Below are 57,671 nucleotides of genomic sequence, written 5' to 3'. Positions count from 1 at the left end.
CGCCGCCATCGTGCCGAGGATGGTTGCCAAGGTTGCCGACAGCAGCCCGACGCGCAGCGTTACCCAGGCAGCGTCAAGCAAGGCCTGATTGCTCATCAACGAGACATACCATTTCGTCGAGAAGCCTCCCCAGACGGTCACGAGCTTGGATTCGTTGAAGGAGAAAATGACGAGAAGCACGATCGGCAGATAGAGGAAGGCGAAGCCGAGGGTGACGGAGAGGATGTTGAAGCGGGTCCATTTCAACATGGCTTATTTCCCCCGCTCTTCGGCTTTAGCCTGGACATTCTGGAAGAAGACGATCGGGATGACCAGGATCAGCAACAGGATGGTCGCCACCGCCGAGGAAACCGGCCAGTCGCGGTTGGAGTTGAATTCGTTCCACAGCGTCTTGCCGATCATCAGCGTCTGCGACCCACCGAGCAGATCGGGAATGACGAATTCGCCGACGGCCGGGATGAAGACCAGCATGCAGCCGGCCACCACGCCGGGGATCGACAGCGGGAAGGTGACGCGCCAGAAGGCGGTGATCGGCGGGCAGCCGAGATCCTGCGCGGCCTCGATCAGCGTGCCGTCCATCTTCTCGAGCGCCGAATAAAGCGGCAGCACCATGAAGGGCAGATAGGAATAGACGATGCCGATATAGACGGCGGTATTGGTGTTGAGGATGATCAGCGGCGTGTCGATGAGGTGCAGCGACAGCAGCAGCTGGTTGAACAGGCCCTCCGGCTTCAGGATGGCGATCCAGGCGTAAACGCGGATCAGAAAGCTCGTCCAGAAGGGCAGGATCACCAGCATCACCAGCGTCGGGCGCAGGCCACGCGGCGCCTGCGCCATGCCGTAGGCGATCGGATAGGCGATCAGCAGCGTCAGGAAGGTTGAGATCGCGGCGATCACCACGCTCGACACATAGGCATTGAAATAGAGCGGGTCGTCGGTGAGGTAGGTGTAATTGTCGAAGGAGAGTTCACTGAGCTTGCTTAAGAGGCCAGCCCAGCCGTCGGCGAAGGTGAAGACGGGCTCATAGGGCGGCATGGCGATCGCCGTCGTCGACATCGAAATGCGGAAGACGATGAAGAAGGGTGCCAGGAAGAAGAGCAGCAGCCAAGCGTAAGGGATGACGATGACGAGGCGATTGTAGAGGCCGGACGTGAACTTGCCCATGATGTTAATCCTTCAGCAACACGCCGGCGTTTTCGTCGAAGGAGACCCAGACGTCCTGATCATAGGTGAAGGGGTCGTCGACGGAGCGCTGCGCGTTGAGGGAGGAGGCCTTGACGACCTTGCCGCTCTGCAATTTCACATGGAAGACGGTCATGTCGCCGAGATAGGCGATATCCCAGAGTTCGCCCTTGGCAGCGTTGACCGAAGCGTTGGCGGGAGGCGTGCGCCCGACCCGCATCTTTTCCGGCCGGATGGCGAAGCCGACGGCGCTGCCTGCCGAGGGTGTCTCGGCGGCGGCGACACGCACGCTGAAGCCGCTATCGACTGATATCTCGACGGTGCCGTTGCCCGATGAGGCGACCTTGCCATCGAAGATGTTCACGTCGCCGATGAAATCCGCGACGAAACGGCAATTCGGCGCCTCGTAGATCTCGGCCGGGGTCGCCACCTGCACGACCTTGCCGTGGCTCATGACTGCGATACGGTCGGCCATGGTCATCGCCTCTTCCTGATCGTGGGTGACGACGACGAAGGTGAGGCCGAGGTTCTGCTGCAGGTCCATCAGCTCGAACTGGGTTTCCTCGCGCAGCTTCTTGTCGAGCGCGCCGAGCGGTTCGTCGAGCAGCAGCACCTTGGGGCGCTTGGCGAGCGAGCGGGCCAACGCCACGCGCTGGCGCTGGCCGCCGGAAAGCTGGTTCGGCTTGCGGGATGCAAATTGCTCCAGCTTGACGAGCTTCAACATCTGCAAGACGCGGTCAGTCATCTCGTCCTTTGCCATGCCGTCCTGTCTCAGGCCGAAAGCGATGTTCTTCTCGACCGTCATGTGCGGGAAAAGCGCATAGGACTGGAACATCATGTTGACGGGGCGCCGATAGGGCGGCGTGCCGGCCATGTCGGTGCCGTCGAGCACGATTTCGCCCGAGGTCGGCTGCTCGAAACCGGCGAGCATGCGCAGAAGCGTCGACTTGCCGCAGCCGGAGGCGCCGAGCAGCGCGAAGAATTCACGGTGATAGATATCGAGCGACAGGTTATCGACGGCAGTGAAATCGCCGAAACGCTTGGTGACGTTCTTGATTGAAATAAAGGGCTTGGCGGAGGGATCGGTCCAAGGTGCGAAAGAGCGGCGAATATTGCCTAGAGACTTCATATTGTTCCCCGAAAATACATTATTTTCTTTTGTTCTCGGCTTTTGTTCCCGGCTTCACCCGACCGGAATCGTCAAAAAAAGGCCCGGACGTTTCCGTCCGGGCCACTATCAAATCATTGGCCGGTGACCACGGTGGTCCATAGCCGCGTCACGATCCGCTGGGTCTTCGGATCGAGCGGCGGAACGGTAAAGAGTTTCGCCATCACCTCGGGCGTCGGGTAGATCGCCGTATCGTCGAGGACCTCCTTGTCGAGGAACTGCTGCGACGCCTTGTTGCCGTTGGCGTAGAAGACGAAGTTCGAGGCCTTGGCGATCACTTCCGGCTTCATCATGTAGTTGATGAATTCATGGGCTTCGGCGACATGCGGCGCATCCTTGGGAATGCCGAAGACGTCGAAGAAGATCTGGGCTCCCTGCGACGGCACCGAATAATCGACCTTTACGCCGGCATTGGCTTCCGCGGCACGGTCGCGGGCCTGGAACATGTCGCCGGAATAACCGAGCGCGATGCAGATATCGCCGTTCGCCAGCGCGCTGATATATTCGGACGAATGGAACTTGCGGACGAAGGGGCGAACGGTCGTGAGAACCTCCTGCGCCTTCTTGAGATCGGTGGGATCGGTGCTGTTCGGATTGAGCCCGAGATAGGCGAGTACCGAGGGCACGACGTCGGTCGGGGAATCCAGCATATAGATGCCGCAATCCTTGAGTTTCGCCGCTTTCGCCGGATCGAACAACGCGTCCCAATTGGGCTTGTCGTCGGTGCCGAGGGCAGCCTTGACCTTGTCGACATTATAGCCGATGCCCGTCGTGCCCCACATGTAGTCGACGCTGTATTCATTGCCGGGGTCGAAGGACGCCACGCCCTTCATGATGACGTCCCACATATTGACCAGGTTCGGCAGCTTCGACTTGTCGAGTTTCTGGTAGACGCCGGCGGCGATCTGGCGCTGCATGAAGGATACCGTGGGGACGACGACGTCATACCCCGAACCGCCGGCCAAGAGCTTGGTTTCCAGCGTCTCGTTGGAATCGAAGGTGTCGTAGACGACCTTGATGCCGGTTTCCTTGGTGAAATCCTCGAGGATGGAACTGTCGATATAATCCGACCAGTTGTAGACGTTGACCACGCGCTCCTGCGCAAAGGCCGGCACGGCAGTAAGGAGTGCGGTAACGGCGGCGGCCGTCACGCATAGGATGGTTGACCTCATGACTTCTCCTGTTTGTTCAAAGATTCCGCACCCCCGGACATCTTTTCCCTCTGGTTTTCCACGCAGACTAAGAAGGAATTTCACAGCCCACAAGCGCAAAATCCTGCGCCCTCAATGATTTCACAATCACTGGAAATCGAAGGCGCTGAGCCCGGCCACCATCTCATCGAGCCCGAGCGGTCTCGTCACCGGCGGCTCGGCCCGGGAAAGGCAGCCGCGCCGCTCGCAAAGCCGACAGGCCGGACCGATCGCGACCGGATCGAGCGCCATCGCCTGCCCATAGACCACACCCTCGCCAAGGGCAGCGTCGCAGCCGATCAGGATCGCGGTGCGCCTGACCCTTTCGCCGAATTCGACGCTCGGTCCCTCCAGGGTGCGGGCGACCGTCAGGAAGGATGCGCCGTCGGGCATGACCACCGTTTCGGCGAGGATCTGGCCCGGCTGCAGGAAAGCGGCGTGGATATTGAGCTTCGGACAGCCGCCGCCGAAACGGGCCTGCGGAAAGCCTTGGGCGCCTGCCCTGCGCAGCCGGTGGCCCGCGGCATCGATCTCGATCAGGAAGAAAGGGATGGCGGCCGCGCCCGGGCGCTGCAGCATGGCAAGGCGCGCGGCGGCGTGGCCGAAGGAGACGCCGAAGCGTGCACGCAGAATATCGATATCGTAGCGCGTTGCCTTGGCCGCTGACAGAAAGGCTTCATAGGGCATTGTGAGCGCCAGCGCGGCGATGCGGGCAAGCTCGAAGCGGGCGATGCGGCGTGCCTCGGCGGAGGAGAGCGAGAGATCGGCGAGCTCGGCATCGATTGCCGGCAGCAAAGCGAGAGTCGCAGCCTCGATTGATATCTCATGCGCACGGTCGGCCTGTGACAGGCGCTCCGAGATGAAAAGCCGCATCGAATGGCGATCGAAACGGCGGCGCAGATCCGGCATCACATGAACGGGCAGGACTCGCACCGCGATGCCGCGCTCGGAGCGCAGCCAATCCTTCAGCCCGGCGGCAAGATCGACACCCCAGGGCAGCGTTGCGGCAAAGGCTTCCGCCGCCGTCTCGATCCGTCCGAAATAACCAGACCTGCGTTCCAGCGCCTCGCGCACCTCGTCCAGCGGCAACCGGCCGGCGGCGACGGGCGCATGCCCTTCGGCGGCCATCAGCGCCGTCAGATCGGACAGCCTTGCCGCCTGCTCGCGATAGGCGCGGTAGAGCTTGATCATGCCGCTCGCGGCATTGGGTGCTGCCTCGGCCACCTCCACCAATTCCTGATCACCCGGCAACTCGCCCGACAGCAGCGGATCGGCAAAGATCTCCTTGAGCTGGTCGAGACTGCCGCCGGTCTGCCCCCGCAACTCCTCCAGATCGACCCTATAGACGCTTGCAAGCTTGAGAAGGAGCTGCACCGTCAGCGGCCGCTGGTTGCGCTCGATCAGGTTCAGGTAGGAAGGCGATATTTCAAGCGCCTCGGCCATGGCGGTCTGCGTCAGCGCCAGCGCATTGCGGATGCGCCTGACTTTCGGGCCTGCGAATATCTTTCGTTCCGCCATGTCACACCCTTTGACAGGCAAGGAGCGCTGTATTTACAAAATTTTACAAATTCACAGCGCCGCTCTGTCAATCCTCGTCATCTTAACCTCTTTCCGAGCAGGAAATCAAAGGTTTTTCTGGTCATAACGGCGCAAATTGTCAATCTTGTCATGCAGCACCTTTGTCGGGCTTTTTAGTGAGGAGAGCAGCATGACGGATTTTTACAACCTTGTTCCAAACGCATCAGCACGTCGCTTCGATGGCATCGAGAGACCTTACTCGGCCGAGGACGTGCAGCGGCTCAGAGGCTCGGTGGCGCCGCGCCATACGCTGGCCGAAATGGGGGCGGACCGGTTGTGGCGGCTCATCCACCAGGAGGATTTCGTCAATGCGCTCGGCGCGCTTTCCGGCAATCAGGCCATGCAGATGGTGCGCGCCGGACTGAAGGCGATCTATCTCTCTGGCTGGCAGGTGGCGGCCGACGCCAACACGGCATCGGCGATGTATCCCGACCAGTCGCTCTATCCGGCCAATGCCGGTCCGGAACTTGCCAAACGCATCAACCGCACGCTGCAGCGCGCCGATCAGATCGAGACCGCGGAAGCCCAGGGGCTTTCCGTCGAGACCTGGTTCGCGCCGATCGTTGCCGATGCGGAAGCGGGCTTCGGCGGACCGCTCAATGCCTTCGAAATCATGAAGGCCTACATCGAGGCGGGTGCCGCGGGCGTTCACTTCGAGGACCAGCTCGCTTCGGAGAAGAAATGCGGCCATCTCGGCGGCAAAGTGCTGATCCCGACGGCCGCCCATATCCGCAATCTCGATGCCGCGCGGCTTGCCGCCGACGTCATGGGCGTTGCGACGCTCGTCATCGCCCGCACCGACGCGGAGGCGGCAAAGCTCTTGACGTCAGACATCGATGAGCGCGACCAGCCCTTCGTCGACTATGATGCCGGCCGTACGGTCGAAGGTTTCTATCAGGTGCGAAACGGCATCGAGCCCTGCATCGCGCGTGCCGTCGCCTATGCGCCGCATTGCGATCTCATCTGGTGCGAGACCTCGAAGCCGGACCTCGATCAGGCGCGGCGCTTTGCCGAAGGCGTGCACAAGGTCCATCCCGCCAAGCTGCTCGCCTATAATTGCTCGCCTTCCTTCAACTGGAAGAAGAACCTCGACGAGGCGACGATTGCGCGGTTCCAGCGCGAACTCGGCGCGATGGGCTACAAGTTCCAGTTCATCACGCTCGCCGGCTTCCACCAGCTGAACTACGGCATGTACGAACTGGCGCGCGGATATCGGCAGCGGCAGATGTCGGCCTATTCCGAGCTGCAGCAGGCGGAATTCGCCGCCGAGGTCAATGGCTATACCGCCACCAAACATCAACGCGAGGTCGGCACCGGCTATTTCGACGCCGTGTCGCTCGCCATCACCGGCGGCCGGTCTTCGACCACGGCGATGCACGGTTCGACCGAACATGCGCAGTTCAAACCGGCTGCGGAATAACTCGAAGAGGAGGAGAAGATCATGGCATCCATTACACGCGTCAGAGAACGGGCCGAGGAACAGGCAAGCAGCATGAGCGAGGATCAGCAGACGACGATCCGCATGCTCGCCAACGACCTGCATCGGCTGAACCAATCGGTCATGAAAGCCGTCGAGGCCGGCGTCTCGGTCGAACTGGTGCGCTCGGCCCGTCATCACGGCGGCGACGGCCACTGGGGCGACCTGCTGATTCCGGTCGTCGTCACCAATCGGCATTGACGAAAAGCCGACCGGTGGCGGGCCGGTGAAGTCGGCCCGCTTCCTCAATCGCCGCGCGACCTATCCGGTGCGCGGCGCTTTAGGTTTCTATTTGATGCATGTCGTGGCGCCAAAACCGCTGCGCAGGTCTGGGCGACATGCTTTAGCCTCGACTCGGTCGTTTTCCGGCGAAGAGATCGGCATAACTTTTGATGAGCTTGGTCATGCGGTCGGCGACCGTGCGGATCTCCGGGCGATGGCGGTCCTCGGCATTCATGACGATCCATTGCCGGTGGCGCAACTCCGGCAACTCGCCGCCCAGCCGCTGCAATTCAGGATGGAGATCGCCGACGAAACAGGGAAGCACGGTCTTGCCTGCGCCGGCGCGCACCAGATCCGGCAGCGAACGCGGCCGATTGACGGTGGCGACGATCCCTGTTGCGGCATGGGCGTGCGGCCAGCGCAGATAGGCCGATATCGCCTCCTCCTCGGCGACTGCAATCCAGCGCTCGTCGGTCTCGGCGGCGTTGCGTCTGATATAGACGGCATAGGCCACCTCTCCGAGTTGACGTGCGGCGAGATTGGCCTCATCTGGCTCGAAGGCGCGAATACCGATATCGCTCTCGCGATAGGCAAGGCTTGCCCGCGCCTCGCCGATGGTGAGCGAAATGGCGAAGGCATCGCCCGGCATGCGGATTGCGGCGAAATTCTCCGTCAGCAGCCAGGCGAGCCAGGTGCCGGCGGCGACCCTGACTGTCGTACCGCCCTCGCCGGATTGCCGCCACGCCGCCACCTTGCGGGCGGCGGCCTCCATCTCCTGAAGGTGATCGAGCAGCGCCTGGCCATCCTGCGTTAGACGGTATCCGGTCTGGCTGCGCGAGAACAATGCGCGGCCGATCTCCTGCTCGAGATCGAGCATGCGCCGGCCGACGGTCGCAGGACTGAGCCCGCTTACGGTGCTTGCCCCCGTCAGCCCGCCGAGCCGGGCCACCTGCAGGAAAAGTTGATAGGAGTCCCAACTCGCGTTTTTCATCGATGAAAAACATAGCGGGATTTTCCCCGTTTATAAAGAGAAATTCGATGCCTAGATCAGCTGATGGTCTGACATAGGAAAGGACATTGCCATGATCGACATGATCACCATCGCAGGCACTATCGGCTATCGGCACCATCCCCAGCGAAGCGGCGGCAAGGCGGAAGAGGACAGATTCTATGCCGAGTTCGGAAACAATAGCCTCATTGGCTTTATCGCCTGGCTGACATCGCTCGACCTCAATCTAGGAAGGCGCCACAAGGCCGCGGCGCAATCCCGCAGCGGCTGCGGCTGCGCGGTTCAGGCGGCTCTTCTTGCTCCGAGATGAGCCGGTGCCGATTCTGCGACGATGCGGAACCGCTCGATCAGCGCCATCAGCGTGTCGGCCTCGCCGGCAAGCAGGCGGCTTGCCTGCGTCGTCTCGGCAACCATCGATGCGTTCTTCTGGGTCATCTGGTCCATGGCGTTGACCGAACCGTTGACCTCCTGCAGCGCGGCCGACTGATCGCGGCTGGCGGTGGCGATGGTCTCGACATGACCGCTGATCGCGATGATCTCCTGGCTGATCGAGGCAAGGACGCTGCCGGTCTTCTGGACCAGTTCGGAACCTGCCGTCACTTCCCGGCTCGATGTCTCGATCAGCGACTTGATCTCGCGCGCCGCATCGGCCGAACGCTGGGCGAGTTCGCGGACTTCCTGGGCGACGACGGCAAAACCCTTGCCCGCCTCGCCGGCGCGTGCCGCCTCGATGCCGGCGTTCAGCGCCAGAAGATTGGTCTGGAAGGCGATGTCGTCGATCACCTCGATGATTTGCTCGATGCGCTGCGAAGCCTGTTCGATACGCTCCATGGCGGAGACGGCATCGCCGACGACGGCGCCGGAATTGTCGGCGGTCTTCTTGGTCGCGGCCACGACATTGTTGGCTTCCCGGGCACGCTCGGCGGAAGAACGAACCGTCACGGTGATCTCCTCCACCGCGGCCGCGGTCTCCTCAAGGCTCGCCGCCTGCGCCTCGGTGCGCTTCGAAAGTTCGCCGGCAGAGGCAGAGACGGCGCCGCTGTTGCGCTGGATGCTCGAGGCGCTGTCGCGGATGCCGGACAGCGTATCCTGGAGCCGCAAAAGCGAAGCGTTGAAATCGACGCGCAACTGCTCCAACCGACCGACGAAAGGCGTGCCGATCGTCTGCGAGACGTCGCCCTGGGACAGGCGCCCGAGGCCGGCAGCAAGCTGGTTGACGGCAAAGTCGATCTGGCCGTCGAGCGAGCGCTTGTCGGCATCGTTCCTGGCGCGTTCGGCATCGCTCAAGGCGCGCTGTTCGGCAGCCTGGGTTTCCAGATCGCGCCTTGCGCGGGCGCTGTCGCGGAATAGCGCCAGAGCCCGGCCGATATCGCCGAACTCGTTCTTCTTTTCGATACAGGGGATCGCTCCTTCGAGATCGCCCGCGGAAATCGAGTGGACGCTGGTCGTCAGCGCCTGCAAAGGCTTCACCGACAGGCGGATCGCATAGAAGGCGAGAACGCCGACGATCAGCATGACGATGGCGCCGACGCCGAGAACCAGCATCTGCAGCTCATACATGCGCTGGTAATAGAGCTCCATCGGAATGCCGATGAAGAGAATGCCGACATTGGCGTTGGAGGCGTTCTTGATCGGGAAATAACCGGTCATGAACTTGCGGCCGAAAAGCTCCGCCGGTCCATAATAGGCTTCACCCCTGGCGAGAACCGGCTGGGCGGGGTGCTCGGCGACCAGCTTGGTGCCGACGGCGCGGTCGCCGTTTTCCTTCTTGACGTTTGTGGATATGCGGACGTAGTCGCCGCCCTGCTTTTGGAAGATGGTTGCGACACCGGCGATCGACTGCGCGGTGCGATCGACCAGCGAATGATCGGCAAGGGCCGGAATGGCGTCTTCGGTGACGGCGGAAAGCTGATTGTCCTTCAGCTCGATCTTTGCAGCCTGATCAGCTGCACCGTAGAGGACAGCCATCGCACGGGCGGCGTCCTTCGCGTCGGAGACGGCCCCGTCCATGACCTGATGGCTCAGATTGTAATAGGTCACGCCGACGATGGCGGCCGTGCTGATCGCCAGCAGAAACAGCGTGATCGCAACGATCTGGCGTACGATCGACGTAGAGAAAAGGCGCAGCATCGAGACCCCCGGGAGATAAACCAAGGTTAAATTAGACTAAAAGCGTTAAGGAAGATTCTCCGCAAATCATGGCTGTCGGAGATATTGATCGCTTGGTTTGCAAGCGTTTTCCGATGATCCCGGCGTGATAGGCGGCCGGGCATTCGACCTATTCTTCCATCGTTCAAATCTTCTCAATCGAGGCGCTGTTTTGCAGAATAAATAGAAACGGCCCCGGTAAGTCCGGGGCCGTTCGCATGAAGACGGATCGATCGACGATCAGGCGGCGCGGTAGACCGGCGCACCGGTGGCTTCGCCGTCGATCTTGAACTGCTGGATGAGCCGGCGCAGCGAATCGGCCTCGTCGGCCAGCTCGCGGCTGGCGGCGGTTGTTTCCTCCACCATGGCGGCGTTTTGCTGCGTCATCTGGTCCATCTGGTTGACCGTCGCATTGACGCTCTGCAGCGCGTTGGACTGGTCGTGGCTGGCGCGGGCAATCATCTCGACATGCTGGCTGATCGTGACGATCTGGGCGCTGATCTTGGCGAGCACCGTGCCGGTCTCCTGCACGAATTGCGAGCCGGAATTGACCTCGTTGGTCGACTTGTTGATCAGCCCCTTGATCTCCTGTGCCGCGGCGGCGGAACGCTGGGCCAGTTCGCGGACCTCCATCGCAACCACCGCGAAGCCCTTGCCGGCTTCGCCGGCGCGCGCTGCCTCGATGCCGGCGTTGAGCGCCAGGAGGTTGGTCTGGAAGGCGATCTCATCGATGACGCCGATGATCTGCTCGATCTGGCGCGAGGCATCCTCGATGCGGCCCATTGCGTCGATCGCATTGCTGACGACGACGGCGGAATCATCGGCGCTGCGCTTGGCCTGGCGGACGATCTGGTCGGCATCCTTGGCGCGTTCGGCCGACGAACGGACCGTGACGGTGATTTCATCGACGGCGGCCGCGGTCTCTTCGAGCGAGGCAGCCTGCTGTTCAGTGCGCTTGGAGAGGTCCTCGGCCGACTGGGCCATCTGGTTGCCGTTGCCCTGGATCAGTTCGACATTGTCGCGGATCTGGCTCATCGTCGCCTGCAGGCGCATCATCGAACCGTTGAAATCCTGGCGCAGCTGTTCGAGACGGCCGATGAAGGGCGTTTCGATCGTCGTCGAGATATCGCCCTGCGACATGCGTTCGAGGCCGGCGGCGAGCGCATTGACCGCAAATTCGATCTGACGATCCATCTCACGTTTTTCGGCGTCGTTGCGCTGACGCTCGTGTTCGGCGGCGGCGCGTTCCTCGTCGCTCTGCTCCTCGATGCGGATCTTCGAGATGGCGTTTTCCTTGAAGATGCCGAGTGCGCGGGCGATGTCGCCGATTTCATCGTGACGCTGCTCGCCGGAGATGCTGGTGTCCAGCGCGCCTTCGGCGATGCCGCGCATGGCGGCGGTGATATGGCTGATCGGGCGCTGCAGCGTCAGCACCAGGGCAATGCCGCCGAGGATCGACAGCAGGATGCCGAGACCGGTGGTCATGACGGAGATGCTGTTTGCCTGGGTGCGCTCGGTGCCAGCCGTCTGCTTCTGCAGTTCGGCGAAATCGGTCAGCTTTTTCCAGATCTGGTCGAGCTCCTGGCGGGCCGCGGCATAGGCGGTGACGCGCTCGCCGATCGTATCGACGATCTTCGAGCCGCCGCCGGAGATGATGTCGAGCGCCGGCTGGATCGCGCCGGATATGCCTTCGGCAAAGCCCATGCCCTTGGCGCTGGTGATCAGCACCTGCATGTCCTTGCCGAGCGTGCCGGCCTGCTGCTGCAGACGCACGAGATTTTCCTTGTTGGAGTCGGCGAGAAAGTCGGAAAGAACGATCTGCAGCGAATAGACGGAATTTTCCAGGCGCCTCGTATCCTGCAAGACCGAGTTGGCCTGGGCAATCCGGCCGTCGAGCGCGGCGAATTCCTGGGTCGCGTCACGCATTTTCTGCGTGGCGGTCAGCTGCGTATAGGTCGAGGTCTGGCGGAAGCGCGAAACGAGACGGCCGAGTTCGGTGGCGGTCTCGTCGGTCGGATTGGGCGTCTGGACGATCGTCTTGATGCCGTCGATGGTCGCAGCCAGCGCGTCGATGACATTCTTCTGATTGGTCGGAACCGAGATGGCGATCAGACGCTGCGATTTGATGATCTCCGGCATCTGTTCGTTGATGAAGGCGATCTTGTCCTGCGGTGTCTGCGGCTTGCTGAAGCCGCTGGCAACGGTGCCAAGAAAATCGCCGCCTTTCAGCAAGCGGTCGGCCGTGCGTAGGGTGCTGGTGGCGGCGCTCTCGTCGCTCTGGACGGTGCTCTGCAATTCCTCGGCCTGGTAGGACACGGTGAAGCGGGTGCTGATCACGCTCTTCTGCGCTGCGTCGATCTGCTCATGCAATGCCTGCTCCTGCTCGTGCAACGCCCAGAGCTTGTCGACGACGCCCGAAATGTCCTTGGTGCGGCGCGATGCCTCCGCAAGGCTGTCGCGACCGGCGGCCTCTTCACCGACCTGGTTCAGCGTCTGGTCGAGCACGCCTTGCTGGGTCTTCAGATCCGCGAGCAGCTTGTCGCGCGCCTCAGGGCTGGTGACGCGCAGGAAATCATCCATCGAGCCATAGAGATCCTTGAAGCCGCTCAGCGACTGCAGCACGCTGTTGGATATTTCCATGCGGCCCTGCAGAAGTCCCGAAGCGTAGAGGCCCGTCAGGCCCACCGCCGAAATGGTGACGACGAAAGGCAGAACGAAGATCAGGACTTTCGTCTTGATCCTGAAGCGGGAAAGAATCTTGTCAATCAACATGGCGTTCCGGGCCTTTCATACACCACTCCTCCCGCAGGCAGCCACATGGCGCCAGCCGGGTGCACATCGAGCTATTCTTGATTACATTGGGGAACCCGGAGGCCAGGCGGCAGTCATTGCCAGTTCATGTCCAAACAACTTGGAGATGCCCAAATATTCGCGAGCAATTGTGTCAGATTAGATATTAATTTTCGGATAAGCGGTTATGGCGGGTTAAGCCAAGGCAGTGAAATAGTTGCAAATTATGGGCCGCGACGCCGCGGTGCGACAATTGGCATGTCGCAACATTCGTTCCAGGTCTGCGGACGGGATCAGATGAAGTGCGAGAGCAGCAGCGTGAGGGCGGCGGCGGTGGCGCCGGCGGCGAGCATAAGATAACGCAGGGCGACCATCCGGGCGTTCGGCTTTGCCTCTGCAATTGCGATGGCGCGGGCGCGTCGTGTGTTTCTGTTCATGGTCGAAACCTCACTTCTCTCTGACACAACAACAATCCAACAAATCGGCTTGCCGGTAAAGCTTAATTTAGGAACGACCTTACAAACCGCCAATTGAGACAGGATGGCGCACCTCTATTAAAAAGTCTTGAATCGGCTTTTCCAAGTGCATTCACCTCTAGGCGCATTCACCGGCGGCAAAACCGGAAGCCCAGGCCCATTGGAAATTATAGCCGCCGAGCCAACCGGTGACATCGACGCACTCGCCGATGAAATAAAGGCCGGACACGGCTTTTGCTTCCATGCTGCGGGAATCGAGCGCTGCCGTGTCGATACCGCCGAGCGTCACTTCGGCGGTGCGATAACCTTCCGAGCCGGACGGTTTGACCGCCCAATTCTGGGCGCTGGCAGCAAGACGCAGCAGCGCCTTGTCAGGCAGGTCGGCCATGTTGCCGGAGATCTTTTCGCGTTCAACGAGAAACTGTGCCAGCCGCTTCGGCAGGATGTCGCCAAGGGCTGTCTGCGGCGACTGGCGGCCATTGAGCTGTCTTGCCGTCTTCAAATGCGCCGCAATATCGATATCCGGTTCGATGGCGACCACGATCTCGTCACCCTCGCGCCAATAGGAGGAAATCTGCAGGATGGCCGGGCCGCTCAGCCCGCGATGGGTGAACAGCAGCGCTTCGCGGAAGCCGGTCCTGCTATGGCGAATTTCGGCTGGGGCGGCGATGCCGGCGAGCGGGGCGATGCTCTCGAGCAGGCCGGGATCGAGCGTCAGCGGCACGAGGCCGGGTCGGGTTTCGAGCACGGGCAAGCCGAACTGCTCAGCGAGGCGATAGGCAAAGCCGGTGGCGCCCATCTTCGGGATCGACTTGCCGCCGGCGGCGACGATCAGCGATGATGCTTCATAATGGCCTTCGCTCGTCGATACCCGGAAGCCGGCTTCGGTCTTCTCGACACCTGATATCTCGGTGCCAAGATGCAGTACTGCGCCTGCCATGCGCATCTCAGCCAGCAGCATGCGGATGATGTCTTTGGCGCTATCGTCGCAGAAAAGCTGGCCGAGCGTCTTCTCGTGCCAGGCAATGCCATGCTGGTCGACCATGGCGATGAAATCGGCGGGCGTGAAACGGGCGAGCGCCGACTTGCAGAAATGCGGGTTGGCGGAGAGGAAATTCTTCGGTCCGGCATGGATATTGGTGAAATTGCAGCGGCCGCCGCCGGATATGCGGATCTTCTCGCCAGGCGCCCTGGCATGGTCGAGGACCACGACCGAGCGGCCGCGTTTTCCCGCGCGGATGGCCGCCATCATGCCCGCCGCCCCGGCGCCGATGACGATGACGTCGCTTTTGCGCTGCAAACCCGTTTCCCCGATCAAAATCACGTCTTCTTTTTCCATCAAAGGGCGAAAGTCAACGTTTGCCACCCCTCGCCAATTGGCAAAGTCTGGTTATGATGGCGCCACGATCAACGCAAACCGGTGTGTCATGTCCCCAAAAAAGACGACGCTGAAGCCTGCCAGAAACGTACCCGCCTCGAAAAAAACTCCCCCGGAGCCCGGATCCCTGCGCGGCGTTGCGAACTGGAAGGAAGCAGCGCGGTGGCTGAGGGACAGGGGCATTGAAGACATCGAATGCATCACACCGGACCTTGCCGGCGTTGCGCGCGGCAAAATGATGCCGAGCTCGAAATTCACCTCGAACACGTCGCTGGCGCTGCCGTCAGCGATCTACCGGCACACAATTTCGGGCGAATATCCAGACGAGACGGAGAGCTTCCGATACGAGCCGCGCGACAGCGACCTGAAGCTGATGCCCGACCTTTCGACGCTTTCGGTCGTGCCCTGGGAAACCGACCCGACGGCGCAGGTGATCTGCGACATCGTCGATTCGGACGGCGGTGAAGTGCCCTATACGCCGCGCAACGTGCTGAAGCGCATCATGAGCCTCTATCACGAACGCGGCTGGAAACCGATCGTCGCGCCCGAAATCGAATTCTACCTGGTCGCCAAGAACGACGATCCCGACTATCCGCTACACCCGCCCAAAGGCCGATCCGGCCGCTCGATCCTCGGCGGCCAGGGCTATTCGATCGCCGGTATCAATGAATTCGACGAGTTGATCGACGACGTCTATCATTTCTCGGAGAAACAGGGGCTGGAGATCGATACGCTGATCCACGAAGAGGGACCGGCGCAGCTCGAGATCAACCTGCGCCACGGCAATCCGATCGAACTTGCCGACCAGGTGTTCCTGTTCAAGCGGACGATCCGCGAGGCGGCGCTGAAGCACGACATCTACGCGACTTTCATGGCCAAGCCGATGCAGGGCCAGCCGGGTTCGGCGATGCATATCCATCAGTCGGTGGTCAATATCGAGACGGGCAAGAACATCTTCTCCAATGCCGACGGATCGGCCTCGAAGGAATTTTTCCATTTCATCGGCGGCATGCAGAAATTCGTGCCAAGCGCGATGGCGATGCTTGCACCCTACGTGAATTCCTACCGGCGCCTGCAGCCCGATATGTCCTGCCCGGTCAACAATGCCTGGGGCTACGACAACCGGACGACGGCTTTCCGCGTGCCGGTTTCCGATCCGCAAGCGCGGCGTGTGGAAAACCGGCTGCCGAGCTCGGACGCCAACCCCTATCTCGCACTCGCCGCCTCGCTCGCCTCCGGCCTGCTCGGGATCATGAACGAGATCGAGCCGACGGCGCCGACCGAGGATTCGGCCAATGAGGGCTCGATCGACCTGCCGCGCGGCCTGCTGGAAGCCGTGGCGCTGCTCGAGGACGAACCCGCCTTCGAGGAGATGTTCGGCAAGCAGTTCATCGGCCTTTATGCCGGCGTCAAGCGCGGCGAGTTCGAAACCTTCATGCAGGTGATCAGCCCTTGGGAGCGGGAATTCCTTCTGCTCAACGTGTGAGGGACTATCATGGCATCGCAGGAGACATGGCAGAGCCCGATCGCGCCCGGGCTGTCCTGGTATCAGGCAACTGTCGGGGAGCGGCCCACCTATGCCGCTCTCGACGGCTCGAGAACATGCGACGTCGCCATCGTCGGCGGCGGTTATACCGGCCTGCAGGCCGCCTATAATCTTGCCAAAGCGGGCGTTTCAGTGGTGCTGATCGAGGCCTGCCGCTTCGGCGACGGGGCGTCCGGGCGCAATGGCGGTCAACTCGGCACTGGTCAGCGATGGTGGCCGGAAGAACTCGAGGAGAAGATCGGCTACGAACGCTCGAAGGCGCTGTTCGATCTTGCCGAGGCGGCCAAACGCCATCTCATCGATTTCGCCCGCGAGCATCAGATCGAGATCGACTATGTGCCCGGCCAGCTCAACGTCGCACACAAGGCGAGCTACAAGCGCGCCTATTACGAAAATGCCGAGATCGCCGCCTTCCGCTACGACTATCCGCATCTGCGCTTCATGGACGAGAAGGAAACGCAGGAGAGGCTCGGCTCGAAGCGTTTCCATTGCGGCGTGCGCGATGTCGGCACTGGCCACATTCATCCACTGAAGCTGCTGGTGGGGCTGGCGCGGGTCGCTGCCAATGCCGGTGCTGAAATCTTCGAGATGACCAGGGCAACGGCGATCCGCCAGGGCGGCGGCAAAGTGACGATCGAAACCGAAAGCGGGACGATCACCGCCGAGCGCGCGCTGATCGCCTGCAACGGCTATATCGGCAATCTGGAGCCGGTAACGGCAAGCCATGTCATGCCGATCCGCTCCTTCATCGGCGCCACGGCGCCGCTCGACGGGCATCCCGATGTGCTGCCGGGGGGCGAGGCCGTGGCCGATTCGCGTTTCGTCGTGCGCTATTTCCGCAAATTCGGCGACGGACGCCTGCTGTTCGGCGGGCGTGAAGCCTATACGTCGGACAATCCGCGGGACATTTCGCAGCACATCCGCCGGCAGATCGCCGAGATCTATCCTGATCTGAAGGAAATCGAGATCACCCATGCCTGGGGCGGCAGCGTTGGTATCACCCTGCCTCGCCAGCCTTTCGTGCGCGAGGTCATGCCCGGCGTCATCTCGATCGGCGGTTATTCCGGCCATGGCGTCATGCTGTCAAACTACTGTGGCAAGCTCTATGCGGAAACGGTGCTTGGAAAATCCGGCGATCTCGACCTGTTCACATCGCTCGATATTCCCGCCTTTCCCGGCGGGGCCCGCATGCGCGCACCGTTGCTTTTCCTCGCCTTGTCGTGGTTTGCACTTCGCGACAAGTTTTAGTCCGATTGCGGATTTCCTCTTCCGGAAATTCGCTCTAAAACCGGTTCCTGAGAGATTCATTGCACTGCACACTGGCTTTTTTAAATCGATTAGATTAAAAGGGCCGCCAACCAGCCTGATTGAGAGACAAGCTCATGAGCAGCCAAATCATTCCCGTTGAGCCCTTTGATTATGTCGTCTTCGGCGGCAGCGGCGACCTTGCAGAACGCAAGCTTCTGCCCGCGCTGTATCATCGCCAGATCGAAGGCCAGTTTTCGGAACCGACCCGCGTGATCGGCGCCTCGCGCAGCCCGTTGACGCACGAGGAATACCGCAAATTCGCCAAGGACGCGCTGAACGAGCACCTGAAGAAGGGTGAATACGACGAGGCGGAGGTGGAGAAATTCTGTGCCCGCCTCTACTACGTCTCGGTCGACGCCCGCACGGATGCCGGCTGGGATCAGCTGAAGAAGCTGCTCGACGAAGGCAAGGATCGCGTGCGCGCCTTCTACCTCGCCGTCGCTCCGGGCATCTTCGGCGATATCTCTCAGAAGATCCATGACCACAAGCTGATCACCAAATCGACCCGCATCGTCGTCGAGAAGCCGATCGGCCGCGACCTCGCCTCGGCGCTGCAGCTCAACGACACGATCGGCCGTGCCTTCAAGGAAGAACAGATCTTCCGCATCGACCATTATCTCGGCAAGGAGACGGTGCAGAACCTGATGGCGCTGCGCTTTGCCAACGCGCTCTATGAGCCGTTGTGGAACGCCAACTACATCGATCACGTGCAGATCACCGTGGCTGAATCGGTCGGCCTCGAAGGCCGCGCCGGCTATTACGATACGGCCGGCGCACTGCGCGACATGGTGCAGAACCACATTCTGCAGCTGCTTTGCCTGACGGCGATGGAAGTACCCTCGTCAATGGATTCGGAAGCCGTTCGCGACGAGAAGCTGAAGGTGCTGCGGGCGCTGAAGCCGCTCAATGCTTCCAACGTCGAGCAGGCGACGGTGCGCGGCCAGTATCGCGCCGGCGCATCGGGTACCGGCCCGGTCAAGGGCTACCTCGAAGAACTCGAAGGCGGCGTCTCGAACACCGAGACCTTCGTCGCTATCAAGGCCGAGATCAACAACTGGCGCTGGGCGGGCGTTCCCTTCTACATCCGCACAGGCAAGCGCCTGACCGGGCGCATGTCCGAGATCGTCATCACCTTCAAGCCGATCCCGCACGCGATCTTCGACCAGGCGGCCGGGCGCATCAACGCCAACCAGCTGATCATTCGCCTGCAGCCGGATGAGGGCGTCAAGCAGTCGCTGATGATCAAGGATCCGGGTCCGGGCGGCATGCGCCTGCGCAATGTCTCGCTCGACATGAGCTTCGCCCAGGCCTTCAACGTCCGCAATCCCGACGCCTACGAGCGCCTGCTGATGGACGTGATCCGCTCCAACCAGACCCTGTTCATGCGCCGCGACGAAGTGGAAGCCGCATGGAGATGGGTCGATCCGATCCTGAAGGGTTGGGAAACGACCGGCCAGCAGGTGCAGGGCTATACGGCCGGCACCTGGGGCCCGAGCCAGGCCATCGCGCTGATCGAGCGCGACGGCCGCACCTGGCATGACGAGATCTAGGACGAAACCGATGGCATCGACCCTGCATTCCTTCGCCAGCGCCGCAGACCTTGCCGGCAGCCTCGCCGACAAGGTCGCGGATACGCTTTCGGCGGCGATTGCCGCCCGCGGAACGGCGTCCATCGCCGTTTCCGGCGGTTCCACGCCGAAGGTCTTCTTCCAGGCGCTTTCGACGCGCGACATCGCCTGGGACAAGGTGACGATCACGCTTGTCGACGAACGTTTCGTGCCGGCCGACAATGCGCGCTCGAACCATCTGCTGGTCGATGCCAATCTGCTGCAGAACAAGGCAAGGGCGGCACGCTTTCTGCCGCTCTATCAGGACGCTGCCTCGGCGGAGGAGGCGGCAAGGATCGCGACCGAGAAGACCAAGGCGATCAGTTCCCCCTTCGACATCGTCATCCTGGGCATGGGCGGCGACGGCCACACGGCCTCGTTCTTTCCCGGCGGCAGCAATCTCGCCAAGGCGCTCGATGCATCGACGCCGCGCGGCATCATCACCATGGAAGCGGAAGGAGCCGGCGAGCCGCGCCTGACCTTCACCTTCTCCAGTCTTGAGGATGCCGCACTCCTGGTTCTCCATATTGAGGGCGAAGGCAAAAAAGACGTTCTCGCCAAGGCGGAAGGCAGCGGTGACGAGGCAGAGATGCCGATCCGCGCCATTCTGCGCCGGGCCACTTCCCCGGTCGAGATCTACTGGGCTCCCTGATCAGCCGTCATCCGGATTGAGATTCAGGCCAGAGCCGCCGAAACAGATAGAGACAACGAACAAGGCAGGGATTTTCCATGTCCGCTCACGCACGCATTTCTGCGATCACCGATCGCATTGTCGAACGCTCGAAGCCAAGCCGCGAGCGCTACCTGGAACGCCTGCGCGCCGCCGCCTCGCAGGGCGTGCAGCGCTCGGTGCTTGGCTGCGCCAATCTTGCCCATGGCTTCGCGGTCTGTTCCCCCGCCGACAAGGATGCGCTCGCCGGCGACCGCATCCCCAATCTCGGCATCATCACCGCCTATAACGACATGCTCTCGGCCCACCAGCCATTCGAGACCTATCCGGCGATTATCCGTGAGGCAGCCGCCCAAGCAGGCGGCGTGGCGCAGGTGGCCGGCGGCGTGCCGGCGATGTGCGACGGCGTCACCCAAGGACAGCCGGGCATGGAGCTCTCGCTGTTCTCGCGCGACCTGATCGCCATGTCGGCGGGCGTCGGCCTGTCGCACAACATGTTCGACGCCGCCCTCTTCCTCGGCGTCTGCGACAAGATCGTGCCCGGCCTGGTGATTGCAGCCCTGTCCTTCGGGCACCTGCCGTCGATTTTCGTTCCGGCCGGTCCGATGACGACAGGCCTGCCGAACGACGAGAAGTCGCGCGTGCGCCAGCTCTTCGCCGAGGGCAAGGTCGGACGCGCCGAACTGCTGGAGGCGGAATCGAAGTCCTATCACGGTCCCGGCACCTGCACCTTTTACGGCACTGCCAATTCCAACCAGATGCTGATGGAGATCATGGGCTTCCACATGCCTGGCTCGTCCTTCATCAATCCCGGCACACCGCTGCGTGAAGCGTTGACGCGCGAAGCCGCCAAGCGGGCGCTGGCGATCACCGCGCTCGGCAATGAATTCACGCCGGCGGGCGAGATGATCGACGAGCGCTCGGTCGTCAACGGCGTCGTCGGCCTGCATGCGACCGGCGGCTCGACCAACCACACGCTGCACCTTGTCGCCATGGCACGGGCGGCCGGCATCCACCTCACCTGGCAGGACATTGCCGAGCTTTCGGAAATCGTCCCGCTGCTTGCCCGCGTCTACCCGAACGGACTTGCCGACGTGAACCATTTCCAGGCGGCTGGCGGCATGGGCTTCCTCATCAAGGAACTCTTGAAGCACGGACTGGTGCATGACGACGTCCGCACCGTCTTCGGCCAGGGTCTCCAAGCCTATACGGTTGATGCCCGCCTCGGCGAAAACGGCGCCGTCCTGCGCGAGCCGTCGCCGGAAAAAAGCGTCGATCCCAAGGTCCTCTCCAGCATCGAAACGCCGTTCCAGGCCAATGGCGGGTTGAAGATGCTGCGCGGCAATCTCGGCAAAGCGGTCATCAAGATTTCCGCCGTCAAGCCGGAGCGCCACATCATCGAGGCGCCGGCAATCATCTTCCACAGCCAGCAGGAACTGCAGGACGCCTTCAAGGAAGGCAAGCTCAACCGCGATTTCATCGCCGTCGTGCGTTTCCAGGGCCCGAAAGCGAACGGCATGCCGGAACTGCACAAGCTGACGCCGCCGCTCGGCGTGTTGCAGGATCGCGGCTTCCGCGTGGCGCTGCTCACCGACGGGCGCATGTCCGGCGCGTCCGGCAAGGTGCCGGCAGCGATCCACGTCACGCCGGAAGCGGTCGACGGCGGCCCGATCGCCCGCATCCGCGAGGGCGACATCATTCGCCTGGACGCGATCAAGGGCACGCTCGAGCTGCTCGTCGATGCAGCTGACATGGCCGAGCGCGAGCCGGTGACCGTCGATCTCTCCGACAATGAATTCGGCATGGGCCGCGAACTCTTCGCGCCGTTCCGCCGCGCCGTCGGACCTTCGGACCAAGGTGCGAGCGTGCTCTTCCACCACTGAACGAGTGGCTTCTGGCAAACAAAAACCCGCGGGGAGCGTGAAGCACCCGCGGGTTTTTTTGATTTCAATCCGTCCTGCTGGACGCGCGACTTCAGGCTCGAATATCGAGAACGTAGTCGCGGTGCGCCGGATGGGTGCTGTAGACGAAGATCTTGTTCAGCTCCTTCTGCGTCAGCAGGCGCAGGAAGCGGACGTCGATCGTATTGTTGGCGTTGACCTTCATCAGCAGGCAGCCGACCTTGGTGATGCGGGCATCCGGAATATCCAGATAGAACTGCTTCGGCAGGCTGAACTGGGTCAGGATCGCGAGCGTCGCGCTGCTCATCGAAATACGGACAATGTCGCAGCGGCGCGAAGCCGCGTGCATGACGCCCTTTTCCGTATATTCAATGCGCGCGGCGTTCATCGTGTCCTCCATCTTGAACCGCGCCTCGCGGTCATACATGAAGGATTCTTCCTTGCTCAGGAAATGAGATTTTGGCTGTGACGGATTGGAAGCGGCCACGTGCTTATCCCCCTCATAAATTGACGAGGAAAGGGTAGCAGCCGATCTTTAACAGAAAGTGAGAATTCGGCCCGTCCCGCACAATTCTTGGGACCATCACCCCAAAAATGGCCGCCTCACTTCCGGTAGGTATGGCCGGTTGCGTCAAACAGATGCAACTTCTGCCTGTCGGCGGCAAACCGCATCCTCTGTCCCTTCTTCACATCATAGATGCCAGGCAGCTTGACGACGATCGGCTCGCCCGGGACCAGGCCCTCGATATAAAGCAACGTCACTTCGCCGAGCGCTTCGACGATCGACACTTCACCTTCGAAAAGGTAATCGGCGCCATCGGCAACCCGGAGATCCTCCGGACGAACGCCGAAGCTTGCCTGCTTGCCGGTTTCCGACGCGTCGGTCGCCACATCGAGAGTCACCGACATGCCGCCGGTCAGCGTCACCGTCGTCTGGCTTCCGGTGCCGGCGACCGTCGCCGGAATGATGTTCATCGCCGGCGAGCCGATGAATTTGGCGACGAAGAGGTTTGCCGGGCGCTCGTAGAGGTCCAGCGGCGCGCCGACCTGCTCGATATTGCCGGCGGAGAGAACGACGATACGATCGGCAAGCGTCATCGCCTCGACCTGGTCGTGGGTGACGTAGATCATCGTCGTATCGGCCATCTGCTCGTTCAGGCGGGCGATCTCGATGCGGGTCGCGACGCGCAGCGCGGCATCGAGGTTGGACAACGGCTCGTCGAACAGGAAGACCTTTGGATCGCGGCAGATGGCGCGGCCGATCGCCACGCGCTGGCGCTGGCCGCCGGAAAGCGCCTTCGGCAGACGATCGAGATAGTTGGTCAGCTGCAGGCTCTCGGCCGCCGCCCGGACACGGCGGTCGATCTCCTGGCGGCTTTCGCCGGCGATCTTCATGCCGAAAGCCATGTTATCGAACACGGTCATATGCGGGTAGAGCGCATAGGACTGGAAGACCATGGCGATGCCGCGCTTGGAGGGCGGCACGTCATTGACGAGATGGCCATCGATATACATCTCACCGCCGGTGATCGCCTCGAGACCGGCGATCATGCGCAGAAGCGTGGATTTGCCGCAGCCGGACGGACCGACGAAGACGATGAATTCGCCCTGCTTGATATCGAGGTCGATACCATGGAGAACGTCCACGGAACCGTAGGATTTGCGGATATCCTTCAGCGTCAGTCCAGTCATTTCTCTCTCCCCTTAGTTCCTTAGGCAAGACGGGCGAAATACGCCCCCCAGGCCGGAATATCGATCTTGTCGCCATAGTTGTTGCTGGTAAAGCCGTGGCCCGTCAATGCCTGCCATTCTCCCGCAGGCAGAATGACGGCGGCCTCGGCCGCGCTCATGTTGAAGATGCAGAGCAGCTTCTCGTTGCCGTATTCACGGGTGAAGACCAGGTTGTCACCCTGTTGTTCCTCGAATTCGATCTCGCCCTTGGCAAAAGCCGGGTGCAGCTTGCGGAAGGCGATGAAGCGGCGATAGTGCTCCAGCACGGAAGCCTCGTCGCCCAGCTGGACGCTGACGGCACGCAGGATATGCTCGACCGGCACCGGCAACCAGGGCTTGACCGTCGAGAAGCCGCCCTGGGCGACCTGGCTGTCCCAGACCATCGGCGTGCGGCAGCCGTCGCGGCCCTTGAATTCCGGCCAGAACTGGATGCCATAGGGGTCCTGCAGATCCTGATAGGCGAGATCGGCCTCAGTCAGCGCCAGCTCCTCGCCCTGATAGAGGCAGACGGAGCCGCGCATGGTCATCAGCAACGAGGCGTAGAGCTTGGCAAAAGCGTCGTGATCGGCGACCAGCCCGCCCCAGCGGCTGACATGGCGCATAACGTCGTGATTGGAGAAGGCCCAGCAGGCCCAACCATCGGGCGCGGCAGCTTCGAAATCCTGCATCACCTCCTCGACGCGCTCCGGCGTCAGCGGATCGGGCGCCAGGAACTCGAAGGCGTAGCACATGTGCATCTTGTCATTGCCGGAGGTGTATTCGCCGACGATTTCAAGGCCGCGCTGGCTGTCGCCGACTTCGCCGACAGCGGCGATCGCCGGGAATTCCTCGAGAACGGCGCGGAAGCGCTTCAGGAAGGCAAGGTTCTCAGGGCGGTTCTTGTCGTAGATATGCTCCTGAAAATTATAGGGATTGACCGCCGGCGCCGTCGAGGCGTTGCGGCGCTCGGGAGCCAGCGCCGGGTTGTCGCGCAGTTGCGTGTCATGGAAATAGAAGTTGATGGTGTCGAGGCGGAAACCGTCGACGCCGCGATTGAGCCAGAAGCGCACGACGTCGAGCAGACGGTCCTGCACCTCAGGGTTATGCAGGTTCATGTCCGGCTGCGAGGTCAGGAAATTGTGCAGGTAATATTGCATGCGCGTCGGATCCCACGCCCATGCAGAACCGCCGAAGATCGACAGCCAGTTGTTCGGCGGCGTGCCATCCGGCTTGGCGTCGGCCCAGACATACCAGTCGGCCTTGGCGTTGGTCTTGCTCGAGCGGCTTTGCGCGAACCAGGGATGCTGATCCGAGCTGTGGGAGATGACGAGGTCGATCATCACCCGGATGCCGAGGCGATGGGCCTCGGCGATCATCGTGTCGAAATCCACCAGCGTGCCGAAGATCGAATCGACATTCTCGTAGTCGGAGACGTCATAGCCGAAATCGCGCATCGGCGAGGTGAAGAAGGGCGAGATCCAGATCGCATCGACGCCGAGGCTTGCCACATGCGGCAAGCGGGCGGTGATGCCCTTCAGGTCGCCGATGCCGTCACCGTTCGAATCCTGGTAGGAGCGCGGGTAGATCTGATAGATCACCGCGCCGCGCCACCAGTCCTTGTCGGGAGTCGAGATCGATTGAGAAGCCACGTTCATGGAATATCCTGTTTGAAGTCACGTTCGGGAATGGTCAGCCTCCCTTGACCGAACCCGCCAGCAGACCGCGCACCAGGTAACGCTGCAGCCCGAAGAAGACGAGCAGCGGCACGATAATGGTGACGAAGGCCGACGCCGTCAAAATCTCCCAATTGCCGCCGCGCGAGCCGAGCAGCGCGTTCAGGCTGCCGGTCAGCACGAGGTGGTCCTTGTCGGTGCCGAGGAAGACCATGGCGACGAGCAGGTCGTTCCACACCCATAGGAACTGGAAGATGGCGAAGGAGGCGAGTGCGGGGAAGGACAGAGGCAAAACGATGCGGACGAAGATCTCGAAATCGCTCGCGCCGTCGACGCGGGCGGATTCGATGATCTCTTTCGGCAGGCCGGCAATATAGGCTCGCAAGAGATAGATGGCGAGCGGCATGCCGAAGGCGGTATGGGCCAGCCAGATGCCGGGATAGGTCTTCGACGGCTGGCCGAGCAGGTTGCCGATCTCGTTATAGAGGCGCAGCAGCGGAATCAGCGACATCTGCAGCGGCACGACGATGAGGCCGACGACGAGCGCAATCAGCAGCCCGCGGCCAGGAAACTCCATCCAGCTCAGGGCATAGGCTGCGAAAGCGGCAATCAGGATCGGGATGATCGTCGCCGGGATCGTCACGGTCAGCGAGTTGATGAAGGACTGGCCAATGCCCTCGCCGGTCAGAACCGTGTTGTAGTTCTGCATGGTGAATTCCGGCGGCGCCGAGACGGACGCATAGATGCGCTTCGGGCGTTCGTCGGGCGAGAAGGCGGTGTTCTTCACATAGCGATAACTGCCGTCGCTGTTGATCTGCAGGGTTTCACCGTCGCCGAAATCGGCGGTCTCGCCGGCTTTAAAGGCGGCCGGCTGCTGTATGCGGTTGCCGAAGGCCTTCACGGCACGGCCGGTCTGGCCTTCCAACACATTGCCTGTAATGACGTAGTTCGCACCTTCCTGCTTTTGCTGGTCGGGCGTACCGAGGCGGACCGCGGCGGTCTGGGTCGAGCCGACGAAGGCCGTCCACCAGCCGGAGACGACGATCTGGTCCTTGTCGCGCAGCGCGCTGACGAAGATGCCGAGCGTCGGGATGAGCCAGACGATGACGATCAGCAGAACGGCGACATGAACGAAGAGCCGGGCGGGGCCGATCTTGAAGTAGCTTCCGATAGCGGTCATCTCAGTGCCCCTTCAGTTCGCGATTGGCGCGGCGCACGTTCCAGACCATGATCGGGGTGACGGCGAGCATGATGATGATAGCGATGACGGCGCTTCGGCCGGAATCGCCGCCGCCGCGGAACATCCAGTTGAACATCAGGTTCGCCAGCACCATCGACTGCCACTGGCCGTTGGTCATGGTCAGCACGATGTCGAAGACCTTGAGGACGAGGATGGTGATCGTCGTCCAGACGACGGCGATGGAACCCCAGACCTGCGGCACCATGATGCGCCAGAAGATTTGCCAGCCATTGGCGCCGTCGATCACCGCGGCTTCGATCGTCTCCTCGGGGATGCCGCGAAGAGCGGCCGACAGGATGACCATAGCGAAACCGGTCTGGATCCAGATCAGGATGACCATCAGGAAGAAGTTGTTCCAGAAGGGAACGGAAATCCACACCTCGGGCGTTCCGCCGAAAGTCTGGACGATGGCGTTCAGCAGGCCGATCTGGACGTCGTTGCCGCCGCGATATTCATAGATAAATTTCCAGATGACCGAGGCGCCGACGAAGGAGATCGCCATCGGCATGAAGACGATGCTCTTGGCGATATTGCCCCACCAGATGCGATCGGTCATCACGGCGATGACGAGGCCGAAGAAGGTGCAGGCGGCCGGCACGACGGCGAGCCAGAGGATGTTATTGAAGATCGACTGGCGGAATTCGCGGTCGCCGAGCGCCCATTTGTAGTTGGCGAGGCCGACGAACTGCAGACCGGCGCGGTCGTAGAAGGAGAGGATCAAGGTCGCAACGACCGGATAGACGAGATAGACGATCAGCAGGAAGAGCGCCGGGCCGATGAACAACCACGGCCGAACGAGCGCACGGCGGTTGAGATTGCGCGATGCGGCGCGGATGTCGCCGTCCTTCACCGGCAGAGCGAGATCCAGAATCTTGTTCGAAAAATAGAAATAGGCCGAGCACGCAAAAACGGCGACGACCACGACGCCCAAAGCGGACACTATCTGCGACAGCATTTCGTCCCTCCCCTGCTTCCCCTGATCTTATTCCGACCGGTTGTTATTCTGACGGATCAGCGCCGGTCATCGTCAATCTTTTTGTATTGCCCAATCACAATATATCCTGCGATGGCCGGGCTCTTTGCGAGCCCGGCCAGTCATGCAAGCCATGCCGCCGGCAAGCCGGCGGCATAATTTTAAAAGATTACTTGATGCCGTCCCAGGCGCTCTGGATTTCGCCAGCAGACTCTTCGGCTGACTTGCCGCCGACAAAATCGACCATGCCCGTCCAGAAGGCGCCGGCGCCGATTTTGCCCGGCATCAGGTCGGAACCGTCGAAGCGGAAGGTGGTGGCGGAGGTCAGGATCTCGCCTTCCTTCTTCATCTGCGGGTTGGCATAGGCCTCGGTGCTGACGCCCTTATATGGCGTCAGGAAGCTCGACTGCGCCATCCAGACCTCATGGGCGATCGGGGTCTTCAGGAAGTCGATGAAGGCGCGGGCCGTCTTCGAGTCCTTGGCGATCGAGACGAGCGTGCCGGCGCCGAGAACCGGCTTGCCGAGTTCGGGATGCGACGCAAAGGTTGGCATGTAGAAGAAGTCGGCATCCTGGCCGAGCTTCGTGCCCTCAGGGAAGAAGGACGGGATGAACGAGGCCTGATGGTGCATGTAGCACTTCGGCGGAACCGCGAAGAGGCCCTTCGGGCTGTCGCGGAAATCGGTCGAGGCCACGGCCGCAACGCCGCCATCGACGTATTTCGCGTTCTTGGCGAACTTGCCGAATTCGTCGATCGCGGCAACGACGGCCGGATCGGTGAATTTCAGCTCGTTGGTCGTCCACTTGTCATAGGCTTCCGGCGGCTGCATGCGCAGCATGAGATCCTCGACCCAGTCGGTCGCCGGCCAGCCGGTGGCGCCGCCGGAACCGAGACCGATGCACCAGGGAACGCCGCCATCCTTGACGATCTGATCCGTCAGGGCATGCAGTTCTTCCATGGTCGTCGGGATCTTGTAGCCGGCTTCCTCGAAGTTCTCCGGAACATACCAGACCAGCGATTTTACGTCGGCCTTATACGGGAAGGCGTAGAAGGCTTCCTTGCCGTCCTTGCCCTTGTAGGTGCCGTAACCGACCCAGCTGTCGCCAGCGCCGTAATTGTCCTTGATCCACTTGGAGTTGTCATCGCCGAGCGGCGTCAGGAAGCCTTTGCTGGCGAGATCGGCCAGGAGGCCCGGCTGCGGCAGAACGGCGACGTTCGGCGGCGAGCCTGCCTGCGTATCGATGACGATCTGCTGTTCGTAGTTTTCGGAAGAAGAGTATTTGACATCGATGCCGGTGGCTTCGGTGAAGTAGGAAAGAACGCTCTGGAAGAACGCCTCGTCCTCGCCGCGCCACGGCCCGAAGATCGTCAGCGGCTGGCCCTTCAGATCGGCATGAGCAGCCTTGAACTCGTCATAGCTCTTCCAGTTGAACTTGGCATCCTGTCCCGGGGCAAATTTCAGATCGGCTGCAGACGCAGTACCGGCAAAAAGCGCTGCCACGGCAACGCCCATCAAAAATGACTTTTTCATGTGATCAACCTCCCATCACAATCCCAACCGCGCCGAATTCCCTCCAAAAGAAATTTCAAAGCGCTTTGACACCAAACTCATTTCACTTTCGGTGGAATGGAGTCAAGTCAATTCGCGAAAACCCGCTGTGGACATGCTAGATATCGCAGCGCAGCAACGTCTATCGGGAAATATGGAGCGATTTTTCTTGAGTCAAGCGCGCCAGATGATACATAATTGAAAGCGCTTTGGATGCCACTGGGAGGCGGCAGGCCTTTTCAGGATGGCTGACGGGCGGGCCGGGAGGAAGCATAGCAGGTGAATCTCAAACAGCTATCGGAATTGCTGGGGCTGTCGCAGACGACGGTGAGCCGAGCGCTGAACGGCTATCCCGAGGTCAACGAGGCGACCCGGGAGCGTGTGCTCCAGGCTGTCAAGGAGACTGGATACCGGCCGAACAAGGCAGCGCAGCGGCTGGCGACCGGCAAGGCAGGCTCGATCGGCCTCGTCATGCCGACGGCGCCCGGCCACCAGTCCGACGTGCATTTCGGTGAATTCCTGGCCGGGCTCGGCGAAGAGGCCGTACGCCACGATTTCCACTTCGTGATCATGCCGGCCGACCCCGATGACGAGGTGGCGGCGCTGCGGCGCCTTGCGATCAGCGGCAATGTCGATGCCCTGTTCGTCGCCTATATGCGCGGTCACGACCCGCGGCTCGCCATGCTGAAATCACTGTCGATGCCCTATGTCGTGCACGGCCGCTCCTTCGGTTCTGAGCCGGACTATCCCTATCTCGACATCGACAACGAAGGCGCCTTCTACGATGCGACGCGGCTCTTGCTGCAGCTCGGCCATACCCGCTTTGCGCTGATGAACGGACCGATGCATCTCGATTTCGCCATCCGCAGGAAGAACGGCGTCATATCAGCGCTTGCCGAGCGCGGGCTCGCGCTCGATGAGGGTTGCGTGAGCCACGCGCTGATGACGGACGAGCAAGGCCTGCTGGCGATGGAACACTTCCTGCAATTGCCGGAGCGGCCGACGGCGATCCTCTGCTCCAGCACTGTGCTGGCGCTCGGCGCGATCCGCGCGGTCAACCAGGCCGGATTGCGGCTCGGCGAGGATATCTCGCTGATCGCCCATGACGACGTGCTGCCGCTGCTGAAACCGGAAAGTTTTTCCGTGCCGCTGACGACGACACGCTCTTCATTGCGGGCGGCGGGCGTGCGCATCGCGCAGCGGCTGATCGGCACGGTGAAGCAGGCCGGCCCCTTCCCCGACCAGGAGCTCTGGAAGACCGAGCTGATCGTCAGGGCCTCGACCGGTCCTGTTCCCCAGGCCTAGAACAGGATGATTTTAGGCCGGGTCGGCCTAAAATCTGAATCCTGTTCTACATCATATAGTTAGAGCATGATGTCGTCCGAAAACCGCTCACACTTTTCGGCATCATGCCCCAATCAAAACTGCGGCGGTGTCTGCCCTGCAGTGCGATGGGCGGCGATGACGGTGTTGGCCATCAGCATGGCGATGGTCATCGGCCCGACTCCACCGGGAACCGGGGTGATGGTGCTCGCGACCGCAGAGACCTCCTCGAAGGCGACGTCGCCGACGAGCCGGGTCTTACCCTCGCCTCTTTCGGGGGCTGCCACCCGGTTGATGCCGACGTCGATGACCGTCGCACCGGGTTTCACCCAATCGGCCCTGACCATCTCCGGCCGGCCGACGGCGGCCACCAGGATATCGGCGTTGCGGCAGACCTCGGCGAGATTCCTGGTCCTGGAATGAGCGATCGTCACGGTCGCATTGGCGTTGAGCAGCAATTGCGCCATCGGCTTGCCGAACAGGTTGGAGCGGCCGATGACAACGGCGTTAAGGCCGGAGAGATCCTCGCCATGGGTACGGCGGACGAACACCATGGCGCCGGCCGGGGTGCAGGAGACCAGCCCGGTCTTCAGGTCGCCGGTGGCGAGCTTGCCGGCATTGACGACGCTCAGGCCGTCGACATCCTTTTCCGGCAGGATCGACTGGATAATCGCCTCGCTGTCGAGCGGCTTCGGCAGGGGCAGTTGCACCAGGATGCCGTGGATCGACGGATCGGCGTTGAGGGTGGCGACAAGGGCTGCCAGTTCCTCCTGCTTGGTCTCGGCCGGCAGCGTGTGCTGGACGGACTTGAATCCGCATTCCTTGGCCATGCGGCCCTTCGAACCGACATAGGCGTGGCTTGCCGGATCGTCGCCGACGATGACGACCGCAAGGCCGGTGGTGACGCCGGTGCTTTTTTCCAACGCTGCCGTCGCACTCTTGACCGTCTGAATGACCGATGCAGCTACGTTCTTGCCGTCGATTACTGTCGTCACGCGTCTCTCCGCCCTGTTTCGCGTCAATCTATGGATAGTTGACGAGCTTCAAATGCTCGCTAACGCCCTATCCTGTCGGAAAGCAGCAATGCAATATCAAAAATGCAAGGAAATGTTCGTTCAACGCAGCGGCTGTCGCGCTTCGAGCGCATGAACACGAAGCCGGTCGCGCAGGCCGGAGATCTCGGAGCGCAGCACCTCCATTTCGTCGATTGGCGCGGGGTCCTGCGCGGGCATCGACGGCAGTGGAGCCTGTGGCCGGCGCGCCGGCGTTTTCTCCCTTGTGGGATCGGCGACGGGCCTACGCAGGCGCAGCAGGAAAGCCGCAGCAAGGCCTATCGCAAGGCCCGCCGCGGCAGCAGCCAGCGAACGGCCGGTCAGGCCATCGGTGCCCAATACTGTGGTTGCCAATGCCGGCTTCAGGAGAACGATACGACCGTCGGCGGCCGTTCCCACCGCTGCGGACGTCGCCTCTTCGAGGCGCGAGCGCGCGGCATTCGCCTTTTCGCTAAGCTCGGTCAGGCGTGACAAATCGACACCGGTGTCCCGGCTCTGGGCGATCAGCGTATTGCGGCGGTCGTTCAGGCCCTTGCGCGCATCGACGGCGGCCTTGGCAGCGAGGTTGGCAGTCTGGGCAAGACGGGTCAGCTCCTTGCCCATACTCTCCTTCAGACCGTCTGTTTCGGCTTGCTGCTGCAAGAGGCGCGGATGGCGCGGGCCAAGCTCGGCCGAAAGCTGCGCAAGCGCTGTCCTGGCGACGGCATATTTGTCGCGCCAGTCCTGCAGCGCCGGCGAGAGCATATCGAAGGGGAGCGAACCGTCGAGCACTTCGGCAAGTTTTGCCGCCTTGAGCCGGTCGGTCTGCGCCTTGGCGGCAAGAATATTATGGTCGGCCGCTTTCAGATCGGCATCGAGCTGGTCGATCTGGCGGCGAAGATCGATCGCCACCTTGACGTTGCCCTCGCCGCTTTTAGCCGTAAACGCGGCAAGCTCCGCCTTCGCCTCGTCATAGGTTTTGCGCAAGGCGGCATCGGTTTCGGCGTCGCCGGGTCCGTCTGCTGCAGAAACGGCTTCGGCAAGCCTTGCGGCGATGCGCATGGATTTGCCGCTGTCGCCGGTCGTCACCCTCACCAGGATCGTGCCGGCAGCGGCATCGGGCAGTATCTCGACCGCATGCTTCAGCGTGGCCTCGGCGCGCGAGGCCGGATCGGCGGCAGCCCCAGTCGCCGAGAGGAGATCGAGCGCGACGCCGAGGGCATTGGCGCTGGCGCCGGCAAATTCGGGATCGTGATCGAGTTTCAGGGCGGCGACCGTCGAAGCAACCATGCGCGCCGACAGCAGCCCTTTTGCCGCGGCCTGGGTGAAGGCAGCGCGGCTTGCGGCATCGCTCTTCACGGAAAGCGTCGCTTCGGCGCGGTAGAGGGCCGGCGAACCCGGCATCAGCGCCGGCAGGCCCGCGCCGATGATCGTCGCAGCCGCGACCATCATCGCAAGACCAGTGCCGCCGACGCGGCGGCGCGGCGCTGCCGGCTGGGGCTCGGCGGGTTCTTCACGGACCGCAGCCAACGGTGCGGATGAGATCATCGGCTCGCCGGCCAGAACAGTCAGCTCTTCGTGGCGCGCCGGCTCCTGAGGAAGCGGATGGCCGACGTCGTTGGCGGCCCGGAGGCGGTTGCCGAGGATGGTTTCGATGCGGTCGACCAGCGGTGCCGTGCGCGCCGCCCTGGCGCGCTGCTCCTCCAGCACGCGGCCGATGGCGCGCAACAATTCGGCCTCGGGCGGCGCGATATCCGGCCGGCTCGAACGATGCACCCCGTAGGAATCCTCATCGGCGCGCGGCCCTGCGGCTGCGCGATCCTGGAAGCTGTTTCTGGCCCTGATATCGTACATTTGCGCCACATCTCATGCACATGATGGCCGAGTTCGCTCATCCGCACGGACGCAGATGATTAAGCCACTCTAAATATTCATGGCAAAGAAATGGTTAACCGCAACAGGCAAGAACTAAGCATAATTCCTCAAATCGGAAACGATTTAAGGACAAAATTATGCGGCAATTTGAAGTGTTGCAGCGTCCTTTGCGCGTCTGAAAAGACGCGCGGCGCTGTAGGTCAGCTTGCCTTCTTGCGATCCGACTGCGGCTGCAGCGCGCTGCCGTGCTCTTCCGGATGGCTGAGGATCCTTTCGCGTCGGCGGAAGCGGTAGCGCAGGACATGGAAAAGGAAGACCGGGATGCCGACAACGTAACGGCGCCAGAGGCGCGTCGGCTCCTGCAGCAGCCGATAGGCCCATTCCAGGCGCATCATCCGCACCGTCCTCGGCGCGCGTGGGACGGCGCCGGAGACGAAGTCGAAGAGAGCGCCCACCGTCAGCACCAGGCGCGCATGATCGGCGCGAATATGATCGTGAACCCATTTCTCCTGCAGCGGCGTCCCCATGCCGACGATCAGGATATCGACCTTCTGGCGCTCAAGCTCCTCGATGACATCAGTGGGATCGACCTTGTCGAAATAACCGTCGGAAACGACGACGAATTCGTGCCAGGGCGTGTGCCTGCGGAAGTTTTCCGCCGCCGCCTCGACGACCGGGCGCGTGCCGCCGATGAGGCCGATGCGGCGCGGAGTCTCCATGAAGGTCAAGAAGGCCGGCACGAAATCGGTGCCGTTCAGATTGGCCGGAAACGGCGCGCCATGGGCAATCTGCGATGCAATGTTGAGGCCGATGCCGTCCGGCAGCACCAGATTGTGCGACATGATCCGGTAATATTCGTCGTCGCGCAGCGCGGTCAGCATGTTGTGGGCGTTGACGAAACAAACCACGGTCTGGCCGACGGGAATGGAGGCCAACTCGTTGATGAAAACGAGGGCGTCGTCCCAGCCGAGATCGCAGACCGGCAGATCAAAGATCGTCCGCCGCGATGCGAGCACCGCGAAGTTTGCAATCAGATTCATTCCTACCTCCTGCCGAGGGTGCTGCATGCGCCCGACATCCCGGAAAACAAGCCCATATTTCCGCACCGGAGGTCTCGAAAGGACCGGTAGCGTCCCGCCGGGACGGCGTCGCTCCGATCCCGGATAAGCGGCGCATGCCAAGCTGTGACACCTGATATAACAGGGCGGTTTCAAACAACCCTTAGGAAAATTCCTTGAATTTCCATGCTCGTATAAGTGGTTTATTAACCACGCGCGCCAACGGAAAACGGCGCCTTGCGGCGCCGCTTGTCGTCGATGATCGGATGTTGCTCAGTGAGCAGCTGGCGCCGGGGCTTGACCGGCCGGTACGGTCTCGACGATCTTGACGGGTGTGCCGACCTTCTTCGGCTGACCGGCGGAGCTTTCCTTGACCTCTTCCTTGGAGAGATAGTCGAGCTGCTCCAGCATCACGTCGGCGACGTATTCGCCGCCGAGGCGCTCGTTCATGCCCTTCTTGATCTCCTCGCGGAAGGCCTTCGGATCGAAGGATTTGATGTGGGCGATATCGACCATCTTGTTGCCGACGAGCAGGCTGAAGAGCTCGTCCGTCGTCATCTCACTCAGCGGCAGCGTCACGCCTTTCAGCATGTCCTTATTCATCATGAACGAAACGCGGCCGAGGAAGTAACCGGTGACCGCGCCGTTACCGATGATCGGCACGGTGATCGTTTCGCCCTTCACCAGTTCGAGTGCGCTCTGCTTGGAATCCGTTGCCGCGGGCGCCGGCGCCGTCGCCAGGTACACCGAGAAATAGACCGATGCCAAGGTGATGGCGCAAACCCAGACACCGGTGAGGACGAGCTTGATCATCAGTTTCCACGCGCGGCGAATTGTTCCTGGGAATAGGTGCCGTCGGCATCGGCGTCCTGAACTGCGTTTTTCAGGAGGTCGGCCACGGCGCGAACCGCTTCGAGATGCGCCTCGACGCGACGGGCATTGAGAACCAGTTTCTTCTTCAGGCCGTGCAACTGGTCGAGATGGGCAGCGGCAAGCTCGGCCGGATCGGTGTCGCGGAAAAGCATCGAGAGCTCGTAGAGGCAGCGGCTCTTATGCGCATTGGAGACCTTGAGATCGAACTGCGGGTCGTTGCCGATCCGGGTGTTCTCATTGTCGATGATCATTTCGAGGCGTCCGAGAACGGATTTGATCCTGTATTCGTTCGAAACTATTTCCATTGTACCCCCGGTTATGCGTCGCTTAGAGCATGATGCCGAAAAGTGTGCGCGGTTTTCGCACGACATCACGCTCTAACTATTTAATTGAGAACAGGATTCAGATTTTAGGCCAACGGGCCTAAAATCATCCTGTTCTATCGGTCTTGGCTTCGGCGGTCGGCGTGCCAAAAGTCTTACGCTGGAAGTCATCGATCATGCTGAGCGCGGTGTTGCGGTCATCGTCGTCGGTCGAGGCATTGACGATCTTGCCTTCCTGCCGGCGCAGCTGCTCGCTGTACATCTGCTTGGCAATGCCGATGCCTTCACCCTTGGCCATGACGTTGCCGAGCTGTTCGGCCATCATGCCTTTCCAGATATCGCCAGTCGCGCCCTTGCCGTAGACGTCTTCGCCTTCGCTCGGCAGCATGGACTTGACGAAATTCTGCAGAACCATGGCCTCGAACTTCCGGTAGCTTTCCGGAACTTCCTCGGTCTTGGTGCGGTTCTGAATGTTGGCGAGGCCGCTCTTCTGGCCAATATGGTCGAGAACGTCGACCGTATTGGAGAAGCCCTTACCATTCTCGGCGAGGCTCGTTGCGGCAAAAGCCGCACGATTTGCCTTCAACTTTTCCTGGGCCGCCTGAACCTCCATGGGGTCGGCAGCTTTGACAACATCCAGGACCAGATCACTGGGGGGCGAAATAGCCACGTTACAATCCTCTGAATTTAAGATCGTAACGACTATGGTTTTTGAAGCTTGCTGGAGGCTGGCGTTGCGAATTGCTGATCGATGACATCGTAGACGGCATTGTCATCGGCCTCGCGGCGCTCGGCCTCAAGGGCTTCCTTCATGCCCTCCTCAAGGCGATCGCCCTTGGCACGCTCGCGCGTCAGCCGCATCTCGTGGACCTGCTGCATGCCGTTCAGCTGCTGGTCCTTGATGGTGAGCCTGCCGAATCGGTCGGCGTAATTCTGCGAGAAGGCATGGTGAACGGGGTCCATCGAGCCGAGGGCGAGGATGACGTCGTCCATGGCCGCATTGACCTCGACACGCTGACGGCTGGTTTCGGCCAGGTCGTTCTCGGCTATCCTTTCGATATGCCGCTGCACCGAGAGCAGTCGCTTGAGCTTCTGGGAGCGCTTCTTTTCGATCATGCCTCATCGTCCGATATAGATCGAGCCGAAGGACTGGCCGAACTGGCTGACCAACGCCGCAATCGAGAAATAGATCAGGAAGAGCCCGCCCAGCAGCAGATAGGGCGTGGAGATAAAGTAGACCGGGATCTGCGGCGCCAGCTTGTTGATGAAGCCGATCGAGACGTTGAAGATCAGGCCGTAGATCAAGAAGGGACTCGACAGCCGCAGCATGATGTAGGTGGTCTGTTCCAGCGTGTCGGTAAAGGAGATCAGCGTCGCGCGCATCTGCATCAGGCCGCCGAAGGGCATGGTCGTGTAGGAATCGATCAGCGCGCGGAAGACGATGTGGTGGAAATCCATGATGAAGAGAATCATGATGCCGGCAAAGGTGATGAATCCGGAAAGGCTGGTCTCAGGCGTATCTTCGAGGATGTCGGCGGAACCCGGCTGGGTGTAGCCGACCATCATCGCGATGATCGTCGCGGCGAACTGCATGCCGAGCGTGTAGATCCTCGCCAGCATGCCGTACATCACGCCGATCAGCGATTCGCTGAAGATCAGGCCGATATAGGTTCCCGAACTTGTGTGGACAGCGGGATAGACGGTGTCCCAGAGCAGCGGCATGACGGCGATCGAGAGCGCGCCGGCGATGAAGACGCGCAGCTGTTCGGGCACGCGCGCCGATGAAAAACCCGGAAGAGCCAGCACACAGCCACCGATCCGGCAGAAAACCAGAAACAGCGCGAGAACGGTCCCTTGCGGGTCTGTTATCATGAAATAGAGCCCAAAATCTTTATCTCGATGCCCTTGGCCAGTTCGACATGCGACAGGACCGGGAGCGTGGCGAACAGCCTTTCGATGATCATGCGCACATAGGAGCGTGTTTCCGGCGACGTGACAAGGGCGAATGGCAAGCCGCGATCCATGAACTCACGGATAACTTTGGTGGCCTGCTCGCTGAACTCTTCCAGGCTGCGCGGATCGATGTCGAATTCGATCACCTCGCCCTTGGCGTCGCGCTTCAGCGCCTGGTGGAAAGCGAGATCCCATTTGCTGCCCAGCCTGAGCACGCGCAGCACGCCATTGTCTGCGAGGTCGCCGCAGAGCTGCTGGGCCATGCGGATGCGGACATGCTCGACGATCTGCTCGGTCTTCCGGACATGCGGGGCAAGCTCTGCCACCGCTTCGAGGATGAGGTGCAGGTTGCGGATCGAGACGCGTTCGGCAAGCAGCAGCTTGAGCACCGCCTGCAGGCCGGAATAGGACATGTGCGACGAGCAGATCTCGTCGGCAAGCTTCTTGTATTCGGGGTCGAGCCGATCGATCAGCACCTTGACGTCCTTGTAGGACAGAAGCTGCGGCAGGTTGTTGCGGATGACCTCGCTCATATGGGTGAGCACGACAGAGACGTTGTCGATCGGCTGGAAACCCTCGCGTTTCAGATCGTCGGCGAAGTTTTCAAGGATCGACACGGCAGGCATGCCGAAAGCGGGTTCACGGATTTCGTCGCCGGGAATGCTCGGCCGGCGGCCGGCGCCGGTCACGACGAGGACTTCGCCGACGCGCAGCAAGTTGGAGGCGACGGTCGTGCCGTGGATGCGGATTTGATAGGACTTCTCGGCGATGGCGATATCGTCGGTCACCTTGATCTCGGGCACGACGAAACCGTATTGCGTGGCGAACTTCTTGCGCATCTTGCCGACACGGAAGGCGAGCTCCTGGTGGGCGCCGAGCAGGCGCGTCGAGACCATCTTGCCGAGTGCGAGCTCGATCTCGGAGGTGCGCAGCACTGCCTTGACCGAATCCTTTTCCAGTTCCTTGCTCTGGACGACCTTCTTTTCTTCCTGCTCGCGGCGAAGCATGTTTTCGGCTTCGACCTGACGCGGGATGAACCAGGCGCCGAAGGCGAGAAGACCGCCAAGGACCACGAAGGGGATAAACGGCAGACCCGGCATCAAGGCCAGGATGAACATCAGCACCGCCGAGACGGAAAGCGCCCGGGGATAACCGCTCAACTGGTTGACGACCGCCTGGTCGGTGGAGCCGGTGGTGCCGCCGCGGGAGACGAGAAGGCCGGCGGCGAGCGAAACGATGAGGGCCGGCATCTGCGAGACAAGGCCGTCGCCGACGGAGAGCTTGACGAAGACGTCGGCCGCTTCGCCGATCGGCATACCGTGGCGGAAGTAGCCGATGATGATGCCGCCAAAGATGTTGATGCAGGTGATGATGAGGCCGGCGACGGCATCGCCGCGCACGAACTTCGACGCACCGTCCATCGCACCGAAGAAGGAGCTTTCCTCTTCGAGTTCCTTGCGCCGGCGCTGAGCTTCCCTCTCGTCGATGATGCCGGCCGAGAGATCGGCGTCGATCGACATCTGCTTGCCGGGGATGGCGTCCAAGGTGAAACGTGCGCCGACTTCGGCGATACGCGTGGCGCCCTTGGTGATGACGATGAAGTTGATGGTGATGAGGATCAGGAAGACGATCAGACCGATGACAAAGTCGCCGGACATCACCAGGCTTGCGAAACCGGCGATGACGCCGCCCGCTGCTTCATGGCCTTCATTACCGTGGGACAGGATGACGCGTGTCGTCGCGATGTTCAGCGCCAGCCGGGTCATCGTCGCGATCAGCAGAATGGTCGGGAAAGACGAAAAATCGAGCGGTTTCTGGATCCACAGCGCGACCATGAGGATCAGCACCGAGAAAGCGATCGAGAAGGCCAGTCCCATATCGATCAGGAACGGCGGAATCGGCAGGAAGAGAATGCAGATAATGCCGATGATGCCGAGGGCAAAACCGACATCGCGCAGGCTCGGGGCGACTTTCGGAAGGGGGAGTGCAGGTGGTTGCGCCATGACGATTCCGTCTCTTCATGAGAGGAGGCGGACATGAGTCCGCCCAATTCGGATCGAGAATTAAATGGCGAAGCTTGCGCGAAGGTGGCTCAGAGCGGTTCAGCTTTTCATGGAAGCGCAGAACCGCTCTAACCTTCTGTTTCTACGCAATCCCCGGCAAAAGCGCTGCGCGCTTTGCCTGGCAAAACCGCTGCGCACTTTTGCTGGAATTGCTCTAGAAGCCGGACTGGATGCGCGAGAAGACCAGATTGGTGAAAATCGAGATCTGCGAGCCGACGAAAGGGGCGGTGACGCCGACCGTGATCAGCACCGCGACGATCTTCGGCACGAAGGTCAGCGTCGCTTCCTGCACCTGGGTCAGCGCCTGGATCAAGGCAATGACCAGACCCACCACCATCGCGGCAATGACCGCGGGACCGGCAGCAATCAACACGGTCCAGATCGCCGCCTGGAACAGATCCAATGCATCAGCTTCATTCATCTGAAGGCAACCTCATATCGCCTTGAAGCAGCCCCGCCGTGACCGGACCGCCATTGATTGGTATCACCCGAGTTCTGCGGCGCACCGGCGCCGTGAGTATCAGGTGTCGCTGCTGTCGGCGGCCGGTGCCTTGTCGGCAACCGTGATTCCCGCCTGCACCAGTATACTACCGCCATCCGTGGTCGTCGCAATGATTCCATCCGAATAAACCTTGACGGATTCGATGGTGCCTTTGACGGTGCCGTCGGCGCTTTCCATGTATTTGCCGACGTAGCTGCTGGCTTGGGTGAGGCTCGAGCTTGCGAGCAGCGTGTCCAGCTTGGTGTTGGTCTGGATCGTCTGTTCGACCTGCGAGAAGCTCGCCAGCTGCGACATCTGTTCGCTGGCGTCGACCGGATCGGTCGGATCCTGGTTCTTCATCTGCGCGATGAGCAGCTGAAGGAAATTGTCGTAGTTCAGCGTCGCCTTCTGCTGGGCCGAACTCGTCGAGGTCGAAGTGCTCGTCGTGCTCACGCTTGATGTAGCATCTACCGCCATGGTGCAATCTCCCTGCGAATCTGCTCGACCATCGTCGGCGGCATTTCGTGGTTGTTGAGGATATTGTCTTCGATCGTGTAGAGGCCGCGGATCGCCTTCAAGGCATCGAAGGCGCGACCAGTCGAGACGAGCGCATCGATGCGCTTCAGTTCGGCGAGGATTTCCTCGTTCTTGAAGCAGGTGAGCAGCATGGTGATCGACTTGCGGAACATCGCTGTCGAGTGGTCCTTGCCCTCGGGGTTGATGAGGATCATCTGCGCGATGAAATAGAGCTGACGCAGAGGCGTGGTAGCGCCTTCCGGCTGCAGGACGTGGTTTTCGAGAAGGAACGTCACATCATTCAGGAATTCCAGCGCGACCTTGCGGTCGACGCGCAGGACGGCGCCGTTGATGAAGATTCTTTCTCCGGCTTTCAGAGAAATGCGAAGTGTACTTTTCATTTAAGTCCATCCCTGATGATGGTGGTAACGTCGATGATGCCCTGGTAGTTATTAGACTGACGTTTTCTGATCCTGTCGCATTCCTTCAATATCCAGATCGCGATCGAGATGAGGTTGGCCCTGAGCTCGATCTCCAGCTGGTTGTCGGGATGTTTCAGATCCTCGATGAAGCTGATCCACACCCGGCGGGTATAAAACAGGGCTTCAATGGCTTCCCGGCCGTATTTTTCCTTTTCGCGCGCCAACGACAGAAGGTCTATGGATCGGTCAAGAACCTGCCATTCCCGCTCTTTCGCGTCGGCCACCGAGTCCTGCATGACTTCGGCATATGAGAACTGATACATTCATGCATCCTTCTTTATTGCGCGCCTTTGCTCATCAAAGGTAGTTTACAAGACTCAACTGCTGGATCTTCGAGACGATCGTGTAGGCGGTTTCAAGCTGCGTTTCCAAAGTCTTGACGAGGGTCGAGGCTTCGTAGGGGTCGACACCCTGGAGATCGACGAGCTTGTTCTTGATGATGTTGGACTGGGCGTCGAGGGCGTCGTTGGACTTCTTGACGCGCTCCTGGGAAAGGCCGAGCTGGCTTGCCTGGGTCACGAGGCCGCTGGTCGCCTTCGTCGTATAGCTGATCGCCTGCTTGGACACCGTGCTCATCGCATCGCTGCTGAGGCCCTGGCCCAACAGCGCCGAGGTCATCACCGAGGCGAGCGCGAAGTAACGCATGCCCTCGGAATTGGCATTGGTCGAGGATTCGATCACCTCGGAGTTGCTGATGCGGCTCGTCATGTTCTGGCTCGATGCCTGCGACCAGCCGGTCGTCGGGTCGGTCCAGGCGGTCTCGCTGAACATCGGCTCTACCGTCGTGGTGATGAAGGTGCTCATTTCGGCGCCGGTGAGATCGCTGACCGCCTTGCCGAGGCCCGTTGCATAGGTGTTCAACTGCGTGACAATGGCTGCGCTCGTCGTGGTCGTCTTGTCGGTCAGCGGTTGCACATCGGTGTTGATGCCCGAGAACAGATATTCGCCGTTCACCATGGTATTGGCGGTGTCCATCATGGTGGACAGGGCGCTGGTGGCGGACTGGATGGCGACGGTGATGCTGCCTGGGTCGTGGCTGCCTTGGAGCGCCGTCAGCTTCGAAACGAGGCCGTCGCCGACGTCCTTCATCTTGGAAAGGCCGAGCTGCGAGGATTCCATGCGTGCGGTGACCAGCGAATTGCTTGATTTGATCGAGGCTATCCTGTCGACCTCGCGGCTGAAGTCCACGCTCCTGGCGGCATTGCCGCCGAGCGAGACACCGATATCCGCATAGACGCCCGTCGTCGCTTCCATCGTTGCCTTCGTCATCTGGTTCTGCGCCTGACGGATCGTCAATCGCATCGCGTTCTGAATGGCCGAACTTGAAATAAATGAGCTCTTCATGGCTTAACTCGCAATATCCAGCAATGACTTCAACATTTCGTCAACGGCGTTCAGGATCTTGGTCGCCGCCTTGTAGGACTGCTCTATGTCGAGGAGCAGCGTCAGCTCCTCGTCCAGGTTGACGCCCGTCTCGTTGGAATAGGCTTCATCGGAGCGTGACAGCGCCGCCGAGGTGTTTTCCGCCGCCGTCGTGGCATTGCTGCGGTACTGTTCGAGCCAGCCGAGGGAATTTGTGGCGAATTCCATGATGCTGACGTTTGAATCGATGCCGGTCGTGGCGTCGAACCCGACCGGCGTCCCCGCCGCTGGGTCGAAATCGATGTCGGAGCCCAATGCGGTATAGAGACGATCGAGTTCAGTCGTATAACCGCTGGCGCCTGACGTGTTCAGGACGAGCCCGGTGGCGTTGACGCCACCGTCGCGCAGGCGCATCGGATCGCCGCCTTGCGAGGTGATGACGCGGCTGCTGACCGTTATGGTCGCCGCCATGCCGGCAACCGCGGTGGCGCCGGTATCAACCGTGCCGCCGCTCCAGGTGAAGAGGCCTGGCACATAGGCCGGGCCGGCCACCGTGTTCTGTTCCTTGAAGAGTGAGACCAGGCCGCGGGCGACTTCGTCGAGCTGCTTCTGGAAGTTCGGGGCGATTTCGTCGCGCACTTGGAGGAGAGACTGAAGGCTTCCCTGCCCCGTCGTCGTCGATCCGCTGCCGCGCGGAAGTGCCACACCGTCAACATAGACCGAATTGCCGGTGATGGTCGCGGTATAGACATCCTGAGACTTGAACGTCACCTTGCGCGGGATCGTCTCGAAGAGGATCGTCCCGTCAGACGTGCTCAGCACCATGTCGTTATTGTCGCGCGTCGTTGCGTTGACGCCGACGATCTGCGAAATCTGCTTGAGAGCCTTCTCACGTTCGTCGAGGGCGCCGGATGCATCCGCACCCGAGGCCGTGGCGGTCTTCACCGCATTGTTGGCCTTCTCGAAGTCGCTGAGAAGCGTATTCAGCTTATCGACGTCGGTGGCGATCTGCTTGTCGGCGGTGGCGCGGACATCCTGAACGGATTGCGAGGCATTGTTCAGCGAGTTGGCGACGTCCTGGGCGGCGGTGATGGCGCCCTGGGCGGCGACGGTGCTGCCCGGCGTCGTGCGGAAGGCCTGAAGCTTCTGCTGGAAAACACCGAGATAGGTGGATGGCGACGTTTCGTAGTCGTTGCCACCCACGATCGACTTCAGGTCCTCGAGACCGCCGAGCAATGCCTGCTGGGCACTGTCCTGAGAGGATGTCTTCAGGTATTGGCGCAGCAGCGCCTCTTCCTGCGCGCGGTCGATCTTGACGACCTGCGCGCCATTCAAGGACGTGGTGAGCATCGCCTGCCGGCGCACGTAATCTTTGTTGCCCGCATTCGAGATATTGTTCGATACGACACTGCTCTGAGTGCCCGTATTGTTGAATATATTCTGCGCGGTATTAAGTGCGGATGTGAGCGACATGGCTTACCCGGTACCTTGCTTATCTCTTGAGGTTGACGAGAACGTCCATAATGTCGGATCCCGTCTGGAACACCTTGGAATTGGCGGTATAGCTGCGCTGCGATTCAATCATCTCGGTCAGTTCGCCGGCGAGGTCGACGTTCGATCCTTCGAGAGCGCCTGACTTGATGGTGCCGAGGCCGTTGGTCTGCGGGAAGCCGGTGACGGTCACGCCGGACTGGCCATTGGCGCTGTAGACGTTGCCGCTCATCAGCGTCAGTTTGTCGGGGCTTGCGACATTGGCCAGCGGAATGCGATAGAGCGGCTTGGTGCTGCCATCCTCGTACTTGGCGTAGACGATGCCATCGCCGTCGATCGTGACGTCCTTGACCGGGGTCGCCGCCTGGCCGTTCGGCGTACCCGTGCCGGAGAAGTCGGCGCCGAGCTGTGTGAAGCCCGAGAGATCCATGGCGATCGTCTGCCCGGTCACCGTATCGACGATGTTAACGGCGCCACTCGAGGTCATCTTGCCGTTGGCGTCGAAGGTGAGCGTTCCGGTGCCGACAGCGCCACCGGCGGTGTAGGGGAAGGAGGTCGTGCCGCCGACCGCCGCATTGGCGTTGCGAAACATCGCCACTTCCCAGGTGGCAGCCGTGGCGGGTGTTGCCGGCGGCGGCGTGACGACGGATTGCTTCGTGAAGTAGAAGTCGTACATCACCTTGTTGCCGAGACGGTCGTAGGCGACCATCGAGACCTTCTTGGTGTCTGTTGTCGTAGTAGCGGCATTGGCGCTCGGCAGCGTCGCGGGAGCGACCGGAGCGATCTTGGCGTTGGAATCGAGGTTGCCCTTGAAGACCCCCGAGGTCGAAGCGATGGCGGTCAGGCCATCCTGGTTGACGTTGACGGGAACGAGGCCGTCGAAGCCGTTGACGACGACGGCGGGAGCGCCGGAGTCGTAGGAATAGCCCATCAGCTGAAAGCCGGCGGCGTTGACGAGGTTGCCTTCGTCGTCCTTGGTGAAGTCACCGGCGCGGGTCAGAACCGGAGTGCCGTCAGCACCCTGGACGATGAAGAAACCGTCGCCCGATATTGCGAGGTCGGTGCCCGAGGTGGTGTAGGAAATATCGCCCTGATCGGAAACGGCCTGGCGGACCGAAGTCTGAACGCCGCCGGAATTGTAATTGCCGCCCGAGGAGGGCAGAACCAGCGACGAGAAGCTCGTCGACACAGCCTTGTAACCGGTGGTGTTAACGTTGGCGATGTTGTCGGCGACGGTGCTGAGGCGGTTGGCCTGAGCGTTCATCCCCGATACTGCCGTCTTCATGCTGCCGAAAATGCTCATCTGAAAACCTCGTTTTACCTGTTATGCACGAGAGTATTTGTCGGGCCTTGCGTGAAGCTGTCTGTCATGCGAGCTGCGAGGCCAGATATCGAAGTTCAGCCGGGCGCCGCCGCCCGGCCGAGAGATCAGGCCCAATCGATGCAGTAACCAAGGAAACGCTTGGAATCGACCGGATCGACGCCGAGCTTTTTGCGCAGCTTCTTGCGCAGCTTCGAGATGTGGCTTTCGACGACGTTCTCCTCGACCTCTTCGTCGAAGATGCCGTAGATAGCGTTGAAGATCTGGGTCTTGGTGACCCGGCGACCGCGATTGGCGATCAAATATTCGAGGATGCGGCGCTCGCGCCTCGGAAGCGCGAAGACTTCGCCGTTGATCTCGGGGTCACGGCCATCCGAGAAGACGCGGATTCCGCCGATCTCGGTGTAATTGGTGATCGCCTTCAGCCGGCGCCGGATCGCAGCCGCCCTTGCGAGGATTTCGCGGGGATGTACCGGTTTGCGCACCACGTCGTCGACGCCGCAATCGAACAGTGCAAGAGTGTTTTCGAGCGAGTGCTGGTCGCTGACCGCAATCACCGGCGCCATCGATCGGTCCCGGATCGCCCGGGGCAGTTCGAAGTTGCGCTGGCCTTGACCGATCAGGAAGGCCTCGACTGCAGCAATATCGGAATCGGCGGCGGTCTGTACCCACTCACCGAACTCCGCTGGGTCAAAGCCGGTCGAGGGAATGCCCTCACGACCGAACAGAGATGTGTATCCATCTTTCACGAGCTCACGCTCATCAACCACTACGATCATTCGTCCGCCTCCGAATCAGTGTGGCACTTCGATGATCTATGGGTACGAATCGCACGAATCGGCGACAACTCGTTAAAGTTAATGGCAGAAACTAATAATTGATTAAGATTAGGGTAGCGATTTGATCTATATCTAGTGGGTATGCCTGATTATGCCCACCAAAATTTCGTGGAAAAGTTAACGGTCGGTTAAATATGGCTTGCACAGGGGATTCATGCCGGATTCCTGCCATATTGTGACACAGTTTCGTCACAATACGCCACTTCCATCTTTGGTTGAATTAATTTTGACAAAAGTTACTCGCATTGGGAGTCCACTTGCCGTAGCCGGTGGCAACCAGATTGGCGATGACGCGGCAGACATATTGCTTCTGTGCCGGATTGTTGTTGGGTCCGGCATGGTATCTAGCTACCGCCATCGTCCATGTCTCATGACGGTCATGCAGGTTGCGGAGGAATTTTGCCGCATACTCCACATTGCGATGCGGGTCGAACATCTCCTCGGCGGAGCCGAAATTTTCGCCGTGATAATAATGGTTGATCTGCATGCAGCCAATGTCGATGAGCTTGGCGCCGCTGTTGCGGGCGACATCGAACTGCCTCATCGCGTCCTGCTCCGAGGGCGGAAAGATCGCCTTGCCTTCGACGTTCATGGCATAGGGATAGAGCGAGCCCTTGCGGCCGGTCTCCGTCAGGCCGACCGAATAGAGGATGCCTTCCGGGATGCCATATTTGGCCGCGGCCGACTGGATCTCGCGCTCGCAGGCGCCGGTGGAGGCTGATGCCTCAGAGGTAAACGCCGCCAGCGCCGCTGCTGCCAGCCCCACCGCCACGAGCGTCTTCAATACCAGCCTCGCCTGCGCCATTGAAGCCTCCGTCCGTCCGCTGTGCCGTCTGATTGTGGCGCTCACGCGCCTCGCCGCCCTGCCCCTGCTGGGGGAGCGACTGCTGCTGGGAGGCCTGGCCCTGGTTGCCGGCGTCGGAACGTTCGACCGGCGCCATGCTGATGGTGACGTTTTCGACCGCGTAACCCTGGCTGCGCAGAGCTTCGAGAATCTTGCCGTGATCTTCCTTCATTTGACGGTAAGCCGCCCCGGTTTCGACCTTGAGGTCGACGTTCAGGGCGTCGCCAGACAGGCGCATGGTCGCCGTCACCAGCCCGAGGTCGAGCGGATTCATCTGGATCTTCAGCGTATTGACGACCTTGCCGGTGCTCGTCCATTCCGCGGCGTTGGAAAGGGCCGAGCTCGGTTCCATGGCGCGCGCCCATTCGGAATCGCCGGAGAGCGCAGCGGTCACGGCGGCGGAATTGGAATTCTGCATCAGGCCGATATAGCGGCGCGATTCGAGCACCGAAACGTTTTCGACATCGGCCTTCTTCGAGCCATCCTTCGACCCAGCCTGATCGGTGCCGATTTGGACATCCATAGACACGCCGCGGCCATCGGCGCGGCTGATCCTGAATGTCCTGCCATCGCCAGCTTCGGCATTCTCCGATCCGGGAACCTTGATGTCATCCGCCTTGCCGCTCTCGATGTTGCCGCTGACGGCCGCCAGGGCGTCGGACGCATGGTCGCCCGCCTTGACGTCGATACTGTCGAGTTTCTTGTCGCCCGTTCCAGCCTCGCCGGTCTTGGCGGAGACCTGATGCGCGGCTGCCACCGCCGGCAAAGTCACTGCACCGTCGGCGGGGTCCTGCTTCAGCAGGCCGAGAACATCCGAAATGCCGCCATCTTCGTCATCGGTGGTGTTGTCCGTATCGGTTTCCAATGCGTCGCCCTTGGCGTGCTTGACGCCCTTGGCTGCCGGAGCGATCTCATCTGCGGAGCGGTCCTTCGGATCCAGCTTACCCAAGGCGACGTCGGCCGGCACTTTGACCTCAGCCTTTGCGGGCTTTGCCGCGGCCTTTTCGACACTGACGATCGTTTCCGGCTGAACATCCGCCTGCGCCTTCAACGCAGCGTCACTAAGATCGATCAATGGCTTTGCGCCGCTGCGGCCGCGGATCGTGCCCGCCACCTTGTCGGTGCCGGCATCGGCAACCACGCTCTGATCCGGCTGCGCATCGTCGGCCTCGTCATTGACGGCACTGCCGCTCGCCTTGGCCAGCGCGTCGGAGAAGCCGTTCCTTTGGCCGGCGGCATCGTCTTTTCCGGCCGGTCGCGCAGATTTCGCAATCGCGGCGGACTCCGCACCGGGGGCTCCGCCCGAGACGCTCATATCCATCATTGTTCGTTGCCTTCCTGCGCCAGAAGACCGTCGATCTCGTCGAGCTTGGATCGATTGGTCGTCACAAATGCGTTGAATGAGGGGTCGGTATCCTGGCTCTGGCCAGTCGATGCCACACCTCCCGGAACAGGCTCGGGAGGCACGCCTGGCGCTCCCGGTTGCGTCGCTATAGCCGCAGCCTTTTCAGAAGTGATTTCTTGATGGTCAGTGTTAGGATCCGAGGCTTGCGTCAGGCTTGCCGGGTCGGGAGCGCGCAGGATCTGCTCAGCAACCGATCGCGCAGCCTCCTGCAGCGCCTGATCCCGCGGCGAAAGCGCGTTGCCGTCGATGCCGCTGACATTCCTCGCCGCCCGGTCGATATCCTCTGTGGGAAGGCCGGCCATGCCGCCATAGAAATCCGCGAGCGGACCGAAGGCATTGTCGGTGCCGGCGCCAAGCGACTGCACGCGTCCGACTGCCATGCGCGCCAGCTCCGGCTTGCCCGATATGGCGGCAGCGCGGGCGATGCGCAGATAGACCTCGCGCTGGCGCGGGGCGTCCATGAAGGACAGGATGTCGATGACATCCTGCGGCTTCACGTCGTGATCGTGGCCGACGACGAGCGTGACGAAAAGATCGGCGAATTGGCTGGCATAGGGCGAATGCAGGAAGCGCCTGACATAACGTTGCGAATAGGCCATTCCCTTGTCAAGCATCCCCTTATCGACGCAGATGGCCACGGAGCGGCGCAACGCCGCCTCCTCGACGATCGTACCGGGTGCTGCAAGGCGCGCCTGGTCGTAGAGATCCAGCGCGTCTGTCGGTTTCGTGGCGATCAGCACGTTGCCGCCGATCAGCGCAAGGTAGGGGCCGATTTTCTTGTCGCGATATTCCCTGGCCGTCTCCTCCAGCGTCTTGGCGACGAGGAGCCCCTTGCCGCTCAGATATTTGCGCAGCACGTCGGTGACGCGATTGTCGAAATAACCGTTGACGTCGTGGGCGATCAGATATTCGAGCGTCTGGGGATTGCCGCCGCTCATCGCGTAAATCAGCGCGGCATCGACATTGCGGTCGTCGTCGAAGATCGAAGGATCGACAGTGCGCAACCGCTCGTCGATCGTGCCCAGCATGAAGCGCTGCATCTCGCCGGCCGAATGATCGCCGCTGACGACGGAATCCTGCACGAATTGCAGCGACCGCAGCATTTTGTAAGGCGCGAGATCGTCCGGATCCTGCGCATTGGCTGCGGCAGGCGAAAGCATCGCCAGGCCAAGGGCCACAAATCCGACGTAGCGATGCTGCCGACGCGCCATTCGACTATCCTTGATCCGCCTGCACCAGAATCTCGATCCGGCGATTGGTCGCGTTGAACGGGTCGGACGGCAGCTTCAGCCGACGGTCGGCGAAGCCGGAGACCTGCGAGATGCGTTTCTCGTCGAGCCCGCCGCGCACAAGCATGTAGTAGGCGCTCTGGGCGCGATCCATCGAAAGCCGCCAGTTCTCGTTCTGCGTGCCCTTATACTGGCGCCCGTCCGTGTGGCCGCGGATGGCAACCGCACCACCCCTCGCCTTCAGGATCGCACCGATCTTTTCCATAGCGAGCACCATCTCCTGGCGCGGAACCGCAGAACCGATATTAAACATCGAATCGTCGGTCTGGTCGGAGATGCTGACCAGCAATCCGCCCTCGGACGCCGTCACGGTCAGGCCTTCGGCGAGCTTGCCTGCAACGCCACCGATCTGCTGGGCGATTTGTGCCTGCAGTTGCTCGGCTTCCTTCTGCTGCTGCTCGGTCTCCGCGGCGCTCTTGTCCGCATCCTTCTGAGCTTCGGCCTTCTTGTCGTCGGGCGACTTGCCACCCTGCGACTTGCCGTCCTTGGCTTCGACCGCGCCCTTGGTTTCCTTAGTTTCTTTGGTTTCCTTGGCAGCCTTCTGATCGGTGGTCAGCGGTATAGGCTTCATATCCTCGACCTTGGCGATCTCGCTCGTCTCGCTCTCGACCGCCTGCTGGTCGCTCTTGCCAGGCGGCAACGTCTTGCCGGCCGTCGTGACCTCGACCTGCTTCGTCCAGAAATCCGGGTCGAAGGGATCACGATAGGCCTCGCCGCCATCGGCGCCGGTGGCCGGGCCGGAATCGGCGGCACCGCCGTCGCCCTTGGCGCTGACATTGGCCTGCTGGCCGACCTCCTGCGCGATCTCGGCAAGAACCGAATACGGATTTTCAAAGAAATCGGCCTCGGAATAATTGGTTTGATCGCCTGATGTCGATGTCTGGTCGTCACCATCCGCCGCGGCCTTTCCGTCGTTCGGATCTTCTTCCTTCTGTTTCGACTTCTCCTGCTTCTCCTCGCCCTCGGCGTTGTCGACGGGCTTCTTCAGGCCCTTCTCGGTCGGCTTTTCGTCGGAGAGTTTGATCGGATTGAAATAGGTCGCGACCGAGGCCTTGGTCTCCTCGTTGGCGGCATTGACCAGCCACATGACGAGGAAGAACGCCATCATCGCCGTCATGAAGTCGGCATAGGCAATTTTCCACGCACCGCCATGGGCGCCATCGTGATCACCGCCGCCATGTCTCTTGACGATGATGATCTCGTTCTTGCCGTGGTGGTGGTTTTCGCCTTCGCTCATTCGAGAACTTTCTTCAAGCTGGCTGCCCAGGCGGACATACGGGTGACGATGACGGATTCACCGATTTCGACGGCAAGATCGATATCGTCGGTCTCAATGTGGCGAACCGCCCCGGCATGTTCGCCGAGCTCGGCCTTCAATATATCGAAAAGCCGGGTCGGCCCCCTGACGACGACCGCTCCGGCCGCGCCTTCGAGGATCGCGTCGCGCAGCAGGGCGGCGAGGCTTTCGGCAGCCTTGGCGGCAAGCGCTTCGGTCATTACAGGCGCGATGGCGACGGCAGCGCCTGCGCTGACCAGCTGAGCGACCTCTTCGGCAATATCGCGGATGCGGGATGCAATGACCGCCGCCGCCTCGACTTCGTAACGCAGCTTCAGTTCCTCGAGTTCACGCGCATGGACCTCCGACAGCGTCCGCGCCTCGAGTTCGAATTTGTCAGTCAATTCCGCGGTCGCTGCGGCATGACCTTCCGCATAGGCTTCGCGGCGCTCCGCCTCGATATCGACCGCCGGTTCGCTCGGCATTTCGGGGAAAGCGTCGCCGCCGAAATCATCCATGTCGAGGATGGGCGCTGACGATTCCGGTTCACCGAAATCCTTCAAATACCGGGAAAGCGCAATGCTCATAAAAAACCATCCAGCATTCGGGAGGCATGCAGCATGCCCGCCCCCGCTCAAAGTGACGTTGTGCGCCGGCATCGCCTTCGAAACGGGCAAGGGCCTGACCTTGCGCCGGCACGGATTCGGACGATGCCTTCATGCCGGAAACTAGGCAGTCAAACTTGCGCGAGGATGAATGGCGCCGCCGCCACCCGTGATCGCGCCCGCCCCTATTCCAGCAGGATCAGGATCTTGCTTGCGGCCGTGTTGAGGATCGAGATCGCTTCGACGGCCATCTGCTTCTGGGTTTCGATCGCCTTCTGCCGGATCGAAGCCTCGTCCATGTCGGTATCGACGAGCGCACCGACGCTCTTGTCGATCGAATCGGACAGATCGGCGGTATAGTCGATCTGATCGTCGATGCGCGTCTTCATCACGCCGATGGACGCGGCCGTCGTCGTCAGCGAGGAAAGCAGCGAGTCGGTGACGTCAAGCATGTCGGTGAGTTGTGCATCGGTGGTGTTCTTGCCAATCGCAATTTCCGTACCTGTCGCCGGCGTGGTGGAGTTGGCGTTCAGCAGATAATAGTTCCGTGACGTCGCGCCGCTGTTGTTGATCGTATTGGCATCGACCGACTTGGTCAGCAGGCCGCCGCTCGCATTGTTCTTGTCGATGAGGATGGTCTGCGACGATGGGAAATCGATGGTCTGCGCCTGATATTCGCCGGTCGGAGCGCGCACGAAACCAGAGATCACCTGCCATGTCGGCGGCGCCGCGGCATCGCCGTTCAACAGCCAGTTTTCACCCGCAAACGACGTCGATTCGACGACCGTCTGCAACTGTTCCTTGTATTCGCTGATCTCGGCGTTGATCTTGTCCTTGTCAGCGCCTGGTTCTCTTGCCGAAACCAGCTTGGCGCGAATCTGGCCGATGAGATCGATCGCCGAGTCCATCGCCGTGTAGGTCGCATCCACCTTGGCAGCGCCGAGACCGAGCGCATCTCCGATCGTTCCGAGATTGGTGCTGTCCGAACGCATGACGGTCGCGACCGACCAGTAGGACGCATCGTCGGCGGCCGTCTCGATACGATATCCCGAGGACACCTGCTGTTGGGTCTGGTTGGCTTCTTTGTTAATGCTGCGCAGCACCGCAAGCGCATTCACCGCGGCCGCGCTGGTAATCTTAACGGTCATCGACAGGTCTCGGAATCGGGGTGAAAGGGCAGGCCGGATTGCCGGCGGCGACTGAAGTGGCGTCATGCCTCCGGCAGAGTTTCTACCGGTGTGTCGCAAAAGCAAATCAACTCGAGGCGAAGTTAACTCGATACCAACCTGTTGGGCAAGAGCGCAGCACTGAGGCTGGCGCGGCGATCGCAATGCCGACCAAAGCATTGATATAAAAGAAAGAACCGCGCCATTTCGGGCGCGGTCCGGGAGGCTTTGCGTTTGCTGCCAGACAATGGCGCAAGATTCGGTCCAGTTTCAGCGCCTGATTTAGCTGCGGAACAGCGTGAGGATGTTCTGAGCGCTGGAGTTGGCGATCGACAGCGACTGGATGGCCAGCTGCTGCTGCGTTTGCAGCGCCGTCAGCTTGCTCGATTCCTCTTCCATGTCGGCATCGACGAGGCGGCCGACGCCCGAGTCGATCGAGTCGCTGAGCGCGCTGACGAAGTTTTCCTGCAGATCGATGCGCGTGGAAATCGAGCCGAGCTGCGATGCAGCCTTGGTCATCGCCTCAAGGCCGGCCTCTATTGACGTCAGGGCCATGGCGATCTCAGGTGAGCCGAACGTGCTGATATCCATCGAGTAGATCGAGCCGATCGTACCGGATGATGTGCCGAGAATGCCGGAGCTCGTCTCGATCGTGCCAGTCGAGGTCATGCCGAAGAGGACGTTGCCCGTGGAGCTCGAGTTCAGAATGTAGTCCGTTGTCTTGACCGAGACATTGCCGTTACCGTCGCGCACGAAGGTGGAAACGACGCTCTTGGTGCCGTCAGCGCCGGCAACCCAGTTTTCACCGGAGAAGGAAGCCGATTGCGCGATGCTCAGGAGCTGCTGCTGCAGCTGGCCGATTTCTTCTTGAATCTTGGTCTTGTCGACGCCCTTTTCGGTCGCGGCAACGATCTTCGCCTTGATTTCGCTGATGATGTCGATGGCGCTGTCCATGGCAGAGTAAGCGGTGTCGACCTTGGCGGCGCCGAGGCCGAGAGCGTCGGAAACGGCGGAAAGCGCCTTGTTGTCCGAACGCATGGTCGTTGCGATCGACCAATAGGCGGCGTTATCGGCTGCCTTTTCGACGCGGTAACCCGATGATACGTGGTTCTGCGTCGTCTCAAGGCTGTCGTTGATTCCACGGAGTGTCTGAAGCGCGGCCATCGCCGCGACGTTTGTCAAAATGCTGGTCATGAAATGATTGCCCCTTGTTGGCAGATGGAAAAAAGGGACATTCCGGAAAGCTACCGGGAACGGGGACCAGCCTCATGCCTGTTAACCGGTTCTTAAATTTGGTTAACCCGCCGTCTCGTTGACCGCAGAAGACAGCATTATGGTTAATCAACCGTTAACGGAAACAAAAAAAGCCGCGCTCCATCGAAGCGCGGCTCGATTCCGAGATGCCCGCCGGAGACCGGCGGGCCGATGTTTCGGCGGGTTATTAGCCGCGGAACAGCGTGAGGATGGTCTGCGAAGAGGAGTTCGCAATCGACAGCGACTGGACCGCCAGCTGCTGCTGGGTCTGCAGGGCGCTCAGCTTGGAGGACTCTTCTTCCATGTTGGCATCCACGAGACGGCCAACACCGGAGTCGATCGAGTCGCTGAGAGCGGACACAAAATTCTCCTGCAGCTCGATGCGCTTGGAGATCGAACCGAGCTGAGCGCCGGCGCTGGTCATGGACTTCAGAGCCGCTTCAACGTTGGTCAGAGCCGACTGGATTTCGCCGAGGGTGAAGTTGGTGATGTCCATTGCGTAGACAGAACCGGTCGCACCATTCGAACTGCCGAGGATGCCCGTGGAGGTTTCGACCGAGCCGCCGCTCATGCCGAACAGAACGTTGCCCGTGGAGCTGTCGTCGAGAATATAGTCGGTCATCACGACCGAAACGGCGTTGGAGCCGTCGCGGACGAACGAGGCAACAACGTTCTTGGTGCCGTCAGCACCGGCAACCCAGTTTTCACCGGAGAAGGAAGCCGACTGAGCGATGCTCATCAGCTGCTGCTGCAGCTGGCTGATTTCTTCCTGGACCTTGGCCTTGTCGACGCCGTTTTCAGTGGCGGCAACCAGCTTGGCCTTGATATCACCGACGACGTCGATGGCGCTGTCCATGGCGGAGTAAGCGGTGTCAACCTTGGCGGCGCCGAGGCCGAGAGCGTCGGAAACGGCGGAAAGTGCCTTGTTGTCCGAACGCATGGTCGTTGCGATCGACCAGTAAGCAGCGTTGTCGGAAGCCTTGCCGACGCGATAGCCGGACGAAACGTGAGCCTGGGTTTCCTGGAGACCCTGGTTGATGCCACGGAGAGTCTGGAGGGCTGCCATTGCAGCGTTATTGGTGTTGATGCTCGTCATAGTTTGCTTGCCCCTTGTTGGCAGATTTTAAACAGGGACATTCCGGATTTTCGGCCGGCCCACAGCGATCAGCATCATGCCTGTTAACCATTTCTGTTAAGGTTAACTCGCCGTTTCGATAGGCCTAGAAAACACCAAGATGGTTAAGGAAAGCTGAATTCGAATTTGAAATTACTTAAAAATATCTGATGGTTAGAAGGATTTTCATTAACCTTATATTAAAATATTTCGCGGCCGGGGATGACCCGGCCGCGAGACTTGGAAACCTTGTGCCGACCGGTCTTAGCGGAAGAGCGACAGGATGTTCTGCGAAGAGGAGTTGGCGATCGACAGCGACTGGATCGCCAGCTGCTGCTGGGTCTGCAGGGCGCTGAGCTTGGAGGACTCTTCTTCCATGTTGGCGTCGACGAGACGGCCGACACCGGAGTCGATCGAGTCGCTGAGAGCCGACACGAAGTCGTCCTGGGCGTCGATGCGGCTGGAGAGCGAGCCGAGAGCAGCGCCGGCGCTGGTCATGGACTTCAGAGCTGCTTCAACGTTGGTCAGAGCCGACTGGATCTGGCCGGACGTAAAGCTGGTGATGTCCATCGCGTAGATCGAACCGGTCGCACCACTCGAAGTGCCGAGGATACCCGTGGAGGTTTCGACCGAGCCGCCGCTCATGCCGAACAGAACGTTGCCTGCAGAGCCGCTGTCGAGAACATAGTCGGTCGTGGTGATCGAAACGGCGTTGGAGCCGTCACGGACGAACGAGGAGACGACGCTCTTGGTGCCGTCAGCGCCGGCAACCCAGTTTTCACCATTGAAGGAAGCCGACTGAGCGATGCTCAGGAGCTGCTGCTGCAGCTGACCGATTTCTTCCTGGACCTTGGCCTTGTCGACGCCGTTTTCAGTGGCGGCAACGAGCTTCGCCTTGATGTCGCCGACGACGTCGATGGCGCTGTCCATGGCGGTGTAAGCAGTGTCGACCTTGGCGGCGCCTACGCCGAGAGCGTCGGAGACGGCCGAGAGAGCCTTGTTGTCCGAACGCATGGTCGTTGCGATCGACCAGTAAGCAGCGTTGTCCGAAGCCTTTTCAACACGGTAACCAGAAGAAACGTGGTTCTGCGTGTTGTTCAGGTTCTGGTTGACGCTACGCAGCGTCTGGAGAGCGGCCATTGCGGAAGAATTCGTGTTAATGCTTGTCATAAGTCTGTCCCCTGGAAACTAGATACAAAAAGGAGGACATACCGGACTATAGTACCGGCGATGACGGACCAGCTTCATGCTACTCGGCGCCTGTTTTGTTTGGCCCAAACCCGTCATGTCCAGGGCAATCTCGCAGCCAATGCTTGCCAACTCCTTAAAAATACAGACCCTCGGCCGGCTCCTCACAGGGCATAGTTAATGCCTTCTCACAAGGCTTAGTTAACGCCTGCTGAAGATAATTTTTGGCATCCGAATTCGAGCGGCAGAAGCGAATTTTACCGGCGGAAGCGGCGCTTTCCTGGGACAGTCGAGGCTTTCTGGACAAAGCAGGCACTCATCGCGCCACCGGTTTCAAGCAAGCTTCGAATGCCAGTATGGCAGATGCCGGTATAGCATCATCGGACTGACCTCGTTTTGGGGAGGATGGTCCATGCGCGCTTCGGCGATCGACAGCCATGCCAGAATATTTCCTTCACGGAGTTGGGTTTTGAACAGCAAAGTTTCGTTCTCTGCGGCATCCAAGGATTACCAGATGGGCCGCTACACACAGTCCTTGGCGACGCTCAACCAGTTGATGGATATCCAGCCGGACGCCAAGACCTATGCGCTGCTGGCCAAGAACCTCGTGCAGCTCGGCTTCAAGGCCGATGCCGCGAAAGCCTATGGCCTGGCCGGCAACTGTGAAGGACCGAATTCCTACGAATACCAGAAACACGCGGCTAAGCTGCATTACGAGACCGGCAATGAGGACGATGCACTGCTGATCGCCATGCGAAACCTCAGCAAAGCGCAGGAAGACCCGGAGCTCGCCTTCATCATCACCGCGATCTATCTGAAGCGCCAGCAGCGCGATATCATCCGTCCGTTCAAGACGGTGCTGTCGCAGAGTGCCAACCCCGATCATATGCGCCTGGCGGCCCTGCTGCTGAGCGACGATCTGAACGATGCAACCAACCAGAGCCTCTCGCGCAACCTCTTCAAGCGTTTTCCCGGCAATCTCGCATTCCGTTTCCTGCATCTGGTTTTCGCCCGCGAATTCAATGATTTCGAAGAGGCAAGCAAACACCAGGCGGTGATCGATGCCTCACTCGCAAAGGGCGATGTCGAGATCCTGCGCAAGGATAACCCGTTCTATCATCTGCACTGGTGCGGCAACGAGGATTTCAACCGGTATGCGACGATCGGCACCACGCCCCTTAACCCGGAACGGGTGGCCTTCCGCCGCAACCAGCCGCACAGCTGGTCGGACAAGATCCGGATCGGCTACATGTCATCAGACTTCTGGGATCGCCACGCAACGATGAAGCTCTTGCAGCGTATCCTCGAACTGCACGACAAGGACCGGTTCGAGGTGACGCTCTTCTGCCATACAGGCCCTGAGTACCTCAAGCACAACAATACCGACCGCAGCCGCTGGGGCCGGATCGTCACCGTTCACGGCTTCTCCGACCAGGGAATGCTGGCAGCGGTGCGTGAGCATAATATCGACATCATGGTCGACCTGAAGGGCCATACTTCGGGCAGCCGCGCGTCAGCCTTCAATTTGCCGCTCGCGCCGGTGCATGTCGGCTGGCTCGGTTTCCCCGGCAGCACGGTCAATATCGATCTCGACTACGTCATCGGCGACCATTCGGTATTGCCCGAAGTGACCAAGCCCTTCTACCATGAGAAATTCTGCCGGCTGCCGGAGAGCTATCAGCCGAACGACCCGATGCATCGTCCGAAGCCACGCCCTGTCACCCGCGAGCAGCTCGGCCTGCCA

The 57,671-nt window shown here is 60.9% G+C and carries 52 protein-coding genes (2 of these 52 cut by a window edge); 10 read left to right on the top strand and 42 right to left on the bottom strand.

The genetic code is table 11. The features are described 5' to 3' along the window. The 5 genes from J3P73_RS04435 to J3P73_RS04415 all read right to left on the bottom strand — a co-directional run. Positions 1–249 carry the start of an ABC transporter permease gene (locus J3P73_RS04435; protein ID WP_017967096.1) on the bottom strand. It extends 570 nt beyond the left edge of the window, so the window shows 249 of its 819 coding nt (coding positions 1–249); it begins with the start codon at positions 247–249; its stop codon lies off the left edge, out of view. Between the two features lie 3 nt (positions 250–252). Continuing rightward, on the bottom strand, positions 253–1,164 hold the full coding sequence (locus J3P73_RS04430) for an ABC transporter permease subunit (protein WP_024320921.1): 912 nt from the start codon (positions 1,162–1,164) through the stop codon (positions 253–255). 4 nt (positions 1,165–1,168) lie between these two features. Further along, positions 1,169–2,311: an ABC transporter ATP-binding protein gene (locus J3P73_RS04425; protein WP_024320922.1), complete on the bottom strand. Its 1,143-nt coding sequence runs from the start codon at positions 2,309–2,311 to the stop codon at positions 1,169–1,171. Between the two features lie 113 nt (positions 2,312–2,424). Further along, entirely contained in the window at positions 2,425–3,522 is a 1,098-nt protein-coding gene (locus J3P73_RS04420) for a polyamine ABC transporter substrate-binding protein (RefSeq protein WP_018072617.1), read from the bottom strand. A 126-nt stretch (positions 3,523–3,648) separates the two neighbouring features. After that, a complete protein-coding gene (locus J3P73_RS04415; protein ID WP_018072616.1) occupies positions 3,649–5,058 on the bottom strand; it encodes a helix-turn-helix domain-containing protein in 1,410 nt (469 codons plus the stop codon). A gap of 190 nt (positions 5,059–5,248) precedes the next feature. On the opposite strand from J3P73_RS04415, the gene aceA reads away from it, so the two are divergent. Next, positions 5,249–6,538: an isocitrate lyase gene (gene aceA, locus J3P73_RS04410; protein ID WP_130723609.1), complete on the top strand. Its 1,290-nt coding sequence runs from the start codon at positions 5,249–5,251 to the stop codon at positions 6,536–6,538. Between the two features lie 21 nt (positions 6,539–6,559). Next, positions 6,560–6,796, top strand: coding sequence for an SMc00767 family acetate metabolism repressor (locus tag J3P73_RS04405; RefSeq protein WP_003545603.1), 237 nt, complete (start codon positions 6,560–6,562; stop codon positions 6,794–6,796). A 142-nt stretch (positions 6,797–6,938) separates the two neighbouring features. Here J3P73_RS04405 and J3P73_RS04400 read toward each other — a convergent pair whose 3' ends face one another. Then, positions 6,939–7,808 (bottom strand): LysR family transcriptional regulator, encoded by an 870-nt coding sequence (locus tag J3P73_RS04400; protein WP_130771122.1) that lies wholly within the window; start codon positions 7,806–7,808, stop codon positions 6,939–6,941. 91 nt (positions 7,809–7,899) lie between these two features. On the opposite strand from J3P73_RS04400, the gene J3P73_RS04395 reads away from it, so the two are divergent. Further along, positions 7,900–8,136, top strand: coding sequence for a hypothetical protein (locus J3P73_RS04395; protein WP_130723607.1), 237 nt, complete (start codon positions 7,900–7,902; stop codon positions 8,134–8,136). Here J3P73_RS04395 and J3P73_RS04390 read toward each other — a convergent pair. The 4 genes from J3P73_RS04390 to J3P73_RS04375 all read right to left on the bottom strand — a co-directional run bounded on the left by J3P73_RS04390 (position 8,109) and on the right by J3P73_RS04375 (position 14,579). Beyond that, the gene (locus J3P73_RS04390) at positions 8,109–9,956 is read right to left on the bottom strand and encodes a methyl-accepting chemotaxis protein (RefSeq protein ID WP_130685934.1); all 1,848 of its coding nucleotides are present in this window, start codon (positions 9,954–9,956) and stop codon (positions 8,109–8,111) included. The genes J3P73_RS04395 and J3P73_RS04390 overlap by 28 nt on opposite strands. Before the next feature lie 258 nt (positions 9,957–10,214). Next, positions 10,215–12,746, bottom strand: coding sequence for a methyl-accepting chemotaxis protein (locus J3P73_RS04385; protein WP_018072611.1), 2,532 nt, complete (start codon positions 12,744–12,746; stop codon positions 10,215–10,217). A 311-nt stretch (positions 12,747–13,057) separates the two neighbouring features. Next, the gene (locus J3P73_RS04380; protein ID WP_018072610.1) at positions 13,058–13,201 is read right to left on the bottom strand and encodes a hypothetical protein; all 144 of its coding nucleotides are present in this window, start codon (positions 13,199–13,201) and stop codon (positions 13,058–13,060) included. 157 nt (positions 13,202–13,358) lie between these two features. After that, the gene (locus J3P73_RS04375; RefSeq protein ID WP_018072609.1) at positions 13,359–14,579 is read right to left on the bottom strand and encodes a BaiN/RdsA family NAD(P)/FAD-dependent oxidoreductase; all 1,221 of its coding nucleotides are present in this window, start codon (positions 14,577–14,579) and stop codon (positions 13,359–13,361) included. A gap of 88 nt (positions 14,580–14,667) precedes the next feature. On the opposite strand from J3P73_RS04375, the gene J3P73_RS04370 reads away from it, so the two are divergent. From J3P73_RS04370 to edd, 5 genes are all read left to right on the top strand, one after another. Continuing rightward, complete coding sequence (locus J3P73_RS04370) at positions 14,668–16,104, top strand: glutamine synthetase family protein (RefSeq protein ID WP_018072608.1); 1,437 nt, start codon at positions 14,668–14,670, stop codon at positions 16,102–16,104. Positions 16,105–16,113: 9 nt separating this feature from the next. Beyond that, the gene (locus tag J3P73_RS04365; RefSeq protein ID WP_130689350.1) at positions 16,114–17,412 is read left to right on the top strand and encodes an NAD(P)/FAD-dependent oxidoreductase; all 1,299 of its coding nucleotides are present in this window, start codon (positions 16,114–16,116) and stop codon (positions 17,410–17,412) included. A 134-nt stretch (positions 17,413–17,546) separates the two neighbouring features. Continuing rightward, positions 17,547–19,022 carry a glucose-6-phosphate dehydrogenase gene (gene zwf / locus J3P73_RS04360; protein ID WP_018072606.1) on the top strand — a complete coding sequence of 492 codons (1,476 nt, stop codon included), beginning with the start codon at positions 17,547–17,549 and terminating at the stop codon, positions 19,020–19,022. A gap of 10 nt (positions 19,023–19,032) precedes the next feature. Beyond that, positions 19,033–19,731: a 6-phosphogluconolactonase gene (gene pgl, locus J3P73_RS04355; RefSeq protein WP_018072605.1), complete on the top strand. Its 699-nt coding sequence runs from the start codon at positions 19,033–19,035 to the stop codon at positions 19,729–19,731. Positions 19,732–19,808: 77 nt separating this feature from the next. After that, positions 19,809–21,632 (top strand): phosphogluconate dehydratase, encoded by a 1,824-nt coding sequence (edd, locus tag J3P73_RS04350; protein ID WP_018486418.1) that lies wholly within the window; start codon positions 19,809–19,811, stop codon positions 21,630–21,632. Between the two features lie 91 nt (positions 21,633–21,723). On the opposite strand, the gene J3P73_RS04345 is transcribed toward edd, so the two are convergent. The 6 genes from J3P73_RS04345 to J3P73_RS04320 form a co-directional block, all read right to left on the bottom strand. Continuing rightward, positions 21,724–22,077 carry a hypothetical protein gene (locus J3P73_RS04345; RefSeq protein ID WP_018445791.1) on the bottom strand — a complete coding sequence of 118 codons (354 nt, stop codon included), beginning with the start codon at positions 22,075–22,077 and terminating at the stop codon, positions 21,724–21,726. A 176-nt stretch (positions 22,078–22,253) separates the two neighbouring features. Continuing rightward, entirely contained in the window at positions 22,254–23,342 is a 1,089-nt protein-coding gene (locus J3P73_RS04340; protein WP_018486417.1) for an ABC transporter ATP-binding protein, read from the bottom strand. Between the two features lie 20 nt (positions 23,343–23,362). Beyond that, complete coding sequence (bglA, locus tag J3P73_RS04335; protein WP_130690845.1) at positions 23,363–25,015, bottom strand: beta-galactosidase BglA; 1,653 nt, start codon at positions 25,013–25,015, stop codon at positions 23,363–23,365. A gap of 34 nt (positions 25,016–25,049) precedes the next feature. Then, positions 25,050–26,213, bottom strand: a complete 1,164-nt coding sequence (locus J3P73_RS04330) for a carbohydrate ABC transporter permease (protein WP_130654627.1) — start codon at positions 26,211–26,213, stop codon at positions 25,050–25,052. Position 26,214: 1 nt separating this feature from the next. After that, the gene (locus J3P73_RS04325) at positions 26,215–27,228 is read right to left on the bottom strand and encodes a carbohydrate ABC transporter permease (RefSeq protein ID WP_130684814.1); all 1,014 of its coding nucleotides are present in this window, start codon (positions 27,226–27,228) and stop codon (positions 26,215–26,217) included. A gap of 187 nt (positions 27,229–27,415) precedes the next feature. After that, positions 27,416–28,777 carry an ABC transporter substrate-binding protein gene (locus J3P73_RS04320; protein WP_130771121.1) on the bottom strand — a complete coding sequence of 454 codons (1,362 nt, stop codon included), beginning with the start codon at positions 28,775–28,777 and terminating at the stop codon, positions 27,416–27,418. 297 nt (positions 28,778–29,074) lie between these two features. Here J3P73_RS04320 and J3P73_RS04315 point away from each other — a divergent pair, with 297 nt between their 5' ends. Continuing rightward, the gene (locus J3P73_RS04315) at positions 29,075–30,100 is read left to right on the top strand and encodes a LacI family DNA-binding transcriptional regulator (protein ID WP_018486412.1); all 1,026 of its coding nucleotides are present in this window, start codon (positions 29,075–29,077) and stop codon (positions 30,098–30,100) included. Between the two features lie 113 nt (positions 30,101–30,213). Here the strand turns inward: J3P73_RS04315 and folD are convergent, their stop codons facing one another. From folD to J3P73_RS04185, 26 genes are all read right to left on the bottom strand, one after another. Further along, complete coding sequence (gene folD / locus J3P73_RS04310; protein ID WP_017967061.1) at positions 30,214–31,113, bottom strand: bifunctional methylenetetrahydrofolate dehydrogenase/methenyltetrahydrofolate cyclohydrolase FolD; 900 nt, start codon at positions 31,111–31,113, stop codon at positions 30,214–30,216. 120 nt (positions 31,114–31,233) lie between these two features. Then, complete coding sequence (locus tag J3P73_RS04305) at positions 31,234–33,003, bottom strand: GumC domain-containing protein (RefSeq protein WP_130771120.1); 1,770 nt, start codon at positions 33,001–33,003, stop codon at positions 31,234–31,236. A gap of 221 nt (positions 33,004–33,224) precedes the next feature. Continuing rightward, positions 33,225–34,064, bottom strand: coding sequence for a WecB/TagA/CpsF family glycosyltransferase (locus tag J3P73_RS04300; protein ID WP_130660936.1), 840 nt, complete (start codon positions 34,062–34,064; stop codon positions 33,225–33,227). Positions 34,065–34,355: 291 nt separating this feature from the next. Next, a complete protein-coding gene (locus J3P73_RS04295) occupies positions 34,356–34,895 on the bottom strand; it encodes a hypothetical protein (protein ID WP_130689343.1) in 540 nt (179 codons plus the stop codon). After that, a complete protein-coding gene (locus tag J3P73_RS04290; RefSeq protein WP_003556590.1) occupies positions 34,895–35,260 on the bottom strand; it encodes a hypothetical protein in 366 nt (121 codons plus the stop codon). Before J3P73_RS04290 ends, J3P73_RS04295 begins: the two co-directional genes overlap by 1 nt. Before the next feature lie 124 nt (positions 35,261–35,384). Further along, positions 35,385–35,948, bottom strand: a complete 564-nt coding sequence (locus tag J3P73_RS04285) for a rod-binding protein (protein WP_130771119.1) — start codon at positions 35,946–35,948, stop codon at positions 35,385–35,387. Between the two features lie 32 nt (positions 35,949–35,980). Continuing rightward, on the bottom strand, positions 35,981–36,394 hold the full coding sequence (locus J3P73_RS04280) for a hypothetical protein (RefSeq protein ID WP_130690841.1): 414 nt from the start codon (positions 36,392–36,394) through the stop codon (positions 35,981–35,983). A 3-nt stretch (positions 36,395–36,397) separates the two neighbouring features. Continuing rightward, positions 36,398–37,150, bottom strand: coding sequence for a flagellar biosynthetic protein FliR (fliR, locus tag J3P73_RS04275; protein WP_130689341.1), 753 nt, complete (start codon positions 37,148–37,150; stop codon positions 36,398–36,400). Then, the gene (gene flhA, locus J3P73_RS04270; protein ID WP_018486403.1) at positions 37,147–39,234 is read right to left on the bottom strand and encodes a flagellar biosynthesis protein FlhA; all 2,088 of its coding nucleotides are present in this window, start codon (positions 39,232–39,234) and stop codon (positions 37,147–37,149) included. The genes fliR and flhA overlap by 4 nt, the downstream gene beginning before the upstream one ends. 214 nt (positions 39,235–39,448) lie before the next feature. Beyond that, positions 39,449–39,715: a flagellar biosynthesis protein FliQ gene (gene fliQ / locus J3P73_RS04265; RefSeq protein WP_009992823.1), complete on the bottom strand. Its 267-nt coding sequence runs from the start codon at positions 39,713–39,715 to the stop codon at positions 39,449–39,451. 99 nt (positions 39,716–39,814) lie between these two features. Then, on the bottom strand, positions 39,815–40,252 hold the full coding sequence (gene flgD / locus J3P73_RS04260) for a flagellar hook assembly protein FlgD (protein ID WP_024320934.1): 438 nt from the start codon (positions 40,250–40,252) through the stop codon (positions 39,815–39,817). Then, on the bottom strand, positions 40,243–40,692 hold the full coding sequence (gene flbT / locus J3P73_RS04255) for a flagellar biosynthesis repressor FlbT (protein WP_003545563.1): 450 nt from the start codon (positions 40,690–40,692) through the stop codon (positions 40,243–40,245). Before flbT ends, flgD begins: the two co-directional genes overlap by 10 nt. Further along, the gene (flaF, locus tag J3P73_RS04250) at positions 40,689–41,036 is read right to left on the bottom strand and encodes a flagellar biosynthesis regulator FlaF (RefSeq protein ID WP_003545562.1); all 348 of its coding nucleotides are present in this window, start codon (positions 41,034–41,036) and stop codon (positions 40,689–40,691) included. Before flaF ends, flbT begins: the two co-directional genes overlap by 4 nt. A gap of 34 nt (positions 41,037–41,070) precedes the next feature. Further along, positions 41,071–42,117, bottom strand: coding sequence for a flagellar hook-associated family protein (locus J3P73_RS04245; RefSeq protein WP_018072586.1), 1,047 nt, complete (start codon positions 42,115–42,117; stop codon positions 41,071–41,073). 3 nt (positions 42,118–42,120) lie between these two features. Then, positions 42,121–43,608: a flagellar hook-associated protein FlgK gene (gene flgK / locus J3P73_RS04240; RefSeq protein WP_018072585.1), complete on the bottom strand. Its 1,488-nt coding sequence runs from the start codon at positions 43,606–43,608 to the stop codon at positions 42,121–42,123. A 19-nt stretch (positions 43,609–43,627) separates the two neighbouring features. Continuing rightward, positions 43,628–44,929 carry a flagellar hook protein FlgE gene (locus J3P73_RS04235; protein WP_018072584.1) on the bottom strand — a complete coding sequence of 434 codons (1,302 nt, stop codon included), beginning with the start codon at positions 44,927–44,929 and terminating at the stop codon, positions 43,628–43,630. Between the two features lie 125 nt (positions 44,930–45,054). Beyond that, complete coding sequence (rem, locus tag J3P73_RS04230; protein WP_003545558.1) at positions 45,055–45,726, bottom strand: transcriptional activator Rem; 672 nt, start codon at positions 45,724–45,726, stop codon at positions 45,055–45,057. 280 nt (positions 45,727–46,006) lie between these two features. Further along, the gene (locus tag J3P73_RS04225) at positions 46,007–46,591 is read right to left on the bottom strand and encodes a lytic transglycosylase domain-containing protein (RefSeq protein ID WP_392397393.1); all 585 of its coding nucleotides are present in this window, start codon (positions 46,589–46,591) and stop codon (positions 46,007–46,009) included. After that, positions 46,512–47,954, bottom strand: coding sequence for a flagellar hook-length control protein FliK (gene fliK / locus J3P73_RS04220; RefSeq protein ID WP_130687607.1), 1,443 nt, complete (start codon positions 47,952–47,954; stop codon positions 46,512–46,514). Before fliK ends, J3P73_RS04225 begins: the two co-directional genes overlap by 80 nt. Further along, positions 47,951–49,246: a chemotaxis protein MotC gene (gene motC / locus J3P73_RS04215; RefSeq protein ID WP_130689338.1), complete on the bottom strand. Its 1,296-nt coding sequence runs from the start codon at positions 49,244–49,246 to the stop codon at positions 47,951–47,953. The genes fliK and motC overlap by 4 nt, the downstream gene beginning before the upstream one ends. Before the next feature lie 4 nt (positions 49,247–49,250). Then, positions 49,251–50,561 carry a MotB family protein gene (locus J3P73_RS04210; protein ID WP_130681001.1) on the bottom strand — a complete coding sequence of 437 codons (1,311 nt, stop codon included), beginning with the start codon at positions 50,559–50,561 and terminating at the stop codon, positions 49,251–49,253. Beyond that, positions 50,558–51,187, bottom strand: coding sequence for a hypothetical protein (locus J3P73_RS04205; RefSeq protein WP_130771117.1), 630 nt, complete (start codon positions 51,185–51,187; stop codon positions 50,558–50,560). Before J3P73_RS04205 ends, J3P73_RS04210 begins: the two co-directional genes overlap by 4 nt. 203 nt (positions 51,188–51,390) lie before the next feature. Next, a complete protein-coding gene (locus tag J3P73_RS04200) occupies positions 51,391–52,353 on the bottom strand; it encodes a flagellin N-terminal helical domain-containing protein (RefSeq protein WP_130687605.1) in 963 nt (320 codons plus the stop codon). Between the two features lie 300 nt (positions 52,354–52,653). Beyond that, positions 52,654–53,565, bottom strand: a complete 912-nt coding sequence (locus tag J3P73_RS04195) for a flagellin N-terminal helical domain-containing protein (RefSeq protein WP_130654616.1) — start codon at positions 53,563–53,565, stop codon at positions 52,654–52,656. A gap of 247 nt (positions 53,566–53,812) precedes the next feature. After that, a complete protein-coding gene (locus J3P73_RS04190; RefSeq protein ID WP_027685980.1) occupies positions 53,813–54,721 on the bottom strand; it encodes a flagellin N-terminal helical domain-containing protein in 909 nt (302 codons plus the stop codon). A gap of 282 nt (positions 54,722–55,003) precedes the next feature. Further along, positions 55,004–55,909 (bottom strand): flagellin N-terminal helical domain-containing protein, encoded by a 906-nt coding sequence (locus J3P73_RS04185; protein WP_018072576.1) that lies wholly within the window; start codon positions 55,907–55,909, stop codon positions 55,004–55,006. A gap of 430 nt (positions 55,910–56,339) precedes the next feature. Between J3P73_RS04185 and J3P73_RS04180 the strand changes: the two genes are divergently transcribed. Further along, on the top strand, positions 56,340–57,671 hold the 5' portion of the coding sequence (locus J3P73_RS04180) for an O-linked N-acetylglucosamine transferase, SPINDLY family protein (protein ID WP_207579779.1). 642 nt of this gene lie beyond the right edge of the window; the window shows 1,332 of its 1,974 coding nt (coding positions 1–1,332); its start codon is at positions 56,340–56,342; its stop codon lies beyond the right edge, outside the window.

The sequence above is a fragment of the Rhizobium ruizarguesonis genome (assembly GCF_017357285.1).
In the GTDB taxonomy this organism is placed as follows: Bacteria; Pseudomonadota; Alphaproteobacteria; order Rhizobiales; family Rhizobiaceae; genus Rhizobium; species Rhizobium ruizarguesonis.
This window is presented reverse-complemented; position numbering and strand designations above follow the sequence as displayed.

Bases quoted from the DNA above. Each gene is read 5' to 3' on its own strand.
- J3P73_RS04195 (WP_130654616.1), bottom strand. From the start codon at position 53,565: ATGACCAGCATTTTGACAAACGTCGCGGCGATGGCCGCGCTTCAGACA.
- J3P73_RS04340 (WP_018486417.1), bottom strand. From the start codon at position 23,342: ATGACTGGACTGACGCTGAAGGATATCCGCAAATCCTACGGTTCCGTG.
- J3P73_RS04365 (WP_130689350.1), top strand. From the start codon at position 16,114: ATGGCATCGCAGGAGACATGGCAGAGCCCGATCGCGCCCGGGCTGTCC.
- motC (WP_130689338.1), bottom strand. From the start codon at position 49,246: ATGGCGCGTCGGCAGCATCGCTACGTCGGATTTGTGGCCCTTGGCCTG.
- J3P73_RS04375 (WP_018072609.1), bottom strand. From the start codon at position 14,579: ATGGAAAAAGAAGACGTGATTTTGATCGGGGAAACGGGTTTGCAGCGC.
- fliQ (WP_009992823.1), bottom strand. From the start codon at position 39,715: ATGAATGAAGCTGATGCATTGGATCTGTTCCAGGCGGCGATCTGGACC.
- J3P73_RS04415 (WP_018072616.1), bottom strand. From the start codon at position 5,058: ATGGCGGAACGAAAGATATTCGCAGGCCCGAAAGTCAGGCGCATCCGC.
- J3P73_RS04235 (WP_018072584.1), bottom strand. From the start codon at position 44,929: ATGAGCATTTTCGGCAGCATGAAGACGGCAGTATCGGGGATGAACGCT.
- J3P73_RS04320 (WP_130771121.1), bottom strand. From the start codon at position 28,777: ATGAAAAAGTCATTTTTGATGGGCGTTGCCGTGGCAGCGCTTTTTGCC.
- fliK (WP_130687607.1), bottom strand. From the start codon at position 47,954: ATGATGGATATGAGCGTCTCGGGCGGAGCCCCCGGTGCGGAGTCCGCC.
- J3P73_RS04190 (WP_027685980.1), bottom strand. From the start codon at position 54,721: ATGACGAGCATCAACACCAATAACGCTGCAATGGCAGCCCTCCAGACT.
- J3P73_RS04370 (WP_018072608.1), top strand. From the start codon at position 14,668: ATGTCCCCAAAAAAGACGACGCTGAAGCCTGCCAGAAACGTACCCGCC.
- J3P73_RS04430 (WP_024320921.1), bottom strand. From the start codon at position 1,164: ATGGGCAAGTTCACGTCCGGCCTCTACAATCGCCTCGTCATCGTCATC.
- J3P73_RS04200 (WP_130687605.1), bottom strand. From the start codon at position 52,353: ATGACCGTTAAGATTACCAGCGCGGCCGCGGTGAATGCGCTTGCGGTG.
- J3P73_RS04425 (WP_024320922.1), bottom strand. From the start codon at position 2,311: ATGAAGTCTCTAGGCAATATTCGCCGCTCTTTCGCACCTTGGACCGAT.
- pgl (WP_018072605.1), top strand. From the start codon at position 19,033: ATGGCATCGACCCTGCATTCCTTCGCCAGCGCCGCAGACCTTGCCGGC.
- J3P73_RS04205 (WP_130771117.1), bottom strand. From the start codon at position 51,187: ATGAGCATTGCGCTTTCCCGGTATTTGAAGGATTTCGGTGAACCGGAA.
- edd (WP_018486418.1), top strand. From the start codon at position 19,809: ATGTCCGCTCACGCACGCATTTCTGCGATCACCGATCGCATTGTCGAA.
- rem (WP_003545558.1), bottom strand. From the start codon at position 45,726: ATGATCGTAGTGGTTGATGAGCGTGAGCTCGTGAAAGATGGATACACA.
- J3P73_RS04290 (WP_003556590.1), bottom strand. From the start codon at position 35,260: ATGGAAATAGTTTCGAACGAATACAGGATCAAATCCGTTCTCGGACGC.
- J3P73_RS04330 (WP_130654627.1), bottom strand. From the start codon at position 26,213: ATGACCGCTATCGGAAGCTACTTCAAGATCGGCCCCGCCCGGCTCTTC.
- flgK (WP_018072585.1), bottom strand. From the start codon at position 43,608: ATGTCGCTCACATCCGCACTTAATACCGCGCAGAATATATTCAACAAT.
- J3P73_RS04305 (WP_130771120.1), bottom strand. From the start codon at position 33,003: ATGTACGATATCAGGGCCAGAAACAGCTTCCAGGATCGCGCAGCCGCA.
- fliR (WP_130689341.1), bottom strand. From the start codon at position 37,150: ATGATAACAGACCCGCAAGGGACCGTTCTCGCGCTGTTTCTGGTTTTC.
- J3P73_RS04245 (WP_018072586.1), bottom strand. From the start codon at position 42,117: ATGAAGAGCTCATTTATTTCAAGTTCGGCCATTCAGAACGCGATGCGA.
- J3P73_RS04300 (WP_130660936.1), bottom strand. From the start codon at position 34,064: ATGAATCTGATTGCAAACTTCGCGGTGCTCGCATCGCGGCGGACGATC.
- J3P73_RS04210 (WP_130681001.1), bottom strand. From the start codon at position 50,561: ATGAGCGAAGGCGAAAACCACCACCACGGCAAGAACGAGATCATCATC.
- J3P73_RS04185 (WP_018072576.1), bottom strand. From the start codon at position 55,909: ATGACAAGCATTAACACGAATTCTTCCGCAATGGCCGCTCTCCAGACG.
- J3P73_RS04400 (WP_130771122.1), bottom strand. From the start codon at position 7,808: ATGAAAAACGCGAGTTGGGACTCCTATCAACTTTTCCTGCAGGTGGCC.
- J3P73_RS04395 (WP_130723607.1), top strand. From the start codon at position 7,900: ATGATCGACATGATCACCATCGCAGGCACTATCGGCTATCGGCACCAT.
- J3P73_RS04280 (WP_130690841.1), bottom strand. From the start codon at position 36,394: ATGATCGAAAAGAAGCGCTCCCAGAAGCTCAAGCGACTGCTCTCGGTG.
- flaF (WP_003545562.1), bottom strand. From the start codon at position 41,036: ATGTATCAGTTCTCATATGCCGAAGTCATGCAGGACTCGGTGGCCGAC.
- J3P73_RS04385 (WP_018072611.1), bottom strand. From the start codon at position 12,746: ATGTTGATTGACAAGATTCTTTCCCGCTTCAGGATCAAGACGAAAGTC.
- J3P73_RS04420 (WP_018072617.1), bottom strand. From the start codon at position 3,522: ATGAGGTCAACCATCCTATGCGTGACGGCCGCCGCCGTTACCGCACTC.
- J3P73_RS04295 (WP_130689343.1), bottom strand. From the start codon at position 34,895: ATGATCAAGCTCGTCCTCACCGGTGTCTGGGTTTGCGCCATCACCTTG.
- flbT (WP_003545563.1), bottom strand. From the start codon at position 40,692: ATGAAAAGTACACTTCGCATTTCTCTGAAAGCCGGAGAAAGAATCTTC.
- J3P73_RS04405 (WP_003545603.1), top strand. From the start codon at position 6,560: ATGGCATCCATTACACGCGTCAGAGAACGGGCCGAGGAACAGGCAAGC.
- flhA (WP_018486403.1), bottom strand. From the start codon at position 39,234: ATGGCGCAACCACCTGCACTCCCCCTTCCGAAAGTCGCCCCGAGCCTG.
- J3P73_RS04225 (WP_392397393.1), bottom strand. From the start codon at position 46,591: ATGGCGCAGGCGAGGCTGGTATTGAAGACGCTCGTGGCGGTGGGGCTG.
- zwf (WP_018072606.1), top strand. From the start codon at position 17,547: ATGAGCAGCCAAATCATTCCCGTTGAGCCCTTTGATTATGTCGTCTTC.
- flgD (WP_024320934.1), bottom strand. From the start codon at position 40,252: ATGGCGGTAGATGCTACATCAAGCGTGAGCACGACGAGCACTTCGACC.
- J3P73_RS04380 (WP_018072610.1), bottom strand. From the start codon at position 13,201: ATGAACAGAAACACACGACGCGCCCGCGCCATCGCAATTGCAGAGGCA.
- J3P73_RS04345 (WP_018445791.1), bottom strand. From the start codon at position 22,077: ATGTATGACCGCGAGGCGCGGTTCAAGATGGAGGACACGATGAACGCC.
- J3P73_RS04390 (WP_130685934.1), bottom strand. From the start codon at position 9,956: ATGCTGCGCCTTTTCTCTACGTCGATCGTACGCCAGATCGTTGCGATC.
- J3P73_RS04325 (WP_130684814.1), bottom strand. From the start codon at position 27,228: ATGCTGTCGCAGATAGTGTCCGCTTTGGGCGTCGTGGTCGTCGCCGTT.
- aceA (WP_130723609.1), top strand. From the start codon at position 5,249: ATGACGGATTTTTACAACCTTGTTCCAAACGCATCAGCACGTCGCTTC.
- bglA (WP_130690845.1), bottom strand. From the start codon at position 25,015: ATGAACGTGGCTTCTCAATCGATCTCGACTCCCGACAAGGACTGGTGG.